General features: G+C 63.5%; 50 protein-coding genes (1 of these 50 running past the window's edge). 28 read left to right on the top strand and 22 right to left on the bottom strand.

The window, feature by feature from the left end; all coding sequences use genetic code 11:
- Positions 1-192: hypothetical protein (locus N7568_RS21080; RefSeq protein WP_144652923.1), on the top strand; the 192-nt coding region annotated here is incomplete at its 5' end.
- A 90-nt stretch (positions 193-282) separates the two neighbouring features.
- On the opposite strand, the gene N7568_RS21085 is transcribed toward N7568_RS21080, so the two are convergent.
- A complete protein-coding gene (locus N7568_RS21085) occupies positions 283-474 on the bottom strand; it encodes a YegP family protein (RefSeq protein WP_044569301.1) in 192 nt (63 codons plus the stop codon).
- A gap of 159 nt (positions 475-633) precedes the next feature.
- Here N7568_RS21085 and nboR point away from each other — a divergent pair, with 159 nt between their 5' ends.
- Together nboR and N7568_RS21095 are read left to right on the top strand one after the other, a co-directional pair.
- Positions 634-1,272, top strand: coding sequence for a nicotine blue oxidoreductase (gene nboR, locus N7568_RS21090; protein ID WP_261611716.1), 639 nt, complete (start codon positions 634-636; stop codon positions 1,270-1,272).
- Positions 1,273-1,293: 21 nt separating this feature from the next.
- Entirely contained in the window at positions 1,294-1,761 is a 468-nt protein-coding gene (locus tag N7568_RS21095; RefSeq protein WP_261611717.1) for a GNAT family N-acetyltransferase, read from the top strand.
- Positions 1,762-1,809: 48 nt separating this feature from the next.
- On the opposite strand, the gene N7568_RS21100 is transcribed toward N7568_RS21095, so the two are convergent.
- The 5 genes from N7568_RS21100 to N7568_RS21120 all read right to left on the bottom strand — a co-directional run bounded on the left by N7568_RS21100 (position 1,810) and on the right by N7568_RS21120 (position 9,243).
- Complete coding sequence (locus tag N7568_RS21100) at positions 1,810-4,632, bottom strand: molybdopterin-dependent oxidoreductase (protein ID WP_261611718.1); 2,823 nt, start codon at positions 4,630-4,632, stop codon at positions 1,810-1,812.
- Positions 4,622-5,560, bottom strand: coding sequence for an FAD binding domain-containing protein (locus N7568_RS21105; RefSeq protein WP_261611719.1), 939 nt, complete (start codon positions 5,558-5,560; stop codon positions 4,622-4,624). Before N7568_RS21105 ends, N7568_RS21100 begins: the two co-directional genes overlap by 11 nt.
- Positions 5,551-6,804 (bottom strand): XdhC family protein, encoded by a 1,254-nt coding sequence (locus N7568_RS21110; protein WP_261611720.1) that lies wholly within the window; start codon positions 6,802-6,804, stop codon positions 5,551-5,553. The genes N7568_RS21105 and N7568_RS21110 overlap by 10 nt, the downstream gene beginning before the upstream one ends.
- 354 nt (positions 6,805-7,158) lie before the next feature.
- Entirely contained in the window at positions 7,159-8,733 is a 1,575-nt protein-coding gene (locus N7568_RS21115; RefSeq protein WP_306423136.1) for an NCS2 family permease, read from the bottom strand.
- A 15-nt stretch (positions 8,734-8,748) separates the two neighbouring features.
- Positions 8,749-9,243, bottom strand: a complete 495-nt coding sequence (locus N7568_RS21120) for a nucleoside deaminase (protein ID WP_017200639.1) — start codon at positions 9,241-9,243, stop codon at positions 8,749-8,751.
- A 412-nt stretch (positions 9,244-9,655) separates the two neighbouring features.
- Here N7568_RS21120 and N7568_RS21125 point away from each other — a divergent pair, with 412 nt between their 5' ends.
- Entirely contained in the window at positions 9,656-10,999 is a 1,344-nt protein-coding gene (locus N7568_RS21125) for an 8-oxoguanine deaminase (RefSeq protein ID WP_261611722.1), read from the top strand.
- Positions 11,000-11,109: 110 nt separating this feature from the next.
- Here the strand turns inward: N7568_RS21125 and N7568_RS21130 are convergent, their stop codons facing one another.
- Complete coding sequence (locus tag N7568_RS21130) at positions 11,110-12,255, bottom strand: hypothetical protein (protein ID WP_261611723.1); 1,146 nt, start codon at positions 12,253-12,255, stop codon at positions 11,110-11,112.
- A 37-nt stretch (positions 12,256-12,292) separates the two neighbouring features.
- On the opposite strand from N7568_RS21130, the gene N7568_RS21135 reads away from it, so the two are divergent.
- Both N7568_RS21135 and N7568_RS21140 read left to right on the top strand, forming a co-directional pair.
- Positions 12,293-12,706 (top strand): hypothetical protein, encoded by a 414-nt coding sequence (locus tag N7568_RS21135; RefSeq protein ID WP_261611724.1) that lies wholly within the window; start codon positions 12,293-12,295, stop codon positions 12,704-12,706.
- Between the two features lie 426 nt (positions 12,707-13,132).
- Positions 13,133-14,068 carry a hypothetical protein gene (locus N7568_RS21140; RefSeq protein WP_261611725.1) on the top strand — a complete coding sequence of 312 codons (936 nt, stop codon included), beginning with the start codon at positions 13,133-13,135 and terminating at the stop codon, positions 14,066-14,068.
- 194 nt (positions 14,069-14,262) lie between these two features.
- Here the strand turns inward: N7568_RS21140 and N7568_RS21145 are convergent, their stop codons facing one another.
- Positions 14,263-14,439: a hypothetical protein gene (locus N7568_RS21145; protein WP_175538651.1), complete on the bottom strand. Its 177-nt coding sequence runs from the start codon at positions 14,437-14,439 to the stop codon at positions 14,263-14,265.
- A gap of 371 nt (positions 14,440-14,810) precedes the next feature.
- Here N7568_RS21145 and pucL point away from each other — a divergent pair, with 371 nt between their 5' ends.
- From pucL to N7568_RS21160, 3 genes are all read left to right on the top strand, one after another.
- Entirely contained in the window at positions 14,811-15,725 is a 915-nt protein-coding gene (gene pucL, locus N7568_RS21150) for a factor-independent urate hydroxylase (protein ID WP_261611726.1), read from the top strand.
- A gap of 178 nt (positions 15,726-15,903) precedes the next feature.
- On the top strand, positions 15,904-17,412 hold the full coding sequence (locus N7568_RS21155; protein ID WP_261611727.1) for a nucleobase:cation symporter-2 family protein: 1,509 nt from the start codon (positions 15,904-15,906) through the stop codon (positions 17,410-17,412).
- Between the two features lie 170 nt (positions 17,413-17,582).
- A complete protein-coding gene (locus tag N7568_RS21160) occupies positions 17,583-18,050 on the top strand; it encodes a DUF2867 domain-containing protein (protein WP_261611728.1) in 468 nt (155 codons plus the stop codon).
- Positions 18,051-18,113: 63 nt separating this feature from the next.
- On the opposite strand, the gene N7568_RS21165 is transcribed toward N7568_RS21160, so the two are convergent.
- A complete protein-coding gene (locus N7568_RS21165; protein ID WP_159705757.1) occupies positions 18,114-18,869 on the bottom strand; it encodes an IclR family transcriptional regulator in 756 nt (251 codons plus the stop codon).
- Between the two features lie 221 nt (positions 18,870-19,090).
- On the opposite strand from N7568_RS21165, the gene N7568_RS21170 reads away from it, so the two are divergent.
- From N7568_RS21170 to N7568_RS21185, 4 genes are read left to right on the top strand one after another with little or no spacing between them, the layout of a single operon-like run.
- The gene (locus tag N7568_RS21170) at positions 19,091-20,491 is read left to right on the top strand and encodes an NAD-dependent malic enzyme (protein WP_159705759.1); all 1,401 of its coding nucleotides are present in this window, start codon (positions 19,091-19,093) and stop codon (positions 20,489-20,491) included.
- 16 nt (positions 20,492-20,507) lie between these two features.
- The gene (gene aceB, locus N7568_RS21175; RefSeq protein WP_261611729.1) at positions 20,508-22,106 is read left to right on the top strand and encodes a malate synthase A; all 1,599 of its coding nucleotides are present in this window, start codon (positions 20,508-20,510) and stop codon (positions 22,104-22,106) included.
- 1 nt (position 22,107) lies between these two features.
- Positions 22,108-23,370, top strand: coding sequence for a DUF6986 family protein (locus N7568_RS21180; RefSeq protein WP_261611730.1), 1,263 nt, complete (start codon positions 22,108-22,110; stop codon positions 23,368-23,370).
- A 14-nt stretch (positions 23,371-23,384) separates the two neighbouring features.
- Positions 23,385-24,197 (top strand): bifunctional allantoicase/(S)-ureidoglycine aminohydrolase, encoded by an 813-nt coding sequence (locus N7568_RS21185; protein WP_089596173.1) that lies wholly within the window; start codon positions 23,385-23,387, stop codon positions 24,195-24,197.
- Positions 24,198-24,277: 80 nt separating this feature from the next.
- Here N7568_RS21185 and N7568_RS21190 read toward each other — a convergent pair whose 3' ends face one another.
- From N7568_RS21190 to N7568_RS21210, 5 genes are all read right to left on the bottom strand, one after another.
- Complete coding sequence (locus tag N7568_RS21190) at positions 24,278-24,589, bottom strand: hypothetical protein (protein ID WP_261611731.1); 312 nt, start codon at positions 24,587-24,589, stop codon at positions 24,278-24,280.
- A 10-nt stretch (positions 24,590-24,599) separates the two neighbouring features.
- Complete coding sequence (locus tag N7568_RS21195) at positions 24,600-24,908, bottom strand: MmcQ/YjbR family DNA-binding protein (protein ID WP_261611732.1); 309 nt, start codon at positions 24,906-24,908, stop codon at positions 24,600-24,602.
- Positions 24,909-24,972: 64 nt separating this feature from the next.
- The gene (locus N7568_RS21200) at positions 24,973-25,881 is read right to left on the bottom strand and encodes a carbohydrate ABC transporter permease (RefSeq protein ID WP_261611733.1); all 909 of its coding nucleotides are present in this window, start codon (positions 25,879-25,881) and stop codon (positions 24,973-24,975) included.
- A 10-nt stretch (positions 25,882-25,891) separates the two neighbouring features.
- A complete protein-coding gene (locus N7568_RS21205; protein ID WP_261611734.1) occupies positions 25,892-26,890 on the bottom strand; it encodes a carbohydrate ABC transporter permease in 999 nt (332 codons plus the stop codon).
- On the bottom strand, positions 26,890-28,227 hold the full coding sequence (locus N7568_RS21210; RefSeq protein ID WP_261611735.1) for a sugar ABC transporter substrate-binding protein: 1,338 nt from the start codon (positions 28,225-28,227) through the stop codon (positions 26,890-26,892). The genes N7568_RS21205 and N7568_RS21210 overlap by 1 nt, the downstream gene beginning before the upstream one ends.
- A gap of 258 nt (positions 28,228-28,485) precedes the next feature.
- Between N7568_RS21210 and N7568_RS21215 the strand changes: the two genes are divergently transcribed.
- Positions 28,486-29,511 carry a Gfo/Idh/MocA family protein gene (locus N7568_RS21215; protein ID WP_261611736.1) on the top strand — a complete coding sequence of 342 codons (1,026 nt, stop codon included), beginning with the start codon at positions 28,486-28,488 and terminating at the stop codon, positions 29,509-29,511.
- Here N7568_RS21215 and N7568_RS21220 read toward each other — a convergent pair.
- A complete protein-coding gene (locus tag N7568_RS21220; RefSeq protein WP_261611737.1) occupies positions 29,508-31,007 on the bottom strand; it encodes a sulfatase-like hydrolase/transferase in 1,500 nt (499 codons plus the stop codon). The genes N7568_RS21215 and N7568_RS21220 overlap by 4 nt on opposite strands.
- A gap of 142 nt (positions 31,008-31,149) precedes the next feature.
- Here N7568_RS21220 and N7568_RS21225 point away from each other — a divergent pair, with 142 nt between their 5' ends.
- The gene (locus tag N7568_RS21225; RefSeq protein WP_261611738.1) at positions 31,150-32,352 is read left to right on the top strand and encodes a GntR family transcriptional regulator; all 1,203 of its coding nucleotides are present in this window, start codon (positions 31,150-31,152) and stop codon (positions 32,350-32,352) included.
- 71 nt (positions 32,353-32,423) lie between these two features.
- On the opposite strand, the gene N7568_RS21230 is transcribed toward N7568_RS21225, so the two are convergent.
- Positions 32,424-34,796: a polysaccharide lyase 8 family protein gene (locus N7568_RS21230; protein WP_261611739.1), complete on the bottom strand. Its 2,373-nt coding sequence runs from the start codon at positions 34,794-34,796 to the stop codon at positions 32,424-32,426.
- Positions 34,797-34,971: 175 nt separating this feature from the next.
- On the opposite strand from N7568_RS21230, the gene N7568_RS21235 reads away from it, so the two are divergent.
- The 8 genes from N7568_RS21235 to N7568_RS21270 all read left to right on the top strand — a co-directional run bounded on the left by N7568_RS21235 (position 34,972) and on the right by N7568_RS21270 (position 43,798).
- Positions 34,972-35,559 (top strand): DinB family protein, encoded by a 588-nt coding sequence (locus N7568_RS21235; RefSeq protein ID WP_261611740.1) that lies wholly within the window; start codon positions 34,972-34,974, stop codon positions 35,557-35,559.
- A 100-nt stretch (positions 35,560-35,659) separates the two neighbouring features.
- Entirely contained in the window at positions 35,660-36,652 is a 993-nt protein-coding gene (locus N7568_RS21240; RefSeq protein ID WP_261611741.1) for a phosphodiester glycosidase family protein, read from the top strand.
- The gene (locus tag N7568_RS21245; RefSeq protein ID WP_261611742.1) at positions 36,649-37,794 is read left to right on the top strand and encodes a bifunctional glycosyltransferase family 2/GtrA family protein; all 1,146 of its coding nucleotides are present in this window, start codon (positions 36,649-36,651) and stop codon (positions 37,792-37,794) included. Before N7568_RS21240 ends, N7568_RS21245 begins: the two co-directional genes overlap by 4 nt.
- Positions 37,794-38,468, top strand: a complete 675-nt coding sequence (locus tag N7568_RS21250) for a DUF4956 domain-containing protein (RefSeq protein ID WP_261611743.1) — start codon at positions 37,794-37,796, stop codon at positions 38,466-38,468. The genes N7568_RS21245 and N7568_RS21250 overlap by 1 nt, the downstream gene beginning before the upstream one ends.
- A 23-nt stretch (positions 38,469-38,491) precedes the next feature.
- Positions 38,492-39,253, top strand: a complete 762-nt coding sequence (locus tag N7568_RS21255; RefSeq protein ID WP_261611851.1) for a polyphosphate polymerase domain-containing protein — start codon at positions 38,492-38,494, stop codon at positions 39,251-39,253.
- 29 nt (positions 39,254-39,282) lie between these two features.
- Positions 39,283-40,866 (top strand): carbohydrate-binding domain-containing protein, encoded by a 1,584-nt coding sequence (locus N7568_RS21260; protein ID WP_261611744.1) that lies wholly within the window; start codon positions 39,283-39,285, stop codon positions 40,864-40,866.
- Positions 40,867-40,995: 129 nt separating this feature from the next.
- The gene (locus N7568_RS21265) at positions 40,996-41,496 is read left to right on the top strand and encodes a sensor histidine kinase (protein WP_261611745.1); all 501 of its coding nucleotides are present in this window, start codon (positions 40,996-40,998) and stop codon (positions 41,494-41,496) included.
- A gap of 106 nt (positions 41,497-41,602) precedes the next feature.
- Positions 41,603-43,798: a transglycosylase domain-containing protein gene (locus N7568_RS21270; protein WP_261611746.1), complete on the top strand. Its 2,196-nt coding sequence runs from the start codon at positions 41,603-41,605 to the stop codon at positions 43,796-43,798.
- 74 nt (positions 43,799-43,872) lie between these two features.
- On the opposite strand, the gene N7568_RS21275 is transcribed toward N7568_RS21270, so the two are convergent.
- The 5 genes from N7568_RS21275 to N7568_RS21295 all read right to left on the bottom strand — a co-directional run bounded on the left by N7568_RS21275 (position 43,873) and on the right by N7568_RS21295 (position 52,411).
- Complete coding sequence (locus N7568_RS21275; RefSeq protein ID WP_261611747.1) at positions 43,873-45,636, bottom strand: FAD-dependent oxidoreductase; 1,764 nt, start codon at positions 45,634-45,636, stop codon at positions 43,873-43,875.
- On the bottom strand, positions 45,633-48,641 hold the full coding sequence (locus tag N7568_RS21280) for an FAD-dependent oxidoreductase (RefSeq protein WP_261611748.1): 3,009 nt from the start codon (positions 48,639-48,641) through the stop codon (positions 45,633-45,635). The genes N7568_RS21275 and N7568_RS21280 overlap by 4 nt, the downstream gene beginning before the upstream one ends.
- Before the next feature lie 2 nt (positions 48,642-48,643).
- On the bottom strand, positions 48,644-49,783 hold the full coding sequence (locus tag N7568_RS21285) for a Gfo/Idh/MocA family protein (RefSeq protein WP_261611749.1): 1,140 nt from the start codon (positions 49,781-49,783) through the stop codon (positions 48,644-48,646).
- Positions 49,784-49,954: 171 nt separating this feature from the next.
- Entirely contained in the window at positions 49,955-51,328 is a 1,374-nt protein-coding gene (locus tag N7568_RS21290) for an MFS transporter (RefSeq protein WP_261611750.1), read from the bottom strand.
- 276 nt (positions 51,329-51,604) lie between these two features.
- Positions 51,605-52,411 (bottom strand): IclR family transcriptional regulator, encoded by an 807-nt coding sequence (locus N7568_RS21295; protein WP_261611751.1) that lies wholly within the window; start codon positions 52,409-52,411, stop codon positions 51,605-51,607.
- Between the two features lie 83 nt (positions 52,412-52,494).
- Between N7568_RS21295 and N7568_RS21300 the strand changes: the two genes are divergently transcribed.
- The 4 genes from N7568_RS21300 (at position 52,495) to N7568_RS21315 (ending at position 56,519) form a co-directional block, all read left to right on the top strand.
- Positions 52,495-53,391, top strand: a complete 897-nt coding sequence (locus tag N7568_RS21300) for a LysR family transcriptional regulator (protein ID WP_261611752.1) — start codon at positions 52,495-52,497, stop codon at positions 53,389-53,391.
- 111 nt (positions 53,392-53,502) lie between these two features.
- Positions 53,503-53,835, top strand: a complete 333-nt coding sequence (locus N7568_RS21305; RefSeq protein ID WP_261611753.1) for a YciI family protein — start codon at positions 53,503-53,505, stop codon at positions 53,833-53,835.
- 9 nt (positions 53,836-53,844) lie between these two features.
- Positions 53,845-54,894 carry an alcohol dehydrogenase catalytic domain-containing protein gene (locus N7568_RS21310; RefSeq protein ID WP_261611754.1) on the top strand — a complete coding sequence of 350 codons (1,050 nt, stop codon included), beginning with the start codon at positions 53,845-53,847 and terminating at the stop codon, positions 54,892-54,894.
- Positions 54,891-56,519 carry an FAD-dependent oxidoreductase gene (locus N7568_RS21315; RefSeq protein ID WP_261611755.1) on the top strand — a complete coding sequence of 543 codons (1,629 nt, stop codon included), beginning with the start codon at positions 54,891-54,893 and terminating at the stop codon, positions 56,517-56,519. The genes N7568_RS21310 and N7568_RS21315 overlap by 4 nt, the downstream gene beginning before the upstream one ends.
- A gap of 74 nt (positions 56,520-56,593) precedes the next feature.
- Here N7568_RS21315 and N7568_RS21320 read toward each other — a convergent pair whose 3' ends face one another.
- Positions 56,594-57,325 (bottom strand): glutamine amidotransferase, encoded by a 732-nt coding sequence (locus tag N7568_RS21320; protein ID WP_261611756.1) that lies wholly within the window; start codon positions 57,323-57,325, stop codon positions 56,594-56,596.
- Positions 57,326-57,491: 166 nt separating this feature from the next.
- Between N7568_RS21320 and N7568_RS21325 the strand changes: the two genes are divergently transcribed.
- Positions 57,492-57,671: the 5' portion of an MFS transporter gene (locus tag N7568_RS21325; protein WP_261611852.1), read on the top strand. The gene runs 1,047 nt beyond the window's last position; 180 of the gene's 1,227 nt are visible here — the first part of the coding sequence; its start codon is at positions 57,492-57,494; its stop codon lies off the right edge, out of view.

Below are 57,671 nucleotides of genomic sequence, written 5' to 3' on the forward strand. Positions count from 1 at the left end.
GGCTTCTCCGACACCCGCCAAGCCGCCCGCCGCTACTTCAAAAACGACACCCACTCCATCGTCGCCAAAACCCTGCAGTTGCTGGCGGCGAGGGGCGAGGTAGAGGAGGGCGCGCCGTCGTACGCGATTGACCGCTACAAGCTGCTCGACGTGAACGCCGGCACCACAGGCGGCGCAGGCGGCGACGCCTAACAACCCGCACAAACAAACAGTTGGCGGCAGTGTTCGTGATGAACACTGCCGCCAACTGTCATTTTGCTGGGTTTCGGGGCACCGCGTGCACTAGGTGCCCAGGTTCCGCCTGTCGACGACAAAGCCTGTTGCCGCATTTTCGCGGACTGCGTTGATACCGGCCACAACGGCCTTCAAATTCGGAAACTGTGGCGACACTGCCACAACCGTGCCGTCTTCGGCAGTGAGCCGAAATCGGAATGAGTTGGTACCTGCTTTGAGAATTTCGAAACTGCCCGCCATTTTCCCCTGTTCCTTACGCGTCGCTGCGTACACGAGCTGACTTCATAACTCCCCACCGACCCTAACGGCCATTTCCGACCACCAAAAGCCCTACTGATGGGTAATTTACAACCGATATCGGTAGATCTCTTTGAAAGCAACCGAGGAGCTACAGACCGCATGGAACCCCGCGCGTATCGTGAGGATATGACTGACTCCGGCATGGCCCCGGTTACGGGCGTGCTGCTCGCTGCGGGCGCCGGCACGCGCCTGGGCCGTGGCCCCAAGGCGCTGCTCCCCTTCCGTGGGCGCACGCTGGTGGAAGTGTTGGCCGATACCCTGTTCGACGGCGGCTGCCGCGAAGTGGTGGTGGTGCTCGGGGCCGAGGCGGACCGTGTTCGAAGCGTCACGGATCTTGGTTCGCACGTGGTGGTTGAGAACGAAGCTTGGGGCAAAGGCATGGCTGGATCGTTCCGGGCGGGCATCGAAGCCGCCGCCCCCGGCAACAGCATCATGGTTGCGCTGGTGGACCAACCCGGTTTGACCCCGACGGCGGTGAGCAGGCTGCTGGGCAGCCACCGTCCCGGCCGGGTCACCGCAGCTGCCTACCCTGACGAGTCAGGACACCTGAAACGCAGGCACCCAGTGATTTTCGACGTCGGGCTTCGCGACCAGGCCGCGGAAGCGGCCAATGGCGACACGGGCGCGCGTTCGTTCCTCAAGGCGCATCCGGGCCTGGTGGACCTGGTGGATTGCAGCGACCTCTGCTCGGGTGAGGACCTGGACACGAAGGATCAGCTGCATCTTCTGGACGGGTGACAGCGCGGTAAATTAGGGTCCATGATCCGCATCGATCTTGACGATCCCGCACGCCCCGATGTCCACCAGCTCCTCAGCGAACACTTGGCCGACATGTTCGCCACGTCGCCTGCGGAGAGCGTGCATGCGTTGGATCACTCGGCGTTGTCGCACGAGTCGATCACGTTTTGGACGGCCCGCGAGGACGGAGTTTTGTTGGGATGCGGTGCGTTGAAGACGCTCTCCGGCGGGCATGCAGAGATCAAGTCCATGCGCACCACGGCCAACGCCCGTGGACGCGGCGTGGCAACCCTGCTGCTTGAGCACATCGTGGCCGAAGCCCGGAGTCGGAGCTTGGAACGCGTCAGCCTGGAAACGGGCACCGAGGACTACTTCGCTCCCGCCCGCCGCCTGTATGCGCGGCACGGCTTCACCGAGTGCCCGCCGTTTGCCGACTACACCCTGGACCCGAACAGCGTGTTCATGGAGCTCACCGTTTCACCCAAGTAGGTAGCAGATCAGGCCGTTTTGAGAGCTCAAAACGGCCTGATCTGCGATTCAGTTGGGGATCAGGGTGCGGTCGCGGAGGGCCAGATAGATCTTGTCCCGCGCGATGGGAAGCTCTCCGAAACGGATCCCTGTTGCGTTGCGGATCGCGTTGGCCAGCGCGGGAGCCACCGGGTTGAACGGGCTCTCGCTCATCGACTTGGCGCCCAGCGGGCCGGTGGAGTCGTTGGTCTTGGCGAAATACACCTCGCTGCGGGGCACGTCCGCGAACGACGGAATATGGTACTGACGCAGGATGTCCGTGGTGACGCGTCCGGCGTCGTCCACTTTCACTTCCTCGTACAGCACCGCGCCGAGCGCTTGCGCAATGCCGCCCTCGATCTGCCCACGGCATTGCCGCGGGTTGACCACCACGCCGGCGTCGGCCGCTTGGACACTCTGAAGAATCCGCAGCTCACCCGTGCCGGTGTTAACGGCAACGCGGAATCCGTGCACGTTGAATGCCACGGACCGCGGCGTCCCACCCCAGTTGCCGTCGGTGGCGAGCCGAACGCCTTGCAGCCTGGCGGCGTCGACAATTTCCGTCAGCGTCACAGTCCGATCTCCGCACTCAACGGCTCCGTCCACTAAACGGCAATCCGCCAAGGCCGCTCCCGTCAGCGATGCGGCGACTGTTTGGATCCGGGTGGCGAGCTCCAGCGCCGCTCCGAGCGTCGCCTTGCCAGCGACCACCGTCCCGGCGGAACCGAACGCGCCGGTGTCGTGCTCCAAGAGGTCGGTATCGGACTGGCGAACGGTCACCTTGGAAGCTGCTGTCGCCAGCGCAGTGGCAGCCAGCTGCGCATGCACTGTGGTGGTGCCGTTCCCGAATTCCGCAGTACCGACGTCGACGGCGAACCGTCCGTCCGCTTCCAGGCTCACCCGGGTGTGGGCGAAGTGGCCGCGCGGGGGGACGGTGTCGATCATGGACAAGGCCGAGCCCTCCCCCACAACCCAATCCGGTCCGAGATCGTCCATCCCAGCGGCACGGTAGCGTTCCTTGCCTCGATCCAAGGCGTCCCGAACCAAGGCAACACACTGGTCCAGTCCGTAGCTTCCGTAGTGCACATCTTCCTCGGGCTCCGGCGTAGTGGACAGCATGTGGTCACCGGGCCGGACCATGTTCTTGAGCCGGAACTCCAAGGGATCCATGCCAATGCCAACGGCAAGCTCATCAATGGCCGACTCGATCGCGAAGATCATCTGGCTCAGCCCGTAGCCGCGGAAGGCGCCCGCGGGAACGGTGTTGGTGTAGACGGCGAGGGCGTCAACTTTCTTGTTTACGCATTTGTAGACCGCCAGGGACTCGCCGCAGCCATGGAACATGACGCCGGGAGCATGGTTTCCGTAGGCACCGGTGTTGGTGAGGACGTCCAGCTGCAGTGCTGTGAGGTACCCGTCCCGGTTGGCACCCGCCTTGAGATGAATGGTGAAAGGGTGGCGCGTGGTGGTCGCGGTGAACTGCTCGGTACGGGTGAACTCGAGCTGCACCGGGCGGCGAAGTTTCAGCGCGGCCAAGGCCACCAGGTCCTCGGTGAGGACTTCCTGCTTCCCACCAAAGCCACCGCCAACCCTCCCGGCCACAACGCGGACGGTCTCCGGCGGCAGATTGAACAACCGGCTCAACGTCCGCTTCACCAGGAAGGGAACCTGTGTGGACGAACGGACAATCAGCCTGCCGTCCTTATCCAACCAAGCGATGGACGCGTGCGTTTCCATGGCCACGTGCTGGACCCGCTGGGTCTGGTAAGTGTGCTCGTGGATGAAGTCGGCGGCCGCGAAGCCATCTGCAACGCTGCCCAGCTCGGCATGCACTTCCGCCACCACGTTGTGGTGCGGCCGCGAGATCCTGGACGCTTCACCGTCCTTTTCTCCGTGAATCGCCGGGGCTCCGGGAAGGATGGCTTCCTGAGGCGTGAACACGGGCTCCAGAAGTTCGTATTCGACAGCAAGCGCACGGGCACCCGCCTCAGCGGCCCCCACGGATTCGGCCACCACGGCCGCTACCCGCTGTCCGATAAACCGCACCACGTTGTCCAGGACGCGCGTGTCATCGGGGTCATCGGTGAAGTTCTCGTGCTGGGCTGTGGAGAACAGCTGCTGTGGTGCGTCCTCGTGCGTGAATACGGCAACGACACCCGGCACGGCCAGTGCCGGAGCCTTGTCGATGGACACGATCCGGGCGTGCGCATGCGGCGAACGCAGGAGCTTCAAATGCAACAAGCCAGGGAGCTGCTCCGCCGGGACATCCAGGGCGTACCGGGCCGTTCCGGTCACCACGGCGTTGCTGGCGAGGGCCGGTACGTTGTCGCCGAGCTGGCCGGGAGTGGCTTCCACGGCGGGGGTTCCCGCAGCGCCAGGTGACTGAGCCCCGGAAACGTCGGATCCGGCGTCGTGCTGGTGATTGCCGCCATGGCCGCAGACGGCGTCGGCGATGGAGCGGTAGCCGGTGCATCGGCACAGGTTTCCCTTAAGATTTCGCGGCAGGTTGGCGCGTTGCTCGTCGTCGAAGGTGGCCGCTGTCATCATCATTCCGGCGGTACAGAAACCGCACTGGAAACCCTGGCCCTCGCTGAACTGTTCCTGCACAGGGTGGAGTTGCCCGTCCTTGGACAGGCCTTCGATGGTGGTGACCGCTTTGCCCTCGGCACGGACTGCCGGGTAGATGCAGCTGTGGACGGGTGTTCCGTCAACATGGACGGTGCAGGCTCCACAGTCGCCGCCGTCGCAGCCTTTCTTGACGCCAAAGTTGCCCTCTTCGCGGAGGAACGTGCGGAGGCATTGCCCGGGGCGGGGTGTGGCCTGCGAGGCAGCTCCGTTGATCTCAATTGCCATTCGGGGCCTCCTTCTGCTGGGTGTTGGATGGTGCGGGCTGCGTGGACGGCTGGGGCGAGGTGGCGTGCGGCGGCCAGAAGTCGCCGGACACCGTCATGGATTCGCCCAGCAGCTCGGCCCGGATTTCCTCGGCCAGTTTGAACGTCATGTCACGGCGCCATGCCGGCAGCCCGTGGATGTCGTCGTGGTACAGAGGCCAGGGAATGGAATCGCCGACGGCGTCAGCCAACGTCCCGGCGTCGGGAACCTGCCCGGCGGGGAACCTCAGCTGTACCGGCCTCTTAGTGGAGGCGGTAACTGTGATGACGAGGCCGCCGTCGGGGTCGAGGCGGCCGATGAGCAGCACGCCCGAGCGGCCAAGGTTGCTGAGTGACAGGCGCCGGAAGGCAACCCGCGCGGACAATGCGGATGCCGGCAGATGGATGCTGCGGAGCAACTCCCCCGGTGACAACACGGTCTGCATGTCCCCAATGACAAAGTCGGTCACGGGGACGGTGCGGCTGGTGCCGTCCGGGCTGAGGATGGTCCCCACTCCGTCGAGTCCGGCGCAGAACGACGTCATGGGTCCAGCCGGCAAGCCGGTGCAGATGTTGCCGCCCACCGTGGACATGTTCCAAATCTTGAACGAGGCCACAAACGAGTCGCAGCAGGGCCGGATCAAGGCCAGACCGGGCCATTCCCGGTGGCTTGCTTCAGCAGCCAGTGGCAAGGCGTAGAGCTCAGCGACGGTGCAAGTGGCGGCGAGTTCGATGCCTTCGTCAGTCAGGGTGATGGCGGGCCAGTTGGCCTCCCCGAGATCCAGGAGGCGCTTGAGGACGGTGCTTCCGTAGGAGAAAAGGACCGTACCTCCAGCGAGCCAGGCGTCGCCGTCGCGCCATAGGGCCGGGTCCGTGGTGGGCACCACGGCCTCGATGGTGTTCATGTCCATGGGTCCTCCTGAGTGAGGTAGTGGGGTACTTGTTGGACCGGCGCTGGGTGGATGGGGCCGGTGCTGTCCTTGAGGGAGGGAAACCCGTGCACGCTGGCAGGGCCGGCCTTTCCGCTGGCTCCGCGCTCCGCAATGATTTCCGCCGTGATGGACACTGCCACTTCGGCAGGCGTGACGGCGCCGAGGTCCAGGCCGATCGGTGAATGCAACCGTTCCAGCGCCTCGGGCGGAGTGCCTGCCTCGAGTAAAGCGTCCACCCGCTGGCGATGGCTGCGACGGGAACCCATCGCTCCGACATACGCCAGGTTCAACCGGAGGGCGCTTTCGAGCAACGGGATGTCGAACTTGGGGTCGTGGGTGAGGATGCAGACCACCGTGCGGGCGTCGATGAGTCCGGCGGCTGCCTCAGATTCGAGGTACCGGTGCGGCCAGTCGGTGACCACTTGTTCAGCCGCGGCGAAGCGGCTTTGCGTCGCGAAGGCGGGCCGGGCGTCGCACAGGGTCACGTCATAGCCGAGCAGTTGTCCGGCCGGGAGCAAAGCTGCGCCGAAATCGTTGGCGCCGAAGATCAGCATTCGCGCAGCCGGCAGACGGCTCTCCACGAACAGGGTGATGGGCTCGGGCTGGGTTTCCTCCCGCGGGGGTGCAGCCAACCTCTCAGTGGTAACCCAGCCGTCGATGCAGCCCTCCGGTGGGGCCAGGCGAACCAATCCGGCGCGGCCCCCTTGGAGCAGCGGCTCAACCTGGGCGGCAGCAGCGAAGAGGGTGGCGGGGTGGTCACCCACCAGTTTGGCCAACTCCTCCGATTCCATGGCGCGGAACCGCACAGGATCATTGACTGCCATGACTCCACCGCCCGCATCGAGCCGGCGGATCAGGGCCGCAGGGCGTTGGCTTTCAGCAAACACAGAAAGTTCGGGCGCACCTGCGCTGAGCGGCTGGATGTGGACTTCCAGTTCTCCTCCGCAGCTGAGTCCCGCGGCGAACGCGTCCTCGGAACTGTAGCCAAAAGATTCAAGGCGGGGGCCGCCGTCGCGCATTGCTTCCAGGGCCGCCTCCACGACGGCACCTTCCACGCAACCTCCGGACAAACTGCCCAGGACTTCGCCATGTTCGGAGACCATCATGGAGGTTCCCATGGGCCGCGGCACGGAGCCGCCCGTCCCTACGATCGTGGCCACAGCACACAGTTGGCCGGAGACCGCAGGCCGCCAGCTGCCCAGTGAAGGCATCAGATCCAGCATGGCAACACATCCTTATTCCAGGTGTCCCGGCCAGGTGGCCCGGCCGGAGCAGTGCGCGATCTTGCCTCATATTCTCATTTTCAGAGGTTGTTGCGGGGTAGTCGCGGCTTATCGGTAAAAGTTCAATCAGTAAGAGTCCATAGGAACGGGGGCAAGGGCTTCATCTCCCTGCCCCCGTTCCCTGACGGAGCGTCGGGTCCCGTTCCTGTATCAAGAGGACCGCCGCCCGCCGTCATGCCTGTAGGGGTGGTGCCCCAAGGGACGACGACGGCGGACGCCTATTCGTGCGGTGGGTACCGACGGACCGTCGATCGGAGTGCCGGATGACCCGCCGGCGCGGGGTGGGGATCCGGGTCAGACACCCATCAGGGCGTTGATCGGGCCGCGGGCGAAGTAGATGATGAAGCCTGCCGTGACCACCCACATGAGTGGATGGACCTTCTTGGCCTTGCCCGACGCAGCGCTGATCACCGCGAAGGAGATGAACCCGACGCCGATGCCGTTGGCGATGGAGTAGGTCAGCGGCATGGTGACGATGGTGAGGAACGCAGGGAGTGCGATGGAGAACTTGGTGAACTTGATCTCGCGGATCTGCGCCATCATCATCGCGCCCACCACCACCAGTGCCGCAGCAGCTACTTCCAGCGGCACCACCGAGGTGAGCGGAGTGAAGAACATGGAGCCCAGGAACAGCAACCCGGTAACCACCGAGGCCAGGCCGGTGCGTGCGCCTTCGCCGATGCCCGCTGCCGAGTCGATGTACACGGTGTTGGACGAACCGGACGTTGCGCCACCCACCACTGCGCCCATGCCTTCAACGATGAAGGCCGACTTCAGCTTGGGGAACGTGCCGTCCTTGTGTGCCACGCCAGCACTCTTGGCCAAGCCGGTCATGGTTCCCATGGCGTCAAAAAAGTTGGTGAAGACCAAGGTGAAGACCAGCATGGTGGCAGCGAGCCCGCCGATCCTGGCGAATGAGCCGAAGAGGTCGAACTGACCCACCAGGCTCAGGTCCGGGACCGAAACGAGTTGGCTCGACAAGATAGGCACATTGAGGTGCCAGCCGCCGGGGTTGTCGGCACTGCCTGGGCCGATGTGGAACACTGCCTCCACAACTGCGGCGAGGACAGTGGTGGCGACGATGCCGATCAGCAGGCCGCCTTGGATTTTGCGTGCCACGAGGATGCCCATGGTCAGCAGTCCGACGATAAAGACGAGGGTGGGGATGGAGGTGATGGAGCCGTTATCTCCGAGTTGGACCGGCGGGCCGCCCGTGGTGGCGCGGACAAAGCCTGAATCCACAAAGCCGATGAAGGCGATGAACAAGCCGATGCCCACGGTGATGGCGGCTTTGAGCTCCTTGGGAACTGCCTTGAAGATCGCCGTCCGGGCGCCGGTGGCGCCGAAGATGACAATCAGGATGCCGTTGATCACCACCAAGCCCATGGCTTCTGGCCACGTGACTTCCTGGATGACCGCAACGGCGAGGAAGGAGTTGATGCCCAGCCCGGCTGCGAGACCGAAGGGCAGGTTGGCGACGAGACCGAAAATGATGGTCATGACGCCGGCCGTCAGGCCCGTAACAGCGCCGACCTGCGCAGCTGAGAGCCAGCCGCCGGCGACGTCGGTGGGAGCGTTTTCGGCCGAGAAGCCGCCAAGGATCAGCGGGTTCAGGATGACGATGTACGCCATGGTGAAGAACGTGACCAGGCCGCCGCGGAATTCGCGGGCCAACGTGGAGCCACGCTTGGAGATCTGGAAGAACTTGTCCAGGAAGGAATTCGACACCGGGGGCTTCTTGTTGCCATCTGCCAGGCCGGTTGCCGTGTGCTTTGCCGCTGTGGGCTCTGCGCCGTCTCCGTGGGGAAAGAGCGCAGCCTGCTTTTCAGCTGCTGTCTGCTTTTCAGCGGAATTGTCCAGGATTGTCATGTCAGCCACCGGGCCCTAGTAATCAATCCTGGAATCAAGCGTGTTCCATGTGTTGAACGGCTGGAGGGCCGCCGGAGCCTGGGGGTCGCCCAGTTCCAGCTTGGCTACCGGCATCAGCGCGTCCCGGTTGTCGTTCTCGAAGTACTCGTAAAAGACGGCGTCGTCGAAGCCCACGGATGCGGCGTCGTGACGGTCTGCGGCAAAAAACACGCGGTCAACGCGTGCCCAGAGCGCGGAGGCCAAGCACATGGGGCATGGCTCGCAGCTGGTGTAGAGGGTTGCTCCGCTCAGATCGAAGGTTCCCAGTTCGCGGCAGGCGTTACGGATGGCCGTGACCTCTGCGTGTGCGGTGGGATCGTTCGTGGCGGTAACGCGGTTGACGCCTTCGAAGGCTCGTCCGTCCGCGGTGACAATGACGGCGCCGAAGGGGCCCCCACTGTTGAGGACATTGGCTGTTGCCAGCTCAATGGATGTGGCCAGGAATTGCTCGGCCGTGACGGTTGTACTCATGTTGCGACTTCCTTAGTGCTGAGGAAGCCAGGTGACCTGTTTGGGGGCGCTACAGAGAAGAGCTCCAGTTAGCTTGGTTACCAGGCTTCAGCATGTGCGATGAAGGTTAAGTTGCGCCTGGTAGATAGCTTCCCGAGGTCCGGGTGCCCGCCTTTGGCAGTTAGAGCGTAGCACCGGGTTTGTGAGCCGCGCCATAGTTTTTTGAAAATTTAATTTCGTCATGCGAAATTACTTATTCGTGCTGGATGCTGGCCGAATGTGACCGGAACGTGCCCGCGGGCGTTGACTGCCGCCGTCGAGCATTCTACGCTTTTCGGACTGGGCCGCGTTCTGACGGTCCGGCAACCTGGATCAGCAGACAGGGCCTAACTGAGCTGGAACGCGTACACGCCGACCAGACAAGGAACCTGTTATGACCCGTCTTTGGATCAAGAATCCGCTGGGAATTTTCACCGCAAACGACCTCGACGCCGGTGGCGGCCTGGTGGTTTCCGACGGGAAAATCGTAGAACTGGTGCCTTCGGGCGGGCAGCCTTCGTCTCCTGCCACCGTTTTTGATGCCTCCTCCCACGTGGTTCTCCCCGGCCTCATCAACACGCACCACCACTTCTACCAAACCCTCACCCGCGCGTGGGGGCCCGTGGCCAATGCGCCGTTGTTCCCGTGGCTCCAGAATCTCTACCCCGTGTGGGCGCGGTTGACTCCGCGGAGCCTTGAGCTTGCCGTGCAGGTTGCACTGGCCGAATTGCTGCTTTCCGGCTGCACCACGGCGGCCGACCACCACTACCTCTTCCCGGACGGCATGGAAGACGCCATTGATATCGAGGTAGCCGCCGTACGTGCCATGGGCATGCGCGCCACGCTGACCCGCGGGTCCATGACGTTGGGAGAGGACGACGGCGGGCTTCCGCCCAGGACCACGGTCCAGTCGCCTGAAGCGATTCTTGCGGACAGCGAACGGCTGATCCGCAAGTACCACGAAACCGGTGATGGGGCCGTTGTTCAGATCGCGCTTGCCCCGTGCTCACCGTTCTCAGTGACCAAGGAAATCATGGCCGAGAGCGCCGCCATGGCCGAACGCTTCGACGTCCGGCTCCACACCCACCTTGCCGAAACCATCGACGAGGAAGACTTCTGCAAATCCATGTTCGGGCTGCGGACCGTGGACTACCTGGAGTCCGTGGGCTGGCTGGGAAACCGGACCTGGCTGGGTCACGGCATCCACTTCAACGACGAGGAGATCGCCAGGCTGGGAGCCGCTGGCACCGCCGTCGCGCATTGCCCCACCTCCAACATGCGGTTGGCATCCGGGACCGCGCGGGTCCTGGAACTAGAGGCAGCGGGTGTTCCCGTAGGGCTGGGAGTTGACGGATCGGCGTCGAACGATGCCTCCAACATGATCCTCGAAGCACGGCAGGCGCTGTACTTGCAGAGGCTTCGCTATGGCGCTTCCGTTCCCGTGGAGCGGGCTCTTGGTTGGGCGACCCGTGGGTCTGCAGCCGTTTTGGGGCGCTCCGACATAGGACAGCTGGCACCCGGGCTCCAGGCGGATTTGGCTCTGTTTAAGCCTGACGAACTCCGCTTCTCCGGCAGCCACGACCCCGTAGCCGCGTTGTTGCTCTGCGGCGCCGACCGTGCAGACCGCGTGATGGTGGGCGGTCAGTGGCGGGTAGTGGACGGCGCGATTCCCGGGCTGGACGTTGCCGGGCTGATCGCTGAGCACTCTGCGGCGGCACGGAAGCTGGTGGCCGGGTAGCTTTCGCTTCCTCTGCGCGCGAAATCGCCGGAACGCTTCCATTTCGCAGGGAACGTTCCGGCGATTTCGAGGCTTTCCGGCGACTTCGTTGCCGACGGCCGCGACGTTTCCTAGATCATGATCTTGTAAATGTGATGCGTGTACTCGTTGGCGAACGAGTCCGTGAACTTGCCACCCTGCACGGGGATGGTCCGGTTCTCGCCCACAACTTCCACCTGCGAGCCAGTGATCCCGGCGGGAAGGGTGAAGGTCTTCGAGCCCGTAGCGCCGTTCACTCCGATGCCGGCGAACAGGTACGCGCTGCCATCCTTGGCTTTGAGCATCGTGTCTGTACCCGTGGCGCCCGCGTTCCACACATAGCTTTGCGTGTTGAGGACAGGAGCGAGGGCTTGGATACCAGCGAGTGCGGCCTTGATCTTCGCCTTGCGATCAGCCGGTGCCTGGACCAGTGAATACGTCCCGAAGCCTGCCTGGCCGTTGTTGTTGTGCTGGAAAATGCTGATCCCGCGCGCCTCGTGGATGATGCCGGACCACATAGCTCCCTCCATCTGTTCGGGCGTGATGGTGCGGTCATTGGAGGCATTCAGGAATGGCCGTGCCGACTCAACGAAGATCCAGTTCGGATGGATGCCGGGTGCCGACTGGAACTTCCGCATCTGGTCAATCTGCCACCCATAGGCCGCCGATGTGGCCGTCTTTGCGCCCTGCGGCCACGCCGGGGTCCGGTTCAACTCGTCCTGCAGATCGGCCCGCGTGTACATGTAGTTATCCACGGATGCCGCGTCAACGGCGGCCATGAAGTCGTCCATCAGCCCCGGCGCCCAGTAGGTGCCCAGGATCCCCTTGGAGTAATTCGCGAAGGCAAACCTGCCGTCGTTGAATCCCCGGATCTGGGCCACTTTGTTCTTCATCTGCTGAAGGTTCTGCTCATATGTTGAACCATTGCAGCCGAGTCCGAGCATGTCGCACTCGTCGTACGTGTCCCAGCCGACCACGCCCGGGTTATTGCCCACCTCGGTGCGGGACCACTCTGTGCCTGCGATGACCAGCATTCCCGTGTTCGTAATGGACGCCATCGTGGAACCGTCGTGTTCCGCATTCTGGTAAACGTTCACGCCGATGTCCTTCAACTGGGTGGCGTGCTCAGGTTTGCCGTAATACACGCTGACCGGGAACAGGCTTGGGTTGTTGAGCTTCGCTGCGCCAGGGAACTTTGCCCAGTATGCAGGCCCGCCATCCCACGGAACCCTGGCCAAGTTGGCGAGACTACCCGCGCCCGGGGTTGGGGTTGGTGTGGGGGTTGGGCTGACCGTGGCCGTCGGGGACGGGCTGGCGGTGGTGGCGCTCGGCGTCGGGGTCGGGCTTGCGCTGGTGGCACTCGGCGTCGGGCTCGGCGTGGGCGTTGCAGTCGCCGTCGCTGTACGCGTGGACGTCGGGCTCGGCGTCGGCGTGGGCGTTGCAGTCGCCGTCGCCGTACGCGTGGACGTCGGGCTCGGCGTCGGCGTCGGCGTTGCAGTCGCCGTACGCGTAGACGTAGCCGTAGGCGTCGGGGTCGCCGTGGTCGTGGTGGGCGATGGCGTAGGTGCCGTAGCGGTTGTCGAGGGTGTCGGCGTCGGCGTCGGCGTCGTGCACCCTGCGAGAGCCAACGCGATCACCGCCCCAAGCATTGAGACCTTGAGTTTCATGACATGTATTCCTTTGGGGTAGCAGCCACATTCAAGCTGCTGCGGCGCCGGATCCCCACTCCCGGCTCTTTTGTCACCTGCCGGGGCAGGGATTTTAGCCAGGGTGAACGTCCTGGCATGGCTCGATGACGAGCGTCAGTTTTTACTCGACGTGCTGCAGTACGACGCGGGCGGGCCATATGTCCGGCGTCATCGAGCGAGCAAGCGCAACCCGTCAGTCAGGGCCGCAACGACCTTGAAGACCCAAAAGGGTGGCCGTCAGCCCAGCTTACGCGAGGCCCTCAGCACCCTGCCGATTGTTACGCAGGTCACATTCCACCGTCTCGATGCTTCGCTGCCAACCACGCCGTTCGCACGGCACAGCTTGCAGAGAGCCATCGAATCGGGCTTTTCCACATAGGGCAGCATGCTCCTGTTCGTGCCGCCACGTTCCTTCAAAGCTTGTTCCATGGCGAACAACAACAAAACAGGGCTCCCCCCAATGATGGATTTGTGGCGGACCAGCGAGCTCCATGAACTGGGGTTCAACGACAGAAGGATTGCAGCACTGGTGCAAGTCGGCGATCTGGTACGGCTACGCCGGGGTTGCTACATCCGCGGCAGTACATGGGCCGCTCAAAAACCTTGGGTACGCAGCCGGCAGTTGATCGCCGCGCACGCTCACGGAACACTTACGACGTCGACTGGCGGCTTGGTCTACAGCCACACCTCGGCAGCACGCCTGCACGGACTGTTTCTCTGGGACGTGGATGACCGCGTGCACATCACAACCGATTCAAGCGCATCGCGATCGTCCCACGGCCACGACGCTGTTGCCCATGGTCGGGCCCTTGAAACCAACGAAATAATGCTTATCAACGGCATGCCTTGCACCTCCTTGGAACGAACCGTTGCTGACTGCTGCCTCTTACTGAACTACAAGCAATCCTTAGTGCTGATGGACCACGCCCTTCGAAAAGGTGCTGACGCCTACAAGCTGCAACTGATGTGCGAGTCCCTGGCCGGGCGCAACGGAGTCCTCGCCCTACGCCGGGCATTGGAGAATGCGGACGCACGCTCCGAGTCACCAGGTGAAACCCTGACCCGCGAGTTGCTCCAGCGCTTACGGATCGATCTTCCTGAGTTGCAAGTGGAGGTGTCATCACCTGAGGGTTCTCATCGACTGGATTTTGCTTGGCGGGACAAGAAGGTTGCCTTGGAGTTCGATGGGAAGGTTAAGTACTTCGACTACGCACCAACCTCCGAGGTCATCTTTAAGGAACGCCAGCGCGAAAAGGCCCTCATGGCACAGGGCTGGAAGTTCATTCGGATCAAGTGGCAGCACTTGTTTCGGGAGCAGGAGTTCAAATCAACCGTGCTTGGGGTCCTACGCAGCACCAGCTAGGCAGTACCGAGGCCCCGTTTCGGGGGTTCGCTGCGTAGGACGCCGGGCGCACGGCACGTTCTGCAGCGAAGCATCAAAACGGGCAGCACACAGCGGGCCAGAATGCACGGAAAGGCGGGCGATACCTCCCCAGGTATCGCCCGCCTCGTTGGCTCTGTTGCGCAGAGTCCGCGCCCCTTGGATGCAGGAAGATCCTAGGGGCGCTGCCGGCCGAACACCGGGAGCGCGCGCAACCAACGGGAGAACCCGCCGGCTTTGCGGTCACAGTCGGCCGGAATGTAGAAGTCCGGATCCGTTGCACCGAAGGGCAGGTACAGCTCCTGACCCGGGGCCGGGAATTCCACGACCTTGTTCGTATCCTTCGAGTCCATCTGCTTCCTCCTCTTTCTCATGCATCCAGTTTCCGCACTTCGGAAAACTTTTATTGTTATGTGGAAAGTGTAGGCAGGCGCGAAACAACGCGTCAAGACCCCCACCAACGCCAAGTGAGTTGCGCCGGTCACATTTGGATGATTCATAACGATCCTTGGGAACCCATGTACATCAGCCGAAATCATGCGCTACTCTCGAATGAGTTCGTGGCGTAGGTCACGTAACCTGAGAGCAGCAGGCAGGGTCGTAATGAGCTGGCATCCATGGATGCTGGCTCTTTTTTGTTGGGTCGGCTCCACCAGAAACGCGGTGGAAACACGCGCTTAATTTCATTGATGGAACGTAGGTTCCACCTCACAGAAGTTGGGATATGACCATGAGCAACAACATCGTCCTCGGCGAAAACCAGTACGGCAAAGCAGAAGTCCGCGTCGTCAAAGTCACTCGGGATACGGACCGCCACCACATCGAAGACCTGAACGTCACCTCGCAGCTGCGCGGCGATTTCCAGGCCGCGCACCTCGAAGGCGACAACGGCCACGTCGTTGCCACCGACACCCAGAAGAACACCGTCTACGCGTTCGCTCGTGAAGGCATCGGCTCCCCCGAGTCCTTCCTCCTGCGCCTTGCAGACCACTTCACCGGCGGATTCGACTGGGTTACCGGCGGACGCTGGGAAGCTGAGGCCTACAGCTGGGATCGCATCCAGGCCCACGGCGAGGGACACGACCACAGCTTCGTCCGCAACGGACAAGAGGTGCGTACCGCCGTCGTCGTCCGTGATGGCGCAACCACCCACCTTATTTCCGGCCTCAAGGACCTGACCGTCCTGAAGACCACGCAGTCCGGCTTCGTCGGCTACCCGCGCGACAAGTACACCACGCTGCCGGAAACCACCGACCGCATCCTGGCCACCGACGTATCCGCCCGCTGGCGCTACAACACCAACCTGGACTTCGCCGGCACGGACTTCAACAAGAGCTACGAGGACATCAAGGCACTCCTGCTGGAAGGCTTCACCGAGAACTACTCCCACGCCCTGCAGCAGACGCTGTTCGACATGGGCAAGAAGGTCCTGGAAGCACACAGCGAAGTGGACGAGATCAAGTTCTCCATGCCCAACAAGCACCACTTCCTGGTTGACCTGAGCCCGTTCGGTCTGGACAACCCCAACGAGGTCTTCTTCGCGGCTGACCGCCCGTACGGCCTCATCGAAGCCACGGTCCAGCGCGAGAACATCGACGCTGCACCGGTTGCCTGGAGCGGCATCGCCGGCTTCTGCTAAGCCCTCACCGAAACCGCACTAAACCGCACCACCAACGGGTTTGTGTGCAGGTCCCGAACAACGGCGCCCCGTCAACACTGGATCTGCACACAAACCCGACCCCAAAAACCTAAAGATTTTGTTAGCCAGACACAGTTAGCCAGACGAAGACGTCTGCCATGAACCCAGAAAGTCTGCCATGAACATCAAGAAAAAATCCCGCCCTGCGAATACCACCTCTTCGCAGTCGAATAAGCCCGAACGGCCCGAGGACAAGCGTCTCTCCATCGGCAGCACCTTCGCTTACGGCTTCCAGCACGTCCTCACGATGTACGGCGGAATTATTGCCCCGCCGCTGATCATTGGTGCAGCGGCCGGCATGAACTCCCAGGACATCGGCCTCCTCATCGCCGCTTGTTTGTTTGTGGGCGGCCTGGCCACCATCCTTCAGACGGTGGGCATCCCGTGGTTCGGCTCGCAGCTGCCGCTGGTTCAGGGCGTTTCCTTCGCCGGTGTTTCCACCATGGTGGCGATCGTCCAAGGTGGCGGCGGCATCCAGGCGGTGTTCGGCTCAGTCATTGTGGCCTCGCTGATCGGCTTGGCGATCACTCCCCTGTTCTCCAAGATCATCAAGTTCTTCCCACCAGTTGTTACCGGAACCGTGATCACCACCATCGGCCTGACACTGATGCCAGTCGCAGCCAACTGGGCCATGGGTGGCAACGCCAAGGCCGACAACTACGGCAGCATGGCCAACATCGGACTCGCAGCGGCAACCATGGGCGTCGTCCTCCTCCTAAGCAAGGTTGGCAACGCGGCCATTTCCCGGCTCTCGATCCTGCTGGCCATGGTCATCGGCACCATCATCGCGTTGATTGCGGGCATGGCTGACTTCTCCAAGGTGGGCCAGGGCGACATCGTCGCATTCCCCACGCCTTTCGCTTTCGGTGCTCCCACGTTTGAAATCGCCGCGATCATCTCCATGCTCATCGTCATCCTGGTGACCCTGACCGAAACCTCGGCAGACATCATCGCAGTGGGCGAAATCGTGGATACCAAGGTTGACTCCCGCCGCATCGGCGACGGCCTCCGCGCAGACATGCTCTCCAGCGCCATCTCCCCGTTGTTCAACTCCTTCACGCAGAGCGCCTTCGCCCAGAACGTAGGCCTCGTGGCCATCACGGGCATCAAGAGCCGCTTCGTGGTCAGCGCCGGCGGTCTCATCCTGGTCATCCTCGGCCTCCTGCCGATCCTGGGCCGGGTTGTCGCAGCGGTTCCGACGCCCGTCCTGGGCGGCGCCGGCGTCGTGCTGTTCGGTACGGTTGCCGCCAGCGGTATCCGCACCCTGGCCAAGGTTGAGTACAAGAACAACATGAACCTGATCATCGTGGCTGCTTCGATCGGCTTCGGCATGATCCCCATCGCCGCCCCGAAGTTCTACGACCAGTTCCCGTCCTGGTTCGCCACGATCTTCCACTCAGGCATCAGCTCGGCAGCCGTCATGGCGATCCTGCTGAACATCCTCTTCAACCACTTCAAGGCCGGTAACTCGGACAACCAGTCGGTGTTCGTCGCAGGCACTGACCGCATCGTCAGCGAAGAGGACATCAAGTGCCTCAGCGAAGGCGACCGCTTCGAGAACGGCAAGCTGATCGACGCCGACGGCAAGGAAGTCCCGCTCAAGACGTCCAGCGCTTCTGAGCACTAGCACCCTTCCGCAGATGACAGGCGGCAGTGTTTTCCTTGGGGGGACACTGCCGCCTTTTGTCGCGTCCTGCGCAAGCCCCGCACGGAATGTACGACGGCGGCACCTGCGGTTTGCGGGGACCTCACCTTCGCGGGGGTACACCTTGGGGAAGCGCACCGTAGGATCAGGCCATGACTGAACAGGCGCCCTGCTTCCGTTCCCTTGCCCTCCGCGAGATCCCGACGCCGGACTACGCGGACGTTTGCCTGGCTGTCCTTCCGGAAGGGGCCACCACGGACCCCACCGAATGGGCAGAGCGGCTGTTCTCCCTGGAGTCCATGCCGCGCTGGGTCGCCGGTGCCATGGGTTTGCGCCAGGCACTGGTCCCGTTGATCGGCATCCCAAAAGCACCGCAGGACACGTTCAGAGTGACCGGGCAGTCGGGCGAGGAAGCCCTGATCTTCGTCCGGGACAGGCACCTGAACTTCGCGGCCGCCGTCGGCGTCGATCCGGTGAGCCGACTGATCAGGGTGACTACCGCCGTCGAACTTAAGGGGTGGCGGGGGAAGCTTTACTTTGGCGTCGTGCGGCCAGTGCACCCGATCGTGGTGAACTCCATGCTGAAGAAGGCCACCCGCTCAAAACCCGCGCCCAGATGACAAAAGATGGCAATGTTCCTGGGAAACATTGCCATCAAATGCCAACTCGGCGCGGGGTAAGTCCTAGTTCTGGTTGAGCTCCGCGGAGATCGCCCTGGCTGCTTCACGCAGCATGGGCACGGCGCGGTCGGCGAAGCTCTGGTCCACGCGGGTGATCGGTCCGGAGACAGAGATCGCGGTGGGCGTAGGAGCGTTGGGCACAGCCATGGCGAAGCAGCGTACGCCGAGCTCCTGCTCTTCCTCGTCAATGGAGTAGCCGCGTTCGCGGATCAGCTTGAGGTCTGCGAGCAGGGAGTCGATGTCGCCGATGCTCTTGGCCGTGGGGGTCGGCATGCCGGTGCGGGCCACGATGCCGCGGACAACCTCGTCGTCCAGCTGGGCGAGGATGGCTTTGCCCACGCCGGTATCGTGCGTGTGGGCCCGGCGGCCCACCTCGGTGAACATGCGCATGGAGTGCATGGACGGGACCTGGGCGACATAGATGACCATGTCGGAGTCAAGGACGGCCATGTTGGAGGTCTCGCCGAGGCGTTCCACCAGGGTCTTGAGCTGCGGACGGGCCACGGCACCGAGCTGCTTGCTGGCGCCTTCGCCGAGCCGGATCAGCCGGGGCCCCAGCGCGTAGCGGCGGTTGGGCAGCTGGCGGATGTAGCCCAGGGACACCAAGGTCCTCAAAAGGCGATGAATGGTGGGCAAGGGGAGGTCAGTGGACGACGAGAGCTCACTCAGGGTGACGTCGCCGCCTGCGTCCGTAATCAGTTCCAGCAGTTCAAAGACGCGCTCAACGGACTGCACGCCTCCGGAGGCTTTTTCAGCCATTCCCTTGTCTCCAATGACTCAGATTCCGACAACTCTTATCCGCATCGTGAAAAGAATTGCTTAGAACACCCAACATACAGCACAGCGCGCACCTGCGCGACGACACCGAAGATGACCGGGCAGGGGGTTGTGTTTCCACTTTGTAGATAATAATATCCATAATACGAAAACATTCAGTTTGGAACGGCGGCCCGGGAACGGGCCTAACAGGAGGAATTTCAATGGCGAATCCGAGCCCCGGAAACTCGATCACCCTGCGCGTCGCCGCACCGTCGAGCTTCACCGCTACCAGCGAACTGGCAGCAGCCGTCGGCGCAGCCGGTGCAGCAATCACCGCGCTGGACGTCACGGAATCCCACCACGAGACGATCGTTGTCGACGTCACCTGCAACACCACCGACGACGACCACGCCGCCCGCGTCAAGGACGCCCTGAACGCCCTCGACGGCGTCACCGTCCAGCACGTCTCGGACCGCACCTTCCTCATGCACCTCGGCGGCAAGCTGGAGGTCGTCCCCAAGGTAGCCCTGCGCAACCGCGACGATCTTTCACGCGCCTACACCCCCGGCGTCGCGCGTGTCTGCATGGCTATTGCCGAAGACCCCGCCGCAGCCCGCAACCTGACGGTCAAGCGGAACACCATCGCCGTCCTCACCGACGGTTCAGCCGTGCTGGGCCTGGGCAATATCGGCCCCGCCGCTGCCCTTCCCGTCATGGAAGGCAAGGCTGCACTCTTCAAGCAGTTCGCCAACGTTGACGCCTGGCCGGTCTGCCTGGACACCCAGGACACCGAAGAAATCATCATGATCGCCAAGGCCATGGCCCCCGTCTACGGCGGCATCAACCTCGAAGACATCGCCGCACCGCGCTGCTTCGAGATCGAGAACCGCCTCCGCGAAGAACTCGACATCCCCGTCTTCCACGATGACCAGCACGGCACCGCGATCGTCACGCTCGCTGCCTTGGTCAACGCCCTCCGTGTGGTGGACAAAAAACTCTCCGAGGTCAAGATCGTGGTTTCGGGCGTCGGCGCTGCCGGCTCCGCCATCATCCAGCTCCTCAAGGCCCAGGGCGCGCAGCACATCATCGCCGCCGGCCGCTCCGGCGCCATCCACTCCGGCGAGGAATACGGCGACGAGCACCGCAGCTGGATCGCCGCGAACACCAACGAAGAAGGCTTCTCCGGCACCTTGCACGACGCCCTCAAGGGAGCGGACGTGTTCATCGGCGTCTCCGCCCCGCACGTGATCGGCGAGGAGCAGGTCGCTTCGATGGCCGAGGACGCAATCGTGTTCGCAATGGCCAACCCGACACCGGAAATCGACCCGGTTATCGCTTCCAAGCACGCAGCCGTGGTTGCCACCGGACGCAGCGACTTCCCGAACCAGATCAACAACGTGCTGGCCTTCCCGGGCTTCTTCCGGGGCCTCCTGGACGCCGGAGCATCGGACATTACGCCGAACATGCTGGTAGCCGCCGCCGAGGCAATTGCCAACCGGGTGGCTGACGATGAGCTCAACGCGAGTTACATTATCCCCAGCGTCTTCGATCCCCATGTTGCCGCCGATGTAGCGACTGCCGTAGCCAATGCTGCGCACGCCAACGCCGCCAGCGCACTCTAGAAAAGGACACCGCCACATGGCTATCACAGTCACTGATCCCCGGCCGATCGATCGCGCCGAGGAAATCCTCACTCCCAAGGCACTGGCCTTCATCGAGGAACTGCACAAGCGCTTCGCCGGCACCCGCAATGAGCTCTTGGAAGCACGCGGCGTCAAGCGTCAGAAGGTTGCCGACACCAGTCGTCTGGACTTCCTCCCGGAGACCCAGGACATCCGCGACGGCGACTGGAAGGTCGCTGAGGCACCGGCAGCTTTGCAGGACCGCCGCGTCGAAATGACCGGCCCGGCAACCCCGGCCAAGATGGCCATCAACGCCCTCAACTCCGGCGCCAAGGTGTGGCTGGCCGACCTCGAAGACGCCAGCACGCCCACGTGGCCGAACGTCATCGACGCCATCCTCAACCTCCGCGACGCCGCCCAGGGAACCCTGAGCTTCACTTCGCCCGAGGGCAAGGAATACCGCCTCCGCACGGACGCTCCGCTCGCTGTCGTGGTGGCCCGCCCCCGCGGCTGGCACATGGAAGAACGCCACCTGCTGATCGACGGCGAACCCGCCGTGGGTGCGCTGGTGGACTTCGGCCTGCACTTCTTCCACATCGCCAAGCAGCTGCTCCTCAACGGCCACGGCCCGTACTACTACCTGCCCAAGATGGAGAGCCACCTGGAGGCACGCCTCTGGAACGACGTCTTCGTCTTCGCACAGGACTTCCTCGGCATCCCGCAGGGCAGCGTCCGCGCCACCGTGCTCATCGAGACCATCCCGGCAGCATTCGAGATGGACGAGATCCTCTACGAACTGCGCGATCACGCCTCGGGCCTGAACGCCGGCCGTTGGGACTACCTCTTCAGCATCATCAAGTACTTCCGTGATGCCGGCGAAGAGTTCGTCCTCCCGGACCGCGCCACCGTTGCCATGACTGCACCGTTTATGCGGGCCTACACCGAGCTCCTGGTCAAGACCTGCCACAAGCGCGGCGCCTTCGCCATGGGTGGCATGGCCGCCGTCATCCCCAACCGCAAGCAGCCCGACGTCACCGCCGCCGCCTTCGACAAGGTCCGCGCTGACAAGACCCGCGAAGCAAACGATGGCTTCGACGGGTCCTGGGTGGCACACCCGGACCTCGTGTCCACCTGCCGCGAAGTCTTCGACTCCGTGCTGGGCGACCGTCCCAACCAGCTGGACAAGCAGCGCCCCGAGGTGAGCGTCACGGCTGAGCAGCTCATCGACGTCGCATCCGCCGAAGGCCATGTCACCGAGGCCGGCCTGCGGCTGAACCTGTACGTTGCCGTCGCCTACACCGGCGTCTGGATCTCCGGCAGCGGCGCAGTTGCCATCCACAACCTCATGGAAGACGCCGCAACCGCGGAAATCTCCCGCTCACAGGTCTGGCAGCAGATCCGCAACAAGTCCGTCCTCGCGGACACGGGCAACACTGTGACCCGCGAACTCGTCACCCGCATTCTGGGCGAAGAAACCGAGCGCCTGCGTATCGAGTTCGGCGACGAGAACTTCACCAAGTACTACGAGCCGGCATCGAAACTGATTGAGGACATCTGTTTGTCCGACGATTACACGGACTTCCTCACCACTCCCGCGTACGAGCTGGTGGGCTGAGATGGGCTCACTCTCTTCCTCTGATCTGGCCCACATCGAGTCGCAGCTTGAGGCGACGGACCAGCTGCTGGACCGCAACTACCCCGGAGACGACGGCTCACGCCAGCCCATCCACACCGTCTACATCCCGGCCGACCGCTTCACACCGACCCTTGCGGCTGAGTGGGGCGCCCAGGCGCTGGCGACGGCGGAAGCCCACGGCGGCCTGGAAAAGCTGGGTCAGCTGTTGGGCCAAGAGTCTCACCTGGCTGCCGCTGTTGCAGAGCGTGTGGCGGCGAAGCTTTCCGCTGAGCCGATCGAAGACCTGCGCCTGGACTTCGAAGACGGCTACGGCGACCGCGGCGACGAGGCAGAAGACGCCGACGCCGTTGCTGCCGCCAAGGCTGTTGCCACTGCCGTAGCGGCCGGAACAGCTCCGCCGTTCATCGGCATCCGCTTCAAGTGCTTCGAAGCCCCCACCCGGGCCCGCGGACTGAAGACGCTGGACCTGTTCGTCTCCACGTTGGCTGAGGCCGGCGAGCTCCCCGCTGGACTGATCCTCACCCTTCCCAAGGTCACCACGGTGGCCCAGGTGCAGGCCATGGACTTCGCGGTATCCCGCCTTGAGGAAGTCCACGGGCTTCCCGCCGGACGTCTTCGCTTTGAGGTGCAGGTGGAAACACCGCAGCTCATCATCGGTGCTGACGGAACCTCGCCTGTAGCCCAACTCCCCCACGTTGTTCCGGGACGCATCAGCGCCCTGCACTACGGGACCTACGACTACAGCGCCTCGCTGGGTATCTCCGCGGAGTACCAGTCCATGGAGCACCCGGTGGCAGACTTCGCCAAGGAAGTCATGCAGCTCGCAGTCGCCGGAACGGGCATCCGCCTCTCCGACGGTTCCACCAATATCATCCCCGTAGGCGATGCCGTTGAAGACGCCTGGAAACTGCACGGCCGGTTGGTACGACGTTCCCTGGAAAACGGCTACTACCAGGGCTGGGATCTCCACGCCGCCCAGCTGCCGAGCCGTTTTTCGGCGTCGTACGCTTTCTACCGCGAAGGCCTGCCCGCAGCGGCCCTCCGCCTCCGCAACTACGTGGAACGCACCGAAGGCGGCGTCATGGATGAGCCCGCCACGGCCCGCGCGCTTGCCGGCTTCGTCCTCCGCGGCGTCCAGTGCGGCGCAGTGGGGACCGACGAGGTCAAGGCGCTTGCCGGCGTCGAACTTTCACAGCTGACCGCACTGGCGCACCCGCGGCTCGCACAACCAACTTCGCACTGATAGGAGCATCTCGCATGGGCAAGTACTACTACCCGCAGGGCGGCCTGCCGCCGCAGACCCAGCTGACCACCGAACGGGCCATCGTTACCGAGGCTTACACGGTGATCCCCAAGGGCGTCATGACGGACATCGTCACCAGCAACCTGCCGGGCTTCTCCAACACGCGGTCGTGGATCATCGCTCGGCCGATCTCCGGATTCGCCACCACGTTCTCCCAGCTGATCGTGGAGATCGCACCGGGCGGCGGGGCTCCCAAGGCGGAGTTCGAGTCCGGCGTTGAAGGCGTCATCTTCGTCACCAAGGGACAGGTGAACCTGACCCTCGACGGCGAGCTGCACCACCTCGAAGAGGGCGGCTACGCCTACCTTGCTGCAGGTTCGGAATGGGGCCTGGAAAACGTCTCCGACGACATCGTTTCCTTCCACTGGATCCGCAAGGCCTACGAGCGCCTGGAAGGTTTCGAGGCCAAGTCCTTCGTGACCAACGAGAAGGACGTGGAACCCACTTCCATGCCGGACACCGACGACGTCTGGAAGACCACGCGTTTCACGGACTCCAGCGACCTCGCGCACGACATGCAGGTCAACATCGTCACCTTCCAGCCCGGTGGCGTGATCCCCTTCCCGGAGACCCACGTCATGGAGCACGGCCTGTACGTGCTCGAAGGCAAGGCAATGTACTTGCTCAACAACGACTGGGTTGAGGTTGAGGCCGGCGACTTCATGTGGCTCCGCGCGTTCTGCCCGCAGGCCTGCTACGCCGGTGGTCCGGGCGAGTTCCGTTACCTGCTGTACAAGGACATGAACCGCCAGGTGAAGCTCACCTAGGTTGTGCGCCTACGCCGAGATCGCCGGAAAGCTGCCAGTTCGCTGGAGCATTCCGGCGATTTCGCGTTTCTCCGGCGACCTCAGCGGTCTGGGTGGCTGCCGCGGCGGCCGATTCTGAGTCCCGCCCAGAACGCGAGGACCAGCAGGCCAAGGCCCGCGATGGTCAGGCCGAGCTGAGTCCCTTTACTCACGAACGAGCCGTTGTCCCCCATGAAGACCGTGTCACTCAGGGGAGCGTAGGCAAACCAGCCGACGTTCGTCTCCAGGTTGTTCCACGCGAGCACCACGCCCACGATCACCGCGATCAAGCCCAGCAAAGGCACGACGACGGCAGAGACTCTCCGGGCAGGCTGCGGTGACGTACGTTCCCCAAGTGTGTTGTGTTCCCCCATGCGGCCGAGTCTAACCTGTGCGTCCGCCAGCGATTCTGTAGGACTCCTGCAGCAGTTCGTCGAGCTCCTCCACGTCGATCTTCTCCAGCCGGATCAGCATCAGTTTCGGGGACTGCTCGTGATGCGGGGTCCAGAAAAACGTATCGGGCTCCATGGCTGCGAGCGCTTCGCGTTCATCGGTCTTAACTGTGCCCACGCCCTCTTCCCACATCCGCGCCATGAGGGACTTGGCGAACCACGCGGGCTGCCCCCAGCTGGGCCGTTCAGTCACTCCGGGCATACCCAGGCAGATGCGCCTGACATCGTCTTCTGTGGCCATGGTTCACTGTGGCACTTGCGCTCCGCCAAGGACAAGAGCCCGCGGTAGCACCGGCGTCGGGGGGCTACTTGCCCATTCCGAGCGTCAGCCCCTCCGTCAGCCGCCGGCCGAGCCATACATAGATGATGAGCATGGGCAGGACCACGATCACGAGCCCGGCGAACAGTCCTCCCCAGTCAGCTCCCGAATACGTTTGTTGCTGCACGAAGGAAATCAGGGCGACGGGCAGCGTGTACTTCTCGGTGGATTGAAGCAGGGTCAAGGCGAGGAGTGTTTCATTCCAGTGCGAGATGACCTGAAGGATGAAGGCCGTCAGGATACCGCCCTTGGCCAAGGGCAACGTGATGCGCCAGAACGTACCGAATGCCGTGGTCCCATCCAGTGCGGCTGCCTCTTCCATTTCCAAGGGCAGGGAGCGGAAGAACGCGGTCAACAGGAAGACCGTGAAGGGCATGGAGACGCCGATGTACACCAGGTTCAGCCCGATGATGCTGTCCGTCAGGTACACCTTGTTCAACATCACGAACAGCGGGATCAGGATGACCTGCGCGGGAATACCCAGACCCAGGATGAAGTACAGGCTCAGGCCACGGGTCAGCCTGTTGTCCACGCGGCTCAGGTAGTACGCGCAAGGTGCGGCGATGGCTACGGTCAGGACCGAGGACACCACGGTGGTCAGCAGGCTGTTCCAGGTAGCCACCGCGAAGTCCCCCACAGTCCAGGCACGGACGAAGTTCCCAAAGTCCAAGGATGTCGGGACACCCCAGGGATCGTCGAGGATGGACCGGGTATCCCTGAAAGCCTGGGCCACCATCCACACCAGGGCTGCGATGCTGATGACGACAACCAGCCACAGCAGCGCAACCCCGATCCCCCGGACGACGCTGCGCTCGCCGCGCAGGGCCGGGCTGACGCCGCGCCTTCCCCGCCTGCGTGGGGCGGTGATGGTTCCCTGCAGTTTGTATTCGCTCATGACTTTTCCTTTAGAACTCGACGGCGTCGCGACGCATGGCGCGGCGCAGCAGGACAACCAGGACGGAGATCAGGGCCAGGGACAACACAGCGGACGCTGTCGCGGCTCCATAGGCGGGCGTCGACTGTCCGGAGAAGGCGTTGACGTAGGTGTACACGGCAGCAGTCCAACTCTGCGTTGGAGGCACTCCTGCCCCGGAGCTTCCACCGAAGACCCAGACAATCTCGAAGATTTTCACCGACGAGATGGTCCACAGCACGGCACAGGTGCCAAAAACGTCCCAGGTCAGCGGCAGGATGACGTAGCGCAGCCGTTGAAAGGCGGAGGCCCCGGCCAAGGCGCAGTCTTCGTAGTAGTAGGGCGGGATACGGTCGACGCCGGCCATCAGGATGGTGGTGAAGTAACCAGTGGTGGTGCAGACAAGGGTGACCATGATGAGCGGGAAGATGTTGTCCTGCGCCAGCCACTTGGGCGGGTCGGTCACGCCGAGGGGTGCCAGGAGGCTGTTGACTATTCCTCCGGGGTTGAAGATAAATCCGGCCAGGACACCGAAGACCAGCGCATTGATGAGGTGCGGGAAGAAGATGACGTTGCGGGCAATCTTCTTCCCGGCCATATCCCTGAGCACCAGCGTCAACGCGAAAGCCAGGACGAAGATCGCGGTCCCCACCACGAAGAGCAGAAGCAGGGTATTGCCGAATGAGGAAAGGAAGAGTTGGTCCCGGAAGATCCTGCCGTAGTTGTCCAGCCCAACGAACTTCATGGGGCCCGAGCCCGCCCATTTGTGCAGGCTGATCCACACGGCTCCCAAGGCCGGAACGATGAAGAGGACCGTGTACAGGACGAAAGCCGGACCGACGAACGGAATCAGCAGCTTCTTGCGCTGCACATCAATGGAGCTTCCACCGGGGCGGCTGCCGCGCCGCGACTTACGGGGCGCCGGCTTCAGGGACTCCGGACTTTGGGCGGGCGCACCGCCTGTCCGTGGCTCCGTCAGGTGGAGGGTCATCAGCTGTTGTCCTTCCAGTACTGGATCTGGGCGGCCTTCATCTTCGCGATGAATTCGTCGGCGGAGGTCTTCCCGAGGAACAGCTCGTCATCCTTGGGGAAGAAGACCTTCTCCATGAAGCCGGGGAAAGTCACGCCGTCGTTTTGCAGGTGCGTTGCCGGAGCTGCGTCAATGGCGGCTTTGACGCTTGCGACGGCGGGGTCCACCGGCGCGTCAGACCTCACGGGAAGCACTTTGGCTTCGGTTCCAAGGGCGTTCTGGTATTTGGCGCTCAACATGAATGCCGCGAGCCGTTGCGCGGGAACCTGGTTCTTCGACTTTGCCGGTACTGCGAAGCCGATGAAATCCACGCGGGCACTGGCTGGCTTGTTGTCCATTGCCGGGAATTGGAAGGACGAGTATTCAAATCCGGGGGCGGCGTACGAACCGGTTTCGGTAGGCGTCCAGGAGCCGTTGAGGATCAGGGCCGCGTCGCCGTTTGCCCAAAGTTGCTGCTGCGCCGGGAACTTGCTGGCGTTGTAGCCACTGTTGAGGTACCCGCCCTTGACGAGGGTTTCAACCTTCCGGGCGGCTTCGAGGACAGCAGGGTCCTCCCATCCTTCACCGGATTTGTCCTCGACAAGCGCCTTGAAACTGCCCGCCCCTTTGAGCCGGAGCAGCGCCGTCACGAACCAAGTGGAGTTGTAACCCGCAACGTCGCCGTCCGCCGCGATGGGAGCCGTTCCTCCAGCCTTCAGCTTGTTCAGGACTGCAATGAATTCATCCCATGTAGCCGGCGGCTTGGCTTTGAGCTCCGGGTGTTTGGCGGCATCAAACCAGATCCCGTCGGAGCTGACGCTGTAGGGAACCATCCACGGCTGTCCGTCTTCTCCCTTGAACACGCCATTGCTGGTGAACTTCTCTGGAATCACAGAACTGACTGCCTGGCCGTCCACCTCGTAGGAGTAGACCGACGTGAGCGGACTCGCCTGGCCGGTTTCGCCAATCACGGGCGCTAGCTTTGCGAACGTTCCGTCCACCAGGTCCGGGACGTTGTTGGTGTTCAGCGCAGGGACGAGCTTCTCGGTGTTGCTGCGGCCCTGCCACTGGACGCTGACTGTGGCTCCGGTTTCCTTTTCGAAATCGGCGATGGCGGCGGCGATGACCTTCTGCTGGGGCTCACCGTCTTTCCACATGGACCAGTAGTTGATGGTTTGGCCCGAAATGGAGCCGGAGATGTCCACGGCCTCGGCCGCTGTGGAGGCATCTGTGGCTCCACCGCATGCTGTGGTGGACAGGGCGAGTGCTGCACCCAACAGGGCGGCCAGCGGGCGAAGATGACGGGCTGTTTTGCCCATGGGAATCACCTTTCAAGTGAGGGGGAACCGGCCGGATGCGGTTCAGTGAGACGACTCTCACAGTCAGTGAAAGCAGGATTCAATGAGTACTTTCGAATGAGTCGGCAACGGTTACGGATCCCCGCGCGAACTGACCGAACCGAGGCCTGCAGTTCACTCCGATTAGGCATTTATTCCTCCCTTGGCGCTCCCCAACAATCAAGGTGATCAGCGCGGGCAGGCATTGTCCGCGCTTCGGCTCCGAGCTAAAGAGGGAAATTGATACGACTGGGAATCATTGGCGCCGGTGCCGTGGCACACTTCCACGCCGAATCCGCGGGACGGATCAGCAACGTCCAACTGGCTGCAGTCTGCGACCTTCAAAGGGAACCGGCGGAAAGGGTTGCATCACCGTGGGGCGCCCAGGTCTATACCGACTATGTGGCGATGTTCGGCGAGGCCGGACTGGACGCAGTGATCATCAATACCCCGCACGCCCTGCATCTGGAGATGGTGCTGGCCGCAGCAGACCGCGGGGTGCACGTGCTGGTGGAAAAGCCCATGGCCACCACCGTTGCCGACTGCGATCGTATGATCCAGGCGTGCCAGGATGCCGGGGTTTCCCTGGTGATCGGACAGATCCAGCATTTCCTGCCGGAGAAGCTGGCGGTCGAGGACGTGCTGGCCGGCGGTGAGCTTGGCCGCGTCCTGATGATCCGCGACTACAGGACCACCGACTACCGGCCCGGCACCCGTCCGGGCTGGTTCTTCAGCGAAGCCATGGCCGGTGGTGGGGCGCTGATGAACATCGGCGGCCATTGCCTTGACCGTTCCATCTGGTTCGGGGGCGCACCCGTCGAATCCCTCAACGCCTCCACCCTCAAGCGTTTCGGTGTTCCGGTGGAAACGGACGGCGCTATCTCCCTGACGCTCCGCAATGGTGTCCATGTCAGCGTCGTGGTTGTTTCCGACGCCACCCAGCGCATGGACGAAGTCCTCATCGTGTGCGAGAACGGCACGATTTCCTGTAGCCCGCATCATGGAACGCTGGTCCGCAGCAACGGTGCCACCCGCACGGTGTGGGAGCCCCAGCCGGAGGATATCCAAGAGGGTTTCTTCCTGCAGTTGCGGGACTTCATCAAAGTGCTCGACGGCGGAACACCGAAAGTCAGCGTCGAACACGCCCGCCACATCGTGGAGGTGGTCCTGGCGTCCTACGAGGCAGCCACATCCGGCAACGCCTTGGTCCTGGACGCGTCCGGCGACGCCACGAATGCCAAGAGGATCCTGAGCGAAGTCCCCTAGGCGGTGCGGCCGGCTGCGGCTGTGCCGTCCCAGTTGGGTGCCGTGAACGCCCCCAAGGGATCGTCCAGCACGGACGCAGTCTGGCCTGCGCCGGCCACCGGAAGCCAGCTTCCATCCAGCCCGGGGACCGCATGGCGCTGGAACCACTCCTGGAGTTGGGCTCTCATCCCGGCCACACGCCCGGCGTGCGCCGGTTCATCCACAAGGTTTTCCCGTTCATCCGGATCAGCCGCAAGGTCGTACAACTCGTGGGGGCCGTGCGGGTACCGGTGCACGTACTTCCACTCCGTGCTGCGGATCATCCGGACCGGGCCATATTCGTCAAAGACCACGACGGCGCGGTCCCCGGCAGTGGCGGGCTGCCCACCGCCGTCGGGGTTCTCATCGCGCCCAGCCACTGCAGGGTCCGTCAGCCCGCGCAACAGCTCCGCGAAAGACTGCCCGGGACCGCGTTCGAAGGGCCGGACGTCCAGTCCTGCGAATTCCAGGACGGTGGCCGCTACGTCGTAGGCGGACAGCAGCTCCGGGAGGACAACTCCTTCCTGGATCCGCCCCGGAAGCGCGAAGATCGCGGGGACTTTGACGGAGGAGTCGTAGACGTTCTGCGGGAAGGTCCCGTTGCCCTTTCCCCAGATGCCATGGTGGCCGCAGTTGAAGCCGTTGTCGCTGCTGAAGATGACAAGGGTGTTGTCCAGGACGCCCAGTCCTTCCAACCGGCGCAGGACCTCTCCGATCCTGGCGTCCATGGCGCTCACCGCCGCGAAGTAGCCCACCAAGGCGGCGCGGACGTCCGGCTCGCCGCCAATCGGCACCCCATCCACGGTAGGCGTCCAAGGGTGGAGGGGCTCCTGCGGACAGCTGGCGAACCGGCAGTCGCTGTAGAGCTCCTCGAATTCGGGCGGGTGCTGGTCCTTCCAGGGTTTGTGGGGTGCGGTGTAGTTGAGGGCGAGGAAGAAGGGCCCGGGTTCCCTCGAGGCTTCGTCAAGGAAGTCCAGTGCGTCGCGGGTAATCGCGTCCGTCAAGTATTCGGTGACGGACTCCCGGTGGCTGGTGCCGCCGTCGAACCTGTACATCACTGAGCGGTCATAAGGGCTGCCGCCACCCTCCAAAGCGAACCAGTGGCTGAAGCCCTTCCTCGGCACATCATTGGCGCCCAGGTGCCATTTTCCGGAGAGCCCCAAGGTGTAGCCGGCGTCCGCCAAGGCATCCGTAAAGAGGGGTTGCCCCTGCAGGTAATCCACTGCTTCCGGACCCGTTTCAACACCCGCCAAGTAGTCGTGCACGCCGTGGCGCGAGGGGATGTCCCCGGTCATCAAGCTGGCGCGGGCCGGCGAGCAGACGGGCGAGACGCAGAAGAAGTTCTCCAAACGCGTTCCGCGGGCCGCAAGGGCGTCCAGGTTGGGGGTGTGGATCTCGGCGTTTCCGGCGCAACCCAGCGCCCAGGCACCTTGGTCGTCGCTCAGGATGAAGATGATGTTCGGCTTTTCGTTGGACACCCTTCATTGCTACGCAGCCTCGAGGCGAGGAATCAATGAGCATTCCCAAGTACCTTGCAGATGCAAGAAATTAGTATCTAAATACTCCCTAAACATTGGGGCAAGATGGGAGGAATCGTCCGTTCACAGGTGGAGTTTGATTATGCCAAGGAAGAACCTCGAGCCCGTCCAGGCTGAACCCGCCTCCGCGACCGTCCGCGACACGGCAAAGCAGAACCTGAAGTTCCAGAACCTCAGCGACAACCTGCGACGAGGCATCCTGGCAGGGACGTGGGCTGTCGGAACCAAGCTGCCCACCGAGCAGCAACTGTCCCTGGACACCGGGCTGTCCCTGACTACGGTGCGCCGGGCATTCGAGGACCTGGTGGACAAAGGGCTGGTGGTCCGGCGGCAGGGTGCCGGGAGTTTTGTCGCCGCACCGCAGCGCTCACAAAAGCGTTCCCGGTATGTGATCGGTGTCCTCCTGCCGGACACGCAGCTCTACTACCCGCAGGTGCTGCAAGGCATCGAGGAACACCTGTCCTCCCGCGGCGCGAGCCTGCAGCTTTCCACCTACCACTATGACTTCACACGGGAGAACGCCAGCATCGACTTCCTCCTGGACGCCGGCGTGGATGGGCTCATCCTGGTGCCCACACTGACCGGCCTGGACAATCCCCAACAGCGCGTCGCCGAGCTCATGGCCCTGCCGGTCCCGGTGGTGTTGTTGGAGCGGAGCCTGGACGATTTGGGGCCGGGAGACCGGACCGAACACGTCTGTTCGGATCACCAGGGCGGAGCGTACGACGCCGTGATGCACCTCCACCGCTTGGGCCACCGAAAGATTGGGCTGCTGACGCGGGCGAACGAGGCCGCGCGCAGCAGCAACCCAACCCAGGCCGCGGTCATCGCTGGGTATGCAGCCGCCGTCGAGGTTTTGGGACTGGACAATTCCTTCGGACTGGACAGCAGCGGGCACCGCAACATGGCATTCAGTGCCACCAAGCCGGAGTGGGAGGCGGATCAGGCGGAGCACATGTTCCAACTCCTTTCAGGCAGCGGCGCCACGGCTGCCCTGGTTTTCGGCGACAGGGAAGCTGCCCTGTTGGAAGGGGCCGCAGCGCGGCGCGGGATTCGCGTGCCGGAAGATCTGGCCTTGGTTTCCTATGACGACGAAATGGCCGACCTCGCGCAGATTCCCCTCACTGCGGTGTCTCCGGCCAAGCATCGGCTCGGTGTCATGGCGGCCGATGTCCTCTTGCGCCGGCTGACCGAGGGCGACGCTTGCCCGCTGTACCAGATCCGTTTGCGGCCAAGGATCGTGGTTCGCGACTCCTGCGGGGCCAAGCTGCTCAGCCATCTCTAGTTCGTTGCGGGGCCTGCTCTGCATCCTTCGAGGGCCAAATAGCCCGCAGAACAGGCCCCATAACAAGGGCTCTAGCGGCGGAGCTTCACTACCTGCACCTGGCCGCTGAGCCCGGTGGTGTCCAGCGTCAGGGTGGTCTTGCCCGCAGCGTCCGTCCCCAGCGTGCCCGCGCCTTCCAGGACGTTTGACCACGTGCCTTCCGGCAGGGTGAGCGTGAGGCTGGCAGCCTTTTGCGTTGGCTCGCTGACAGCCAGGCTCAGGACGTTGCCGTGCCGGGAGAACACCACACAGGCAGCCCCGGACGCACCCAAGTCCCCTGCCGTTCCGGGCTTCCAGAACGTCGCTGCAGTGGTCTTCTCTGCTGTGAATTCCACCGACTGTGCCGTAGCGTCGTTGCGGATCACCACGTGCTTGTTGCCCTTTGCCAGCTTGCCGCACTCCTTCGCCGACGCCCCCGGGGCCACCAGGTAGGCGTAACTCTTTGGTGCAGCACCCGCACCGTGATCGACATAGATGGTTGCGTAATTCCGCTGTTGCACTGTGGTGCTGCCGTTGATGTTCACTCCCGACCAGCTTCCGGAACGGCTTTCCCGGACCACCGTCAGAGGGGAGGAATCCAGCACGGCATAGCCGCCGAACCCTTCCAGGTGGACCCAGCGATCGTCACTCAGCACAACAGCGTTGCCGGCCGTTTCCGCAATGGTGCCGGACGCCGTCGTAAGTGCATTGTTGCCTTGGTGAAGATTGCGGTGGTCAACGATACTTTCCACCCTGGCTCCGGAACCGGTGGTGATGTCGGCGCCGAGGCAGACGGTGACGTCGCCGCTGACAAACCAGGACTTTCGGGCCGACAGGCCTGTGCGGCCGGGACCCACCAGGTGCTGTCCGACGGCGGCTATCTCACCAAGCGCGGCGGACCCTGTCCACTCATTTGCGGGCACGGCAGCACCCCATTCACCTTCCACCTTGTCCGGCAAAGGAGTGGTGTCCACCGTGGTGCCGGGGAGGCGGTTGTAGTTGGCGGTGGCCCAGAAGGCGTCGTCGTACTGGCCGAGGTCCGCGGTGTGGAAGTAGGTCATGCCGGAACCGGTGTGGTAACCGCGGTTGTTTTCACCGTTGCCGCACTCGTACCAGGCGATGCGGTTGCTGGCCATGGACAGCGACAATGCCCAGCCGGTCCCCCGGTGGATGGTGCGGTCCATGGCGGGGAAAAGACGGTGGCCCGGCGATTCCGGCACAGGCGCAACGCCGGCGGCCAGCAGCTCCTTGACCAGGGCCGTCCGGGGGACGCTTGCCCCCGACAGGATGGGGCGATAAGTGTTGCGCGTGATCCAGCCGGCGCAGAGCCCCCGCCACCTGCTTGCCGTCGCGCTGTCCATGGCACGGGCCAGGAGCAGGATGGCTTCAATGCTGGTCGCGGCGAGGTCGTAGCCCGTGTTGGCCTCGCGGCTGATGCTCCGGCCACGCACGGAATCCGCCATGGCTCCGTTGATGATAAGCGGCGCGAATGATCCCTCGACGGCGTCGAAGAAGATGCTTCGCGATGGGTCCGAGACCTCGAAGCCGGTGCCGCCAAGGAGTGCGAACAGTTTGGACAGTCCGTTCAGCAGCACTACACCGTAGGAACCCGTGTAAGGCGTAGTGCTGTGCTGGATGAAGGAGCCGTCCCGGAAGATGCCATCGCCGCTGGTGACGTATTGCCACACCTGGCTGAGGCCCGCGATGGCGTGCTGGAGCTTGGGAGTGTCCTCTCCAGCCAAGGACCGGATGATGATTCCCTGGCACAAGTCCACGCGGTTTGCCCCCACAGAGGTGATCTTGCCGCGCTTGGGCGGGAACTGCAGCCACGGGTCGGGGACAAAGTGGTCGATCGCGGCGGAGTAGGCCTGAATCTCAGCGGCGGACAGCTCGGCGTGAAGCAGCACCATGGTGTCGGCCAGGGCCCGGGGCACACCGATTTCCCACGACCACCAGTTGCCAACTTCTTCCTTGGCGTCGTTGTAGCAGAGCGTGTTGGCGTCAGCGAGACCCGCTTTGATGTCTGCCAGCACCGAGGCATCCCCAAACACCGCCGCGGTGGGTGTCGCCCAAGCCGTGGCGAGTTGGGCCAGCCGGGTGTACGTGGTGACCATCTCCGCGTCTTTGGCGAAGGACAAATCCGTGAAGACCGACGTCCGGCCGGGCGCACGGTTGAGCTTGGCCAAGGAGTCAGCTGCTTTGCTGTTCAGGGCCGTGATCGCTTTGCCGAAATCCGGATCGCCGGCCTGGATGACATTTCGCCCGGTAATCTGGTCCACCCAGCGGCTTCGCAGCGCTGCGAACTCCGCGGCATCCGGTTCAGTTTCTGCCCAGGCGTTCCGGGCAAACATGGAGCTGACTACTGCTGCGACGGACAGTGCACCGGCGCCCTGGAGAAGGGTCCTGCGAGGGAACTGAAGTGACAAGGAATTGCTCCTAACACTCGTGGATGGGCATGGTCCGGCGTCCTTTGGCCGGGGCCCTCCACTGGCTTGCGTTGTAGTCAACGCGAGGTGGAAGGGAGGAATAAAGCAGTACCTTGCCCGCGCATCTGAACGTCGGGTCCCATTTCTGTCATAGCCCTTCGGTAAAGTGCTGACCATGGACGACAAAGCGATGTTGCTCGGTTATTTGCGGCTCCGGAGGGCTGACCTGCTCGGCAAGGTGGCGAACCTCAGCGAGTACGACGCGCGGAGGCCCATGACGCCTACGGGCACCAACCTGCTGGGCCTGGTGAAGCATGTGGCCAGCGTGGAGCTGGACTATTTCGGGGTGACCTTCGGCCGGCCAAGTGGCAGGGAGCTGCCCTGGTTGGCCGATGACGCCGAGCCGGATTCCGATATGTGGGTCCCTGTCACCGAGACGCGTGAGCAAATCCTGGAGCTGCATCACTTCTCGGCCAAGCACAGCGATGAGACCATTGAGTCCCTCCCGCTGGATGCGCCGGGGGTGGTGCCGTGGTGGTCTGAGGAAAAGAAGAACGTGACGCTCCGCCAAATCCTGGTTCACATGTGCGTGGAGACCGCCCGCCACGCAGGCCATGCAGACATCATCCGCGAACTTATTGACGGGTCCGCTGGGCAAAGACCGGGCGATCCCAACATCCCCGGCCGCAACTCAGAAGAATGGGCAGCCCACCGGTACCGTATCGAGGAAGCAGCCCGGGAGGCGGACCGCCGCCACTACTGAGACTTCCGCCGCTGCTGAACATTTCGCCGCCCTGAACCTTCACAGCCCACGCATATGCAGGGCAAACCTCCGGCGTAGCGTCGCTCCGTAGAAATGGGGAATGACTCCTCCACAGACCGAACACCGTAAGGGCGGCCGGACACGGCGCGCCGTCGTCTCCGCCGTTCTGGCGGTCACTCTCTCTGCCGGGGGCGCCGCGGCCTGGGCCCTCGACCGTTTCGTCATTCCCCACGCGCAGATCACCAACGTCTCTGAGTACGAGGCCAGCAAATCCGGCACTGCTGCAACAAACAGCACGACGGCGGACGCTTCCTCCGCTGACACGACCGCGAGCGCCGTGGTCACCGACACCTCGTACACCTCGGGCGATACGGGTGTCACCATCTCCACCGTGACCACCGGCAGCGGTGACGACACTGTCACGTACTACGTTGCCGACGTCGTGCTTGATGACGCCACGACGCTGAAGTCGGCGTTCGCCGAAGATACGTATGGCGAGAACATCACCGAGACCACGTCCGCGATCGCCGAGGACCACAGCGCGATCTTCGCCGTCAACGGCGACTACTACGGCTTCCGGGACACCGGCATCGTGATCCGCAACGGCGTGGTGTACCGGGACGAGGGCGCCCGCCAGGGACTCGCCTTCTACAAGGACGGCAGCGTCAAGGTGTACGACGAAACCACCACCACAGCTGACCAGCTCATTGCGGACGGGGTGTGGAACACGCTCTCCTTCGGGCCTTCGCTGCTGGACAACGGCCAGATCGCCTCGGGCATTGAGGACGTGGAGGTTGATACGAACTTCGGCAATCACTCCATCCAGGGCGAGCAGCCACGCACGGCAGTGGGCGTCATTGACGAGAACCATCTGGTGTTCGTGGTGGTGGACGGTCGCAGCCCCGGCTACAGCGCCGGAGTCACCATGACGGGCCTGGCGCAGATCATGAAGGACCTGGGCGCCACCACCGCCTACAACATCGACGGTGGCGGCTCCTCCACCATGTACTTCAACGGATCCCTGGTGAACAACCCGCTCGGCGGGAACACAGAGCGCGGCACCTCCGACATCCTCTACATCGCCCGGTCATGATCGTCCTGATACCGGCCTACGAGCCGGACCACCAGCTCATCACACTCGTCCAAAGCCTGCGGGACGCCGATCCGTGGCTGACCATCGTGGTGGTGGACGACGGTTCCGGTCCGGACTACCAGGACACGTTCGACGACGCCGCAGGGCTTGGGTGCCACCTGCTCAGTTACGCCGTGAACGCCGGCAAGGGCCACGCGCTCAAGAGCGGGTTCGCCTTCATCGCCGAGCGTTTCCCGGGCCACGACGTGGTGTGCGCCGACAGCGACGGGCAGCATGGCGTGGCCGACATCCTGGCCGTTGCCGACCGGGTCCGCGGAGTTACCGCGTCCATGGTGCTGGGATGCCGGAACTTCACCGGTGACGTCCCTGCCCGGAGCCGATTCGGCAACACCGTGACGCGGTGCCTCTTCCGGCTTGCGACAGGTCAACGGATCACGGACACACAGACGGGGTTGCGGGGCTACCGGGCGGGTATGCTGCCGTGGCTGCTGACTGTCCGGGGCCAGCGCTACGAATACGAACTCAATCTCCTGCTCGAGGCGAAACAGGCCGGTTACGGCATCGAAAGTGTAGAGATTGCCACCGTCTACCTGGACGAGAACTCCGGGTCCCATTTCCGTCCCGTGGCTGACTCGATCAGGATCTACGCGCCGCTGCTGAAGTTCCTCGGCTCGTCGCTGTCCGCCTTCGTGGTGGACCTGGTGATGTTCCTGGTCCTCAGTGCCCTCACGGATTCTCTCCTGTTGGCGGTGGCCGGAGCCCGCCTGGTCAGTGCCTCGGTGAACTTCATGGTCAACCGCCGCCTGGTGTTTGACCACGGCAAAGACAGTTCGTTGCGGGCCGCTGCCACTGGGTATGTGGCCTTGGTGGTTGTCCTGCTGTCCGCTAATTACGCCGCCATGTGGGCCCTCACGTCCCTCGCCGTCCCGGACTTGCCGGCCAAACTCGTCACCGAAGTGACACTCCTGGGTGTCAGCTACGCCGTGCAGCAGCGCTTCCTCTTCGTCCGCAAGGCCCGTGCCGCCACAACGGAAGCGGCCGCCGTCGAAACACATATCCCCACCTTGGTCCCGGCACAGTTTCAGCACAGCATCACCGGGAAAAGTGGAGCTCAATCCCCCAAGAGATTCCGGAGTAACTGATGAACACCCTCATCCTCATCGCGGCAGACCTGGCCGCCATCACCACTTTGACGCTCGCCCTCTATCTCCGCCGGCACCGGCGCCGTGACCTTGTAGTTTCCTACCTGGGCATGAACGTTGGAGTCCTGGCGGTTGCCACGGCGTTGTCCGGGTCAGCTGCCGGTGTTGGCCTGGGATTGGGTCTCTTCGGTGTTCTCTCGATCATCCGGCTCCGGTCAACGGAACTGGCCCAGCACGAGGTGGCCTACTACTTCTCGGCCCTGGCACTGGGCCTGATCGCGGGCATAGGCGTCGAGCCGCTCTGGCTCACGCTGTCCCTCATGGCGCTGGTCCTCCTGGTGATGTTCATCGGCGACAACCCGCGGGTTCTCCCTGCATACCGCCACCAGACCGTGGTACTGGACCGGGCCATCAACAATGAGCCCGAGCTCTACGCCCGGTTGGAGGAAGTCCTCAACGGCAAGGTCCACTCGGCCACCATCCAGGAGCTGGACATGGTCAATGACAAGACAATCGTGGACGTCCGTTATGCCGTCCACCCGCAGCAGCCACCGCACCCGCAGCTTGGTTTCAACCAGCCGGCAGGCGCGCTCTCCCCGGCACCGCAGGAGCTGCCCGCACAGCCTGCACCCCCCACCCAGCAGTCCGTGCCCACCTCCGCAGGTGTAGCGTGAGCCGCCCCGATGCCCAAGCGATCATGCCGCAGCTCAGCCAGCTGCCCGCCGTCGGACTTGAAGAACTCACCACGGAAGCTGCGCTCCTGACCCGTGTTGACCGCAAGTACCTGGTTCCGTCGGCAACGGCCCGCCAAATCCTCAGCACCTTCAGCACAGAGGCCCGGGTCCTGGAAATGGACGGGAACCGCACGTTCGCCTACGACTCCGTCTACTTCGACACCCCCGAGTTGGACAGCTACATGCTGGCCGCCCATGGTCGCCGCCGGCGATTCAAAATCCGCACCCGAACCTACTTGGACAGCGCAGTCAGCTTCCTCGAAGTGAAGACCGAAGGTGCCCGGGAGGCGACGGTCAAGGAACGGATCCCGTACGAGCCATGCGACCGCGAGCGGCTGACGGACGAGGGCTTGGCATACGTGAATGAGACGTTGGCCGCCGCGATCGGGAACGTCAGCTTCGGCCCTCTCAAGCCCGTCCTTTCCACACGCTACGACCGCACCACACTGTTCCTCCCCGAATCCGGAAGCCGCGCCACCATCGATAACGACGTCACCTGGCAGAGCCCTGGCGGCCAGCCCTGGGTGCTTGAAGACGCGGTGGTGGTGGAGACGAAATCCGGCTCAGCCCCCGGCCCTTTGGACAGGCATCTGTGGGCACACGGCGTCCGTCCCTGCCGCATCTCGAAGTTCGCCACCGGCATGGCCGCACTCCACCCCGAGTTGCCGGCCAACCGCTGGAACCAAACACTTCGGCGCCGGATGCCCCTGCGCCCCATCCACTGACCTTCCCTTCACAAACTTAGGAATCCACCATGCGCTCTTTCCGTACATCCCTTTCCGTTGCCGCCGTCGTCCTGGCCATTTCCCTGGCGGGCTGCTCCACGGCAACCACCAGCTCAACGTCCACGGGCACAACCTCCAGCAACAGCGGAACAACCACCACCCAGCAGGCCGTCACCGCAGCCACCATCGAGGAAGACACCCACTACGACAGCGACGACCTCACCTGGGACGCCGCAGCTGAAGTGGCAATCAGCTTGGCCGACGGCGGCAGCAAAGTGACGTCGTCGTCCTCCAACGGCGTGGCCGTGGACGGCAACACCATCACCATCAACGCCGCCGGAACCTACCGGTTGAGCGGCTCGCTCAGCGATGGCCAGATCGTGGTGGCCGCCGACGAATCGGATACCGTGCGGATCATTCTGGATGGCGTGGAGCTGGGCAACTCATCAGGCTCACCATTCGTGGTGCAGAGCGCGGACGAAGCCATCGTGTACCTCGAAGACGGGAGCACCAACACGTTGACCGATGCCACCACCTACGCCGACCAGGGCGAGGACGCTCCCAACGCAGCGCTCTACTCCATGGCCGACCTGACCATCGCCGGGACCGGATCCCTCACCGTCAACGGGAAGTCCAACGACGGCATCGTGTCCAAGGACGGCCTGGTGATGGCCGCCGGCAAGGTCACTGTTGACGCCGTGGACGATGGTATCCGGGGCAAGGACTACACGGTGCTGCTGGACGGCGCCTACCAGGTGACCGCGGGTGGCGACGGCGTGAAGGCGGACAACGAGACTGACGAAGGCCGCGGTTGGCTCTTGGTCAGCGGCGGCTCGTTGACAGTCAACGCGGGAGACGACGGCGTGAAAGCCTTTAACACGCTGACCGTTTCCGGCGGTACAGTCACCGTCGCCGAGTCGGAGGAAGGGCTGGAGGCGCAGCACATCGCCATTACCGGCGGCGAAGTTTCCGTCACGGCGAACGACGACGGCGTGAACGCCTCGGGCGGCTCGTCCACCAGTACCGATGCAGGCGCGGCCGCTGGCGGGATGGGCGGACCCGGCGGTGGGGGCATGGGCGGCGGCGAAACGGTGGGCGATTACACCGTGGATGTCTCCGGTGGAACGCTCACCATCAACCCAGAGGGCGACGGCCTGGACTCCAACGGAAACGCCACCATCTCCGGCGGCACCGTGGTGGTGAACGGTCCCACCAACGACGGCAACGGTGCCTTGGACGTGAACGGTGAATTGGTGGTCACCGGCGGAACCGTGGCAGCAGCAGGCAGCGCGGGCATGGCAGTCACCCCGGGGACGTCGTCCACGCAGTCGGGCGTGCAGCTGACCTTCAACTCCTCGGTCTCCGCCGGCACTCCGGTGCACATCGTTGATTCGTCCGGTGCCGTGGTTGCCACTTTCGTGACCACCAAGACCATCGCCTCCCTGGTGTACTCCTCGTCGGCCATTACCGATGGCGAAATGTACACGGTTTATACCGGGGGCAGCGCCGACGCGAAGGCCGGCCTCACCACCGGTTCCATCGATGGCGCAGAGGACCAGGGAACGGTCACAGCGGGCCAGTACAGCCAGGCGCAGGGTCCGGGCCGCCGCTAAATCCTGCAAGTGTCCCCCACAAACTTGATGCGAACTTGAGCCAATCGAAAAGGTTCCTTGATATAGCGGCGCCACGCTGGAATCAGTCGAAGCACCAATACCGAGGGGTTTCGGCAACGAATCTCAAGTATGAAACACAACGATGTGGGGGAACCGATGGAACAGGCATCAGCACTAACTGAGGTGACATCCGTGAAGGGCATCATCCAGGACCAGCACCCCGTGGATTTCTACGCGCTGGGGGTCGCAGGATGCATCGACCGGCTCGCGGCACCACTCCGCCTCGCCGGCGTGAAGGTCCACTGGCACACCCCGCATCATGGCATCGAGATCTCTTCGTCAGCCGCCGCACTCCTCTATCATGTGGCGCAGGAGACCTTCAGCAACACCCTCAACTACGCCAATGCCAGCGAGCTCACTGTCCGCCTCAACGCCGTCTACCACGGCATCCAGCTCACCATCACGGACGATGGCAGCGGTTTTGAGATCCATGCCGCGCCCAGTGGCAGGCGCCACGGTTTCGGACTGCTCCTGATGTCCATCGCAGTGCACGACGCCGGCGGGACCGTTAACATCGACTCTGCCGTTGGGCGGGGCACCACTGTGAGGGTCACACTGCCGCTGGATTGAGTCCGATTTGGGACCTTATTTGCGCTTCCAGCCATGGCCCAAGCGCGTTGCCGGACGTATTCTGTAGCTACTTTTCAGCCTGACATCCCGACGGAATGGCACGAAAATGGCGCACAACAAGGGTCCAAAGCTAGGTCTCGGCAAGGTCCTTCTGAGGGTCTTCGGGTACTTCTTCGTGAGCATCCTCTGCGGTGTGCTGATCTCCGGGCTGGTGGTTCCCGTTGTTGCGTTCACCAGCACCACCGTGGGCGGGTCCATCGGATTCTATGAAAGCCTGCCCAGCCAACTGAACGTTGATTCTCCGTCCCTTTCCAGCACTGTGGTCACAGCGGACGGCCAACACATTGCCACGTTCTACGCCGAAAACCGGGTAAAGGTTCCGCTTGAGGAGATGTCTCCGTTCATCCGCGAGGCAATTGTGGCGATCGAAGACAACCGCTTCTACGATCACGCCGGCGTGGATGCGCAGGGCATCATCCGTGCATTGAGCTCCAACCTGACCAAGGGAACCAGGCAAGGTGCCTCCACGCTGACGCAGCAATACGTCACCAACGTGCTCAACGAATCGCGTCTGTCCGAGGGACGCCCTGAGGATGTGGTGCTCAGCGGCCAGAAGACCATGGGAGATAAGCTGCGCGAGGTCAAACTCGCACTGGAACTGGAGAAGCGGTTCAGCAAGGACCAGATCCTTGAGGGGTACCTGAATATTGTTTTCTTCAACCGGGACGCCTACGGCATTGAAGCGGCCTCCCGTTACTTCTTCAGCACCTCCGCAAAGGACCTGACCCTGCCGCAGGCCGCGCTCCTTGCCGGGCTGGTCAACGGGCCAAGCATCTACGACCCAACCGTTGACCCCGATGCGGCGTTGAACCGGCGAAACCTCGTACTGGACCGGATGCTGCAACAAGGCAACATCACCGCGGTGGACCACGGAGTCGCGGTGGCCACGCCGATAGAACTGAACATCACGCCTTCCTTGCAGGGGTGCGCGGGCGCTTCAATTGCCATCTACTTCTGTGATTACGTCTCCCACCTCATCCTCAATGACGAGACTTACGGGTCGACAGTCAACGAACGTGAACGGCTGCTCTACCGGGGCGGGCTCACCATCACCACCACTCTGGACAGCAGGCTCCAAGCAGCCGCGCAGGCTCAGGTGGACGCCTCCGCAGGGGACAACCCGGACAAGTGGGGCGCCGCGATGACCACGGTACAGCCCGGCACCGGAAAGATCCTGGCGATGGCCCAGAACACGGTCTTCGTCCCACAAGAAGGAAAATACGATACCCAGCTGAACTTCAACGTGGATGCCAAGGACGAGAACGGCTACGACCTCAACGGCGCCGGAGGCTTCCAGCCCGGATCCACCATGAAGCCGTTCATCTACGCCGAGTGGCTCAACGAAGGCAAGAACCCAACTGCTGTCGTTGATGCTTCCCGCAGGGTGTACCCGGTCGGTTTCCCGTGGCGTTCCAGCTGCGGCAGGGTTTTGGGCGGGTACAGCAGCGCCCAGAAGGCACAGAACCTGGGCGCTGACGACGACCTGCAGAACAACGATGTTGGCTACTACCGCTCCATGCCTATCAACTACGGCCTCTACAACTCCATCAACACCGCAACGTTCGCCACGGCGGCCCAACTGGACTTCTGCGGCATCCAGAAGATGGTTGACACTGTTGGCCTGCATAGCGGGCTCGACAACGCACCCGTGAACATGCACCAGATCGGCAACCTGCTGGGCTCCATCGGCGTGGCTCCGCTTGTCCTTGCCAGCGCCTACGCAACCTTCGCCAACGACGGCACCTACTGTGCGCCCATCGCCATTACGGAGATCCGGGATGCCCAAGGCAGGCAGTTCGAAGCGCAAGCGCCGGAGTGCCGGGACGCGGTGAAACCGGCCGTGGCCCGTGGCGTGAACGCGGTCCTTCAGGATGTGTTGAAGATGGGTTCCGGGGTGTGGATCGAGCCCAAGGTCCATACCAAGGTTCCAGTGGCTGCCAAGACCGGCACGTCCAACAACAACGGCGCCACCTGGGTTGCGGGCTATACCACTACCCTTGCTACGGCATCGTTCTTTGGGGATACGACGGCGGGGCAGCAGCGGGCGGGCCAGAACGTCACCATCAACGGCAAGTTCTACAAGTCCCTGGACGGCTACATGATCGCGGGCCCGCAATGGGCCAACTACATGGTGGAAGCCACGGCGCTGTACCCAAGCGGTCCCTTCGCGGCGCCCGCTCCCCCGCCAGCCCCTGCACCAGTCACCACGGTGCCGGCGGTTCCGCGCCTGACAGGACGATAACGTGCGTTGCGAGGCCCGGTCTACGCACTACTCCCTTGTTTGAGTGTGCAAACCGGGCCCCACAACACAACCCGCTACAGCGCCATCTCTGCATCCGCGTGCGTGTCGTCGTCGTCATGGCTGTCCGCGCCGGCGAGGTGGCGGCCCGCGATGTAGCCGAAGGTCAGGGCGGGTCCAAGGTTGATGCCACCCGCGGGATAGTGGCCGCCCATGACGTTTGCCTGGTCATTGCCGGCGACGTACAAGCCGTCGATTGGCTCGCCGTCGTCATTGAGCGCGCGTCCGGCGCCGTCGGTATCAACCCCTGCGAAAGTCCCGAAGCTGCCTGGAACCACGCGAACGGCGTAGAACGGCCCCTTCTCGATGGGCCCCAATGCCGGGTTTGGCTGGTGGGCAGCGTCGCCGCCGTAGCGGTTGAAGGCAGTCTCGCCGCGGCCGAAGTCGGGGTCGACGCCGGCGCGTGCGTTCGCGTTGAATCTCGCCACGGTCCGGCACAGCTCCGTGGGGTCAATGCCGCACTTTGCCGCCAGTTCCTCGAGAGTCCGCCCGTTGATGAGGTAGCCGGAGCGCAGGTACGGGAACAGGGGTACCGGCAAGGGTTTGGCCATTCCCAGCGGGAACTTACGCACGAAGCGGCTGTCCGCGATCTGCCACGATTCCACGGTTTCGCCTTCCGGCGTGGCTGCCAGGAGGGCGTCGACGTAGTCGTAGTACCCGTTTGCTTCGTTCACGAACCGCTTCCCATCCGCGCGGACGCCGATGCTGCCGGGCTTGGCGCGGTCCATGATGTGCGGGAACACCCCGGTCTTCCCGTTGCGGTAGGGCACCAACGACACCGGGCACCACGCGGCCGGGGACTTCACGGCAGTCTTGAAGCGGGCGCCCACGGACTGTGCCAGGTTGATGCCATCGCCTGTGGTCTCGTGTGGGGAGAGCGTCCAGTGCTCCCGGCCCGTTGGCGTCTTGGGGAACAGTTCCTTGCGACGCTGCACGTCGTTGGGGAAACCGCCGGTTGCCAGCACCACACCACGGCTCGCGTTGATCTGCAGCTCACCTTCCGGGGAGCGCACGACGGCGCCGGTCACCTTGCCATTTTCATCGCTGAGCAACGCTGTGGCCGGCGAGGAGACGCGGATGTCCACGCCCAGATCATCACTGGACTTCATGAGCCTGCCGGTGAGCGCCGTGCCGTTAACCAGCTGCATGTTGCGGCGGTGGATCAGCAGGTCCAGGACGTGCAGGCCGAAGCGCCAGCCCGCATGGAAGATGCCGCGGGGGTTGCCCTGCGATGCCGAGAGGAACTTGCCAAGGTCCGGTCCGGCCATGATGCCCATGCCGAGGAAGGAGGTTTCGTAGAGCTGATGCCGCATTTTGGCACGCAGGGCAGGTTTAATGGTTCGCGCGTTGATCGGTTTGGGTCCCACCGAGCGGTTGCCTGTGCCGGCACCGGGGAGTTGTCCGTAGATGTCGTTGATCTTGCTGCCGGGAACAAACTGCAACGACGTCTTTTCATGGAAGAACCCCACCATGTGAGGGGAAGCTTCAAGGAAAGCATCCACTTTCCCGGCCTGGTAGTCGTCGCCGAGGACCTCGCGGAGGTAGGTCCTGAAGGTCTCCCTGTCCTCGGTGACGCCCTCGGCTTTAGCCAACGGGTTACCCGGTGCCCACGCCCAGCCACCGGACCAGGACGTTGCTCCACCGCAGACGCTGGACTTTTCCACCACGATGACTTTCAGCCCGTGGTACGCGGCGGTCACTGCCGCTGAGAGGCCTCCTGCTCCTGAGCCGATAACAAGGACGTCACAGTCCAAGGTGGGACGGAGTGTAGTGCTGTTCATGTGGTGCTCCATATAAGTGCTGGCGTCGTGAGGACGGAGTTCGCCGCTGCTTTCAAGTGCTTGGCCCAGGCAAGTTCGCCCATCGCAGCCACCCTGGCGTCGGAGGGGGTTTCAACGCTCACCGGTGTGCTCTCAGTGAAGGACGCAAGCATGGCCGGGAGGTCGAATTCGCCTTCCCCGGGTACACCGCGCTCCGAGCGGGACTCAGTGATCAAACCGTCCCTGGTTGCCGGCTGGGCATTGGGTCCGTCGCATAGCTGGAGCAAGGGAACGAGTGCTGAAGAAGCTTCGAGTTCGGCCAGTGTGCCGCCGAAACGGTTGACGTGAAGTGCGTCCAGGACGATCTTGCATCCTGCCCTTTTGGCCAACTTCACGGCTTGGGGGATGGAGCGGACCGCTTGGTAGGCGATAGGTTCAAGAGTGGGCATGATGCCGTACGCCATGCCGTCCTGGGTCATCTGCGCGAGGTGGTCACCGAAACGATCGAGATCCGGATCTGCGCAGGCAACAGTCAGGGTGGAAGCACCCAGGGCTTGGCCGGCCTCCATCATCTGTAGCCAGGCTTCGCGTTGGTCCTGGCCGTTCTGTAAGCCCGTGCCGTCCAGGAGCAGAAACTCAATGTCTTCAACCGTGATCCCCGTATCCGCCATCCGCTCCAACGTTTTCCTGAGCATTGGCGAGCCGGGTTGAAGGTTGTACGGCCGTTCGGTGGGCGTCACGGGACGGACCCGGGCTCCGATGAAATCGAACCCGGCCTCCGCCGCGATGCTCACCAAGTCCGGCGGGGCGGTCCCCACGAGGGATAGCTGGGCGATTCCGAGCCGGCGGCGCAGAGCGGCAGTGGGATCGCCGGAAACCTTCGAGTTCGCGGGATAGCTCCGGCGATCTGACACCATTCCGGCGATTTCAGCATCCGCCGTGTGGGTACGGGTCAGTGCGGCGGCAATGCGTTGGGCTGCGTCGTACCCGCTCTTGACCGCGTTGGACACGATGGCCGGGGTTTTGTCGACCACGGTCCCGGCGACGGCGACAGGGACGGATGCGGTAAAGCTGAGCTCCGCCTCCCGTTGCTCCAGCGTCAGCGGACCGTCCAGCGGCAGCACGGAACGCGAGACCAGCAGCTCTCCCGGGGCATCAATCCACTGGTCCTCCACACCGGAACGCTTGATCCGGACCCGGGTACCGTCATACTCCTCGATGGTGCTGGACAGGAAGGTCCGCACCCTCGGATTAGCTTCAAGGCGCGGAACGGCAAGGATCTTGGCGCGGCGGCCGGATTCCGGAGCCAGAGTTTCCTGTGGCCCCACGATCAGCACCGCAGTCCCTTCGGAAGCAAGGGTGTCCGCCACGGTCATGGCGACGGAATCGGCACCCCAGATGGTTACGGCTTCCGGCGCGGTACCGGACAAGCCGGCCGAGCCGGCCGAACCAGGCGTGGCGGACGAGCCAGCCGAACCGGACGAGGCACCCGAATCGGACACCCCGCCGTCGAGAACCTCCGGGTGGGCGGCGAGCCAATCCCGGATATCGGAAACGCGAGGCGAGTCTGCACCAACAAACCCAGGAGCGGAGCGGAGACCGCCGGTGGCAATGACCAGAGCGTCAGCGCCGAAATCACGGGCCAGCGTGCCGGCGTCGGACGTGTCAACATGGGTTTCCAAGCGGACCTGGACACCCAGGCGTTCGTTTTCCTCACCGGACCATTCGGCGAAGCGGTGGAAGTCCGGCGTAGACCTCATGCGCTCGGCGAGGGCGAACTGCCCACCGGGCCGCGGGCCCTCGTCCACCAACGTCACCCGGGCACCCGCTTCGGCGAGTTCGCGGGCGGCCGTGAGCCCTGCGGGTCCGGCACCCACTACCAGGACGCTGGACCCGGACCGGACGGTTGGTGTTGGAACAGGCACTCGTGAGCGCCCAACGGCAGGGTTGACCGTGCAGGTGACTTGGCCCAGGCCAAGGTTGTCGATGCACACGTTGCACGCGATGCAGGGCCGGTAGCGCTCGCCGCGGAGCACTCCGCCCACGAACGCGGGGTCTGCATGGATGGCGCGGGCCAGGCTGACGAAGTCGCAGATGCCCTCGGACAGGACTTCTTCGATGATCTCGGGACTGTTGAGCCGTCCGGCCATACCCAGCGGGAGTCCGAACTGCCGGTAAGCCTTTGCGTAGTCGGCCAAAACGCCGGGCTTCCACTCCCCTGACTGGACGATCCATTCGCCGGCGTCGTAGCTGCCCGCGGAAACGTCCAGGAAGTCGAGCTTGTCCAGGTGTCCTTTAGCAACAATGGCTATCTGCTGTTCTGCACTGATGCCGTCCTCGGGACCTTCCACCACGGAGACGCGCATACCCACGATGGTCTCCGGCACGGCGGCCCGCACCGCATCGATGACCAGGTTCATGAAATACTCCGGCGCTGCGAACTCGTCCGTGCGATGGTTCGAAATCGGCGACATGAACTGGTGGATCAGATAGCCGTGGGCACCGTGCAGGTTGATGACATCGAACCCCGCCGCCACCGCGCGCCGAGCGGCAGCAGCGTAGGCAGCCACGAGTTCGTAGCACTCGGCGGCGGTGAGTTCCCGCGGGACTTCGCCACCCGCCGTCGGGCATGGGACCGGCGACGGCGCGAGGTTCTTGAACCCTGAAACCGCAGACTGCGCGGTGCGGCCGCCGTGATTGAGTTCGACGGCGGCCAGCGCACCTTCGGCGTGCAAGGCATCGGTGAGGCGGCGAAGGCCGGGAATCATGTCATCCGTGTGCAGGCCAAGCTGGTGGGTGCGGCCCTTGCCGTCGGCCCGGACGTAGGTGGCCTCCGTGGTGACCATGCCGAGGCCGGCTTTGGCGCGGGTGACCAGGTAGTCGACGTATTGCCCGGTGATGTAGCCGTCCGTGGTGCCGTAATTGCGTTCCATGGGGGCGGAGGCGAGGCGGTTCCGGAGTGTCTTGGGGGCGCGGCCGTTGCGGCCCAGGGTGAAGGGCGATGCTGCTGATGGTGAAGAAGCCATGGTTAGCTTGCCACCTTCTCGCGGCCCCGAAGCTGGGGAATGGCTGCATGGGCGGGATGTACCGCAGCGAAGCGGACGGGTTGGCCGGTGCGGGAGGATTCGTAAACGGCCAGCAGGATCCGGAGGGATTTGAGCGCGTCCTTGCCGGTGATGGCCGGTTCGGTCCCGGCTTCCAGCGCTTGGACGAAGTCCTGGACCTGCAGTTTGTGGAATGGGATCAGCTGCCCGTTGATGATGGACAGATCGACGTTCGGCTCCACGCCTTCCGGGTGGACAGGCTCGACGACGATCTTCCCACCGACCGCCCACAGGTCCAGCCGGCCATCGCTGCCTTCCGGGAATTCCGTCAGGGAAGCCGAGGCGCCCGTTTCACCAGTGATGCGCAGCTGGATTCCGAGGTTGGGCGATACCGCGGTGGAGGCCTCCAGCGTGGCCATGGCTCCGGACGTGAAGGTGATCACCGCCGTCGCGGAATCCTCTACCTCTATGTTGTCGCCGTGCCGGTAGGTGTTGACCTTGCCGTAAACCTCGGCCACGTCTCCCAAGTACCACTGGAGGAGGTCGATCTGGTGGACGGCCTGGGACATCAGGACCCCGCCACCGTCGTTCTCCCAGGTGCCACGCCATGCGTCCCGGTTGTAGTACTCCGGGGCGCGGTGCAGCATCACCGAGCACTGGGCCATGATGGCGCGGCCCAGCGTGCCGTCGTCGATCGCCGCACGGATCTGCTGCGACGCCGGCCAGAAGCGGCGCTGGAACAGCACCCCGAATGTGACGCCGGCTTCCTCGCAAGCTGCCACCATTCGTTCAGCGGACTCCAGTTTAGTGGCAATGGGCTTCTCGCACAGGACGTTGACGCCGGCCGCTGCAGCGTGCAGCACCACTTCCTCGTGGGTGGGATGCGGCGTGCAGACGGAGACGATGTCCAGGTCCAGGCCAAGGAGCTCGTCCACGGTGGTCACCGCGTGCGGGACTCCCCACGTCTCGGCCGTGTCCTTTGCCTTGTGCGGATCAACGTCGCAGACGCCGACAATCTTGACGTTGTCCAAGGCGCTGAAGGCTTCCAAGTGGTTGCGGGAGATGGCGCCGCAACCCGCGATTCCAACGCGGAAGATGCGGGTTGCCGGTGCTGACGGATTCATGGGTTGTCCAACTTTCGGGGCAAAGAGTCGTTGCTTGGTTGCTGATGGAGGGCGTTTGGGCCTGCGGGCGGTGCCGACCCCGTGACCACCCCGTGCCGGCCGGTGCCGGGCGGCCGGGAGGTGCCGGGCGGCCGGGAGGTGCCGCCCGGCGTCGTGGTTTATGGCAGTCCGTCAGCTCACGGGCTGGCGGGGTTTACCGAGGTCCTCAAGCGGGACGTTGTAGGTCTCCCGGGCCGTCATGATCGCGATTGCCGAGGCCGCCAGGCAGAGGATGGTGAAGCCGGCTACCGGCATCCAACCATTCGGCCCGGGCTGTGCCAGGAGCGTTGCAATGGCTGGTGCGAATCCGGCGAGGATCAGCCCGATCTGGCTGCCGATCGCCATACCGGAGTAGCGGACAGCTGCGGGGAACATCTCCGGGAAGAAGACCGTCCACACGCCGTTCCAGCATGAGTAGAAGACGGTCATGTTGAGGAATCCGAAGAGGAAAATCAATGCGATGTTCTGCTCGCTGATGGCCCAGAAGTAGCCGATGGTGGTTAATGCGCAGCCCAGCGCTCCCACCAAAAGCACCTTCTTCCGGCCAATGCGGTCCGAGATCATGGCAGAGATGGGGATAGTCACCATGGAGAGGCCGATGGTCACGGCGTTGACGGTGAGCATGAGCGTGCGGTCGATGCCCACGGCGGGGCCCGTGGCGTAAGCCAGGGCGTACACCGTGAACGTGGTCTGCATAACGGAGAAAAGCATCACCACACCCACGCGCAGGACGTCGCGCCACTGGGTCTTCAGAACTGCGACGGCGGGGATGGACTTGGGTTTGTTGTGTTCCACGATCTCTTCGAAGACGGGAGGTTCGTCCAGGCGGGTCCGGATCCAGTAGGCCACTGCCAACACCACCACCGACAACCAGAACGGTATCCGCCAGCCCCAGCTGAGGAGCTGGTCCTCCGGAAGGGCCGCCAGCGGGATGAAGACGATCGTGGAGAGCACCATCCCGGAGGCGTAGCCGGTCATCACGAAACTCGTGAAGAACGCGCGTTTGCCTTCCGGGGAGTGCTCCATGGTGAGCGTTGATGCGCCTGCTGCTTCAGCGCCGGCGGAGAATCCCTGGGCCAGCCGGCCGACCAGCAACAACGCTGTTGCCCAGTAACCGATCTGACCGTAGGTGGGCAGGAATCCGATGCCGATCGAGGCGACGCCCATGATGACCAGCGTGACCATCAGCGCCTGCTTCCGGCCGATCTTATCGCCGTAGTGGCTCATCACCAGGCCACCCAACGGCCGGGCGAGATAGCCGACACCAAAGGTGGCCATGGCTCCAAGCAGTGCCACCACGGGATCGCCGCCGGGGAAGAAAATCTTGGGGAAGATCAGGGCAGCGGCAGTGCCGTAGATGAAGAAGTCGTAGTACTCCAGGGTGGATCCAAGGAAGGAGGCGAGCGCCGCCTTTTTGGGCATTTTGACGTGTTCAACCGGCTCTGTTCCAAGCGGCGAGGCCGCATTGTTGACGTCCGAGGGCGAGTGCTGCTGCACGTGTCCCATACTGTCTCCTCATTGAGTGCCGCGGGAAGTGGCACCGCCATGGTGCCTTGCCCGGCAAAGTATTAGATGAGGCTCGGATCGCCGGCTGCCGTTTTGTTGTGCAGCCCATCCGGTGGCCGCTGATAACGGCTCCTGAATGTGTGCTCCAGATCACAGGCGATTGTTCCTCTGGGATCGACTGTAGGACTCCGGTCACATAGCGTGGGGAAACTTCCCGTTGAACGGGACGGGAGTGCGAAGGGCTGGAGCGTGCTGTCGGCTGGAGCGTGCTGCGGGCTAGGAAGAACCGGCGTGGGCCAGCCAGGGACGGGAGCCATAAGGCCGACGCTCGGCGCCCATGGTCCGGGACAGGCCGCGGCCTGCGGCCACCAGTACGGGCAGGATCAGCCCGGCGTCTTCGTCAACGGAAGGCACGACGACGGATATCGCACCTATGACTGCCTGGCCTTGGCCAAACACCGGCACGGAATAGGCTGTGTTCTCCTCCACCAGGACACCGACCAAACGGGCATAACCACGCTCCCGGATGAGGGCAAGCTGGCTCCTGACGCGGACGGGATCGGTCTCCGTGGCAGGCGTGGTTTTCTCCAGCTTTCCGGCCAGGAAGCGGTCCTGAACCCAGCCGGGCATGTGCGCCATCATGGCCATACCGGATGACGTGGTGTGGATGTCCAGGCGGCCTGCCACCTGAGCCAGGTTCATGACCGTTCCATGCCGGTCAAGGCGTTCGAGGTAGAGCACACTGTTGGTCTCCACATCTGGAATGGAGAGGGCCACGTGTTCCCTGACAGCGGCGTGGACACCTTCCAGGAACGGCAGTCCGCGGCGCCGGAATTCTTCCAGGGGGTTGCTGCGGGAGGCCAACTCCCACATCTTCATGCCAACGCCGAACTCTCCCACTGCATTACGTTCCAAGAGTCCGCTGGCTGCCAAATCCATGGCCAGGCGGTGCACCGTACTGCGGGACATACCGGTGATCCGGACCATGTCCTTCAAGGGAAGCCAGGGCTGCCCTTTGGAGAAGGCATCCATGATTTTCACGACGCGTTCAATCACGGACTCCCCCGACGCCGAGTTTGCCATGATGCCTCCTTATTGATCCCCGTCCACCGGGACGTCAAACCCAATATAGCCTTGCACTGGACTCGTAAAACCTGGGAGGCAACGTGGAACTGCGGCAGATTGAGGCGTTCCTGGCTGTGGCTGAGGAGTTGCACTTTGGCCGGGCAGCAGAGCGGCTCCGAATGGCGCAGTCCCCACTAAGCCAGACCATCAAGAAGCTTGAAAAGAGTCTGGGTGCACAGCTCTTTGAGCGAAACACCAGATCGGTAACCCTTACCGCGGCAGGCCATTCCCTGGTGCCACACGCACGCAGAATCCTTGACGAAGTGGACCTCGCGCAGAGGGCAGTGAGCGCCGGCACCGGGACCGTCTATGGCAAGCTTGCCATCGGTTTCTCGGGAGCCCTGAACCACGCCACCCTTCCGCCGCTGACGCGCGCACTGCGCCAGCGCTACCCCCAACTCGACGTGACACTGCACGGTGGCCTTCTGACCCAGGAGGCCCTGCAGCAATTGGGCAACGGCGTTTTGGACCTGGCATTCATCGGCCTTCCCATCGACGCACCCACCCTGGCCACCCGCCGCATTGCCACTGAGCGCCTGGGAGTAACCCTGCCGGCAGACCACCCGCTCGCCGGGCAGGCATCGGTGGAGATGGCCGAGCTCGCAGGCGACCCGTTCATCACCATGCCCGCCGCGCAGGGGTCCACCCTCCGGGAGGTCACCTTTGCGGCCTGTGCTGCGGCAGGGTTCCGTCCCAGAATCAGCCAGGAAGTCTCCGATCCCTACACGGCGCTTTCCCTCGTAGCCGGAGGTGTGGGAATCAGCCTCATGCCCGAATCCATTGAGGGAATCATGCCTGCCGGTATCGTCTTCCTGCCTCTTGACGGCGACGACGTCCTGCTGTTTTCCGGGCTTGCGTGGAACCCCGGCGCAACGTCCCCAGCTGTCCGGTCCGCACTCCAGCTGGCTGAAGAAGTGCTGCCCACCCCCGCAGACTAACCACTATGTGAATTTCGCACATAGTTATAGACCAACTAAGTATTGGACAAGACGTAATAGCGTGCCCAGCATTGAGGAAAGCCCCACCTACTCAATGAAGAGGACAACCTCATGGCCACTTTCGCTGTCACCTACGCCTATTCCGATTCAACCTCCGCCGGCCGTGACGTGGTCCGGCCTGTTCACGTGGAGTTCCTCAAATCCCAATTCGAGGACGGCCGGCTCTTGAAAAGCGGCCCCTTCGGTCCTGAGGAAGCACCCGGCGCCCTGCTGATCATCGCCGGTGACTCCAAGGCCGACGTCGAATCCCTCATGGATCAGGACCCGTTCCACAAGGCCGGTCTCATCGAGGAACGGACGGTACGCCAATGGAACATCTTCTTCGGCGCTGACACCACGGTGCCTGCCGAACAACCCGCTGTGCAGCCCGCCGCGCAGAACTGAGGTCCCCGAATGCTCTCCGCCGTCACCGTCTCAAAACAAACCATCGAATTTCGGGAGTCCCCTGAGCCCGCCCTCGAGCCGGGCCACGCTTTGGTCCGGGTCCACAACGTCACACTGTGCGGCACCGACCTCCATATCTGGGAGGACGACTACCCCACAAAGCTGCCCCTGATCCAAGGCCACGAGTTCTCCGGAATCGTGGAGGCCCTTGCGCCGGAAGGTACCTACGGTTTCGCCATTGGCGACCGCGTGGCCGTCAATCCCATCATCTACTGCGGCAAGTGCCGCCCATGCCTGACAGGCCGGTATAACGTCTGCCAAAACGTGGGCTGCCTGGGTTGCTACTCGGACGGCGCTCTCGCCGAACTGGTCAGCGTTCCCGTCGACAAGCTCTGCCCGGTGCCGGACGGACTTCCGCTGGACATCGCAGCCATGGGAGAACCCGCATCCATCGCCATGCAGGCCGTCAATCGCGGCAGGCCCGAAGCCGACGAAACCGCGCTGGTCTTGGGAAGCGGGCCCATCGGACTGCTGGCCACGCTGTATCTGACCGAGCTCGGAGTGAAGGTGGTTTGTGCCGACACTGAGCAGCACCGCCTGGAGCTCGCCGTGGAATTCGGCGCCATGGACACCCTGCTGGTAACGCCCGGGAGCGAGTTCCCGGATGACCACCAGGCTTGCCGGCTGGAGACGATGACCGACGGCTACGGGCCCCAGTTGGTCATCGAGGCCACAGGTGTCCCTTCGTCTTTGGAGAACGCCATCCGGCTTGTTGCGAGCGCCGGGAGGATCGTCCAAGTGGGCATCTCATCCCGCCAGGCCAACGTCTCCATGAAGGACATCCCCTATAAGGAGCTGGACATCATGGGAAGCCGGATGAGCCTGAATCTCATCCCGGACGGCCTTGCCCTGCTGGCCCGGCACCCCGAACAGGCCCAGGCCCTCATGACCCACCGCTTCGCCTTCGCGGATTTGCAACAGGCCTACCACCTGATGCAGGGACGCACCGAGAAAATCGGCAAGATCCTCATCGGGATGCCGGCAGGAAACGTCGCATGAGCACCCCAATCCTCACTGCAGCCAGCCAGCTCAACGCAAGCTACGACGTCGTGGTCATGGGCAGCGGCGCGGCCGGTCTGGTGGCTGCTGTCCGCGCGGCCGATGCCGGACTTAGCGTCCTGGTCGCCGAAAAGGCCGCCCTGCTCGGCGGTACGACTGCCGCTGGTGGCGGCGTGATGTGGGCACCGAACAATCACCTCGCCAAGGCCGCCGGGTACCAGGACAGCCATGCCGACGGCGTCGCTTACCTTTCGGAGGCAGCCGGTCACGTGATGACGGCTGAGGAGATCGAATGGTATGTCGCCACTGCGCCGCGGGCCGTGGAGTTCCTCAACCAGAACACCAAAGTATCCATGGTCCCCATCGCCCGCCCGGACTACCACATGGAGTGGAAGGGATCTGCGAATGGCGGCCGGGGGCTGGACAACAACGCGTTCGATCCCCAGGAATACCCGGGGCTGTCGGAGCTGATCCGGCCCTCGTCCTATTTCCCGTTGCTCACCATGACCGAGCGCGATGAACTCAATGGCCGTGCTGCTGATCCGTCACTTTTGGAGCACCGCGCGTCCACTGGGATCCGGACCATGGGCGGGGCACTCGTGGGGAGCCTTCTTGCGAGCGCTTTGGACCGTGGCGTGCACATCGTCGTGGCCAGTCCTGTGGAGGACTTGTCGCGAACAGGGACCGGCTGGCAGGTGACCCTCGGCGCTACCGGGGCGGACGCGCCCGTGGCCGCGACCGCCGTCGTGCTGGCGTCTGGAGGGTTCGAGTGGAACCCTCGGCTCCGCAGCGCGTTCCTGCCGTATCCGGTGACGCCTATCAGCGCACCTTCCAATGAGGGCGACGGCCTGGAGCTTGGGCTGAAGGCCGGAGCGGCTGTGGAGGACATGTCCGCCGTGTGGGGCGTTCCGGTCATATCGACGGCGGCTCACCGGTACGACGGACAACGGTCAGGCCGCATGGGTAACGTGGAAATGACGCTTCCGGGATCCATCACCGTGAACAGCGACGGGAAACGTTTCGTCAACGAAGCCCTCAACTATCACGACGCCAGCCGGGTTTTCGCGTCCATCAACCCGCATACGGGCAGGCAGCAGAACAACCCGGCATGGCTGGTGTTCGACTCGACTTACCAGGCCAAGTACCCGGTGGCCGGGTCGTCGCCAGGCCAGCCCGCTGAGTGGATGGTGTCTGCGCCGGGCTTGGAGTTGTTGGCCTTGGAATTGGGCATCAATCAGGCCGGGCTCGCCGCCACTGTTGCGCGGTTTAACGCCGACGCCGCTTTGGGCGTGGACACGGAGTTCGGCCGCGGTGCCACTCCCCAGGATCGTTTCCTGGGCGATGCCGGGAACACTCCCAACCCTTGCTTGGCGCCCCTGCTCAAGGCTCCGTTCTACGCCGTTCCCATCCGTGCAGGGGTCCTGGGTACGTCGGGCGGGTTGGCCACAGACTTCAACGGGCGAGTGTTGGACCATCGGCAGCAGCCCATCGCAGGACTCTATGCAGCAGGCAACGTCTCAGCCGGGGTCTTCCGGAACAACTACCCCGGCGGCGGGGCGACACTCGGGTCAGCGATCACGCGGGCCTTCGCGGTGGGGGAGGATCTCGCGGCCCGGCTGAAGTAGATCCCACGTTGCGAGGCCCGCTCTGCACCCAATACCAACGCCAAGCCCCGCAAAGCAGGCCTCACAACACACAACTAGCGGGCGTAGCGCTCCGTGAAGTTCCGGAGCACGCGCATGGGCTCTGTCACGGACGACTGGCGCGCCGTTTCGATGAGTTCATCGGCGGTGTGCGGGGGAAAGTATCCGGAGTTCTTGTAGATGTTGATGCGGGTGATGAGACCGTCGGCGTCGAGTTCGGGGTGGAACTGCGTGGCGTAGAGGTTGTTCTTGATCCGGAACATATGGACCGGGCAGGCTGCTGAACCGGCGAGCAACACGGCGTGTTCGGGCAGTTCGCTGCAGGCTTCCTTGTGTCCGACGAAAGCGTCGAACGTGTGCGGGACGCCCCGAAGCATGGGGTCGCGCTCCCCCTCCGCGGTCAGTTTGATCTCAGTAGGCCCAACCGGTTCACCAAAGCGGCGGTCGATCACAGCGCCCTGATGCACACCCAAGGTCCCCACGCCGTAGCAGGCACCCAGGAACGGGAAGTCCTGGGCCACTATCCGGTCCAGCAACGACGAGAGCTCCGCCTCAACCCTTATCTGGGCTGCACTCTTCTCCTCCACAGGATCGCTGGAGGTGTAGGGGCTGCCACCAACTATCACGCCAGAGTAGTCAGACAGATCCAGGGGCGGCAGCGGAGTGGATTCCAGCCGCACACGGACCAGTGCTTCCGGCTTGAGCCCGCAGTACCGGAGGTAGGCCTGGTACTCGTCGTCGGCTGCGGCATCTTCGGCGCGGGTGGCCAGCAATAGGAAGGGCTTCACATGCCCAGTCTGCGCGAGGAATGGCTGGGCCACAAAGTGTGTTGGCAGCAAAGGGGTGTCTGACAGAGACTCCCTCAAACCGGCGTGGGTCAATAGCCTGATAAAGATCCCCCGTTACGCACCCCTATGACTCATCCCTGAGGAGCAGTCTTTGAAGCAGGACCCTTTGGCCGTCGGTACGCAAGCGCCCGAGGCGTCAGTTGCTGAAACACAACAACCTCAGAAGATCCCCTGGGGTGGCCTCTTGGTGCTCGCCGCCGCTGGCTTCACTGCCGTGACCACGGAGCTGCTGCCCTCAGGTTTGCTCCCCCAAATCAGCCGGGATCTCGGAGTAGATGAGTCAGCC

This window comes from Paenarthrobacter aurescens (genome assembly GCF_025421775.1).
In the GTDB taxonomy this organism is placed as follows: Bacteria; Actinomycetota; Actinomycetes; order Actinomycetales; family Micrococcaceae; genus Arthrobacter; species Arthrobacter aurescens_B.

What these genes read in the sequence shown, in the direction of transcription:
- N7568_RS21270 (WP_261611746.1), top strand. Translation starts at nt 41,603, where the DNA reads ATGGCGCACAACAAGGGTCCAAAGCTAGGTCTCGGCAAGGTCCTTCTG.
- N7568_RS21280 (WP_261611748.1), bottom strand. Translation starts at nt 48,641, where the DNA reads ATGGCTTCTTCACCATCAGCAGCATCGCCCTTCACCCTGGGCCGCAAC.
- N7568_RS21245 (WP_261611742.1), top strand. Translation starts at nt 36,649, where the DNA reads ATGATCGTCCTGATACCGGCCTACGAGCCGGACCACCAGCTCATCACA.
- nboR (WP_261611716.1), top strand. Translation starts at nt 634, where the DNA reads ATGGAACCCCGCGCGTATCGTGAGGATATGACTGACTCCGGCATGGCC.
- N7568_RS21185 (WP_089596173.1), top strand. Translation starts at nt 23,385, where the DNA reads ATGGGCAAGTACTACTACCCGCAGGGCGGCCTGCCGCCGCAGACCCAG.
- N7568_RS21265 (WP_261611745.1), top strand. Translation starts at nt 40,996, where the DNA reads ATGAAACACAACGATGTGGGGGAACCGATGGAACAGGCATCAGCACTA.
- N7568_RS21115 (WP_306423136.1), bottom strand. Translation starts at nt 8,733, where the DNA reads ATGACAATCCTGGACAATTCCGCTGAAAAGCAGACAGCAGCTGAAAAG.
- N7568_RS21155 (WP_261611727.1), top strand. Translation starts at nt 15,904, where the DNA reads ATGAACATCAAGAAAAAATCCCGCCCTGCGAATACCACCTCTTCGCAG.
- N7568_RS21085 (WP_044569301.1), bottom strand. Translation starts at nt 474, where the DNA reads ATGGCGGGCAGTTTCGAAATTCTCAAAGCAGGTACCAACTCATTCCGA.
- N7568_RS21290 (WP_261611750.1), bottom strand. Translation starts at nt 51,328, where the DNA reads ATGGGACACGTGCAGCAGCACTCGCCCTCGGACGTCAACAATGCGGCC.
- N7568_RS21125 (WP_261611722.1), top strand. Translation starts at nt 9,656, where the DNA reads ATGACCCGTCTTTGGATCAAGAATCCGCTGGGAATTTTCACCGCAAAC.
- pucL (WP_261611726.1), top strand. Translation starts at nt 14,811, where the DNA reads ATGACCATGAGCAACAACATCGTCCTCGGCGAAAACCAGTACGGCAAA.
- N7568_RS21100 (WP_261611718.1), bottom strand. Translation starts at nt 4,632, where the DNA reads ATGGCAATTGAGATCAACGGAGCTGCCTCGCAGGCCACACCCCGCCCC.
- N7568_RS21200 (WP_261611733.1), bottom strand. Translation starts at nt 25,881, where the DNA reads ATGAGCGAATACAAACTGCAGGGAACCATCACCGCCCCACGCAGGCGG.
- N7568_RS21105 (WP_261611719.1), bottom strand. Translation starts at nt 5,560, where the DNA reads ATGGACATGAACACCATCGAGGCCGTGGTGCCCACCACGGACCCGGCC.
- N7568_RS21235 (WP_261611740.1), top strand. Translation starts at nt 34,972, where the DNA reads ATGGACGACAAAGCGATGTTGCTCGGTTATTTGCGGCTCCGGAGGGCT.
- N7568_RS21315 (WP_261611755.1), top strand. Translation starts at nt 54,891, where the DNA reads ATGAGCACCCCAATCCTCACTGCAGCCAGCCAGCTCAACGCAAGCTAC.
- N7568_RS21190 (WP_261611731.1), bottom strand. Translation starts at nt 24,589, where the DNA reads ATGGGGGAACACAACACACTTGGGGAACGTACGTCACCGCAGCCTGCC.
- N7568_RS21225 (WP_261611738.1), top strand. Translation starts at nt 31,150, where the DNA reads ATGCCAAGGAAGAACCTCGAGCCCGTCCAGGCTGAACCCGCCTCCGCG.
- N7568_RS21140 (WP_261611725.1), top strand. Translation starts at nt 13,133, where the DNA reads ATGGCGAACAACAACAAAACAGGGCTCCCCCCAATGATGGATTTGTGG.
- N7568_RS21095 (WP_261611717.1), top strand. Translation starts at nt 1,294, where the DNA reads ATGATCCGCATCGATCTTGACGATCCCGCACGCCCCGATGTCCACCAG.
- N7568_RS21310 (WP_261611754.1), top strand. Translation starts at nt 53,845, where the DNA reads ATGCTCTCCGCCGTCACCGTCTCAAAACAAACCATCGAATTTCGGGAG.
- N7568_RS21170 (WP_159705759.1), top strand. Translation starts at nt 19,091, where the DNA reads ATGGCGAATCCGAGCCCCGGAAACTCGATCACCCTGCGCGTCGCCGCA.
- N7568_RS21195 (WP_261611732.1), bottom strand. Translation starts at nt 24,908, where the DNA reads ATGGCCACAGAAGACGATGTCAGGCGCATCTGCCTGGGTATGCCCGGA.
- N7568_RS21165 (WP_159705757.1), bottom strand. Translation starts at nt 18,869, where the DNA reads ATGGCTGAAAAAGCCTCCGGAGGCGTGCAGTCCGTTGAGCGCGTCTTT.
- N7568_RS21160 (WP_261611728.1), top strand. Translation starts at nt 17,583, where the DNA reads ATGACTGAACAGGCGCCCTGCTTCCGTTCCCTTGCCCTCCGCGAGATC.
- N7568_RS21120 (WP_017200639.1), bottom strand. Translation starts at nt 9,243, where the DNA reads ATGAGTACAACCGTCACGGCCGAGCAATTCCTGGCCACATCCATTGAG.
- N7568_RS21275 (WP_261611747.1), bottom strand. Translation starts at nt 45,636, where the DNA reads ATGAACAGCACTACACTCCGTCCCACCTTGGACTGTGACGTCCTTGTT.
- N7568_RS21205 (WP_261611734.1), bottom strand. Translation starts at nt 26,890, where the DNA reads ATGACCCTCCACCTGACGGAGCCACGGACAGGCGGTGCGCCCGCCCAA.
- aceB (WP_261611729.1), top strand. Translation starts at nt 20,508, where the DNA reads ATGGCTATCACAGTCACTGATCCCCGGCCGATCGATCGCGCCGAGGAA.
- N7568_RS21210 (WP_261611735.1), bottom strand. Translation starts at nt 28,227, where the DNA reads ATGGGCAAAACAGCCCGTCATCTTCGCCCGCTGGCCGCCCTGTTGGGT.
- N7568_RS21305 (WP_261611753.1), top strand. Translation starts at nt 53,503, where the DNA reads ATGGCCACTTTCGCTGTCACCTACGCCTATTCCGATTCAACCTCCGCC.
- N7568_RS21180 (WP_261611730.1), top strand. Translation starts at nt 22,108, where the DNA reads ATGGGCTCACTCTCTTCCTCTGATCTGGCCCACATCGAGTCGCAGCTT.
- N7568_RS21250 (WP_261611743.1), top strand. Translation starts at nt 37,794, where the DNA reads ATGAACACCCTCATCCTCATCGCGGCAGACCTGGCCGCCATCACCACT.
- N7568_RS21240 (WP_261611741.1), top strand. Translation starts at nt 35,660, where the DNA reads ATGACTCCTCCACAGACCGAACACCGTAAGGGCGGCCGGACACGGCGC.
- N7568_RS21110 (WP_261611720.1), bottom strand. Translation starts at nt 6,804, where the DNA reads ATGCTGGATCTGATGCCTTCACTGGGCAGCTGGCGGCCTGCGGTCTCC.
- N7568_RS21260 (WP_261611744.1), top strand. Translation starts at nt 39,283, where the DNA reads ATGCGCTCTTTCCGTACATCCCTTTCCGTTGCCGCCGTCGTCCTGGCC.
- N7568_RS21295 (WP_261611751.1), bottom strand. Translation starts at nt 52,411, where the DNA reads ATGGCAAACTCGGCGTCGGGGGAGTCCGTGATTGAACGCGTCGTGAAA.
- N7568_RS21285 (WP_261611749.1), bottom strand. Translation starts at nt 49,783, where the DNA reads ATGAATCCGTCAGCACCGGCAACCCGCATCTTCCGCGTTGGAATCGCG.
- N7568_RS21255 (WP_261611851.1), top strand. Translation starts at nt 38,492, where the DNA reads ATGCCGCAGCTCAGCCAGCTGCCCGCCGTCGGACTTGAAGAACTCACC.
- N7568_RS21145 (WP_175538651.1), bottom strand. Translation starts at nt 14,439, where the DNA reads ATGGACTCGAAGGATACGAACAAGGTCGTGGAATTCCCGGCCCCGGGT.